Raw genomic sequence first — 57671 nt, 5'->3', positions numbered from 1 at the left:
TGCCGGTGGTGCAAGACTTCCCGCGAGACCAGCCCCCTGTCGAGGCGAGCGGTCACCGATGCCCGTGGTGGCGACGATCCCGCCTGCTGTCCCTCTGTCGTGCACGACGGATCCGTCCGTGATGCGAAGGCGTACGTATGTCTGCTGAACTCCCGGAATTCGATGTTCCTCCCCCCACCGGAGCCGACGAGTCCTCCCCGGCGCCCAGTCGGCGCACGTTCATCGCCACCGGCACCGCGGTCGGCGGTGCCGTGGTCGCGGGCGGTGTGATCGGCGGGACGATCTTCGCCGACGCGCAGGAGGTGAGCGCTGCCGAGGCGCCGCCCTCCAGTCGCGTCTCCCTGACGGTCAACGGCACCCGCCGGACCGTGACGGTCGACAACCGCACCTCTCTGCTGGACCTGCTCCGTGAGCACCTCGGCCTCACAGGCTCGAAGAAGGGCTGCAACGCCGGGGCCTGCGGGGCGTGCACCGTCCTGGTCGACGGGCAGCGGCACAACGCCTGCCTGACGCTCGCGGTGCGTCTGGAAGGCGCTGAGGTCACGACGATCGAGGGCCTGGCCGAGGGCGATCGACTGCACCCACTGCAGCAGGCGTTCATCGACCAGGACGCCTTCCAGTGCGGCTACTGCACCCCCGGACAGATCGTGTCCGGCGTCGGCTGCATCCAGGAAGGTCATACCGGTTCGCCGGAGGAGATCCGCGAGTGGATGAGCGGCAACATCTGCCGCTGCGGCTGCTACGTCAAAATCGTGCGCGCGGTCGGCCAGACCGCCGGCCGGAAGTGAGGGCGTGATGTATCCCTTTGCCTTCACCAAGGCGTCCGACACCCGTGAGGCGCTCAACGCCGGCCGACGCGGCGGCCGTTACATCGCCGGCGGCACCACGCTCGTCGACCTCATGCGTGAGACCGTCGAACGCCCCGAGACCCTGGTCGACATCACCGGCCTGCCGCTGCGTGAGGTCACCGTCACCGAGCGCGGGGGCCTGCGTATCGGCGCTCTGGTGACCATGTCCGAGGCCGCCGCCCACCCCAAGGTGCGCACCCTGTACCCCGTCGTCTCCGAGGCGCTGGAGCTGAGCGCGTCGGCCCAGCTGCGCAACATGGCGACCATCGGCGGCAACATCATGCAGCGCACCCGCTGCACGTACTTCCGGGACGTGACCGCCGCCTGCAACAAGCGTGAGCCCGGCTCGGGCTGCGCCGCACTGCACGGCTTCAACCGCACCCATGCGATCCTCGGGACCTCCGACGCCTGCGTGGCCACGCACCCGTCCGACGCGGCCGTGGCCTTCGCCGCCCTGGAGGCCCGAGTGCACCTGCTGGGCCCGGACGGAGCACGCCAAGTCCCCTTCGTCGACTTCCATCTGCGGCCCGGCAGCACACCACAGCGCGAACAAGCCCTGCGTAAAGGTGAGTTGATTACGGCGGTCGAGATCCCCGCACTTCCGCGCCCGCTCAGGTCCGGCTACCTCAAGGTGCGTGACCGGCAGTCCTACGAGTTCGCCCTGACGTCGGCGGCCGTCGCGCTGCACATACGCGGTGGGGTGATACGCGAGGCCAAGGTCGCCGCCGGGGGAGTGGGCACCGTGCCCTGGAAACTGCCCGCCGTCGAGCAGCACCTCCTCGGTGAACGCCCCTCGGGGGCCCTCTGGTCGGCCGCTGCCGCCAAGGCGGCGGACGGCGCCCGTCCCCTTCAGCACAACCGGTTCAAGGTCGAACTGCTCAAGCGCACCGTCGAACGCCAGCTGCGCGTCGTAGGAGGTACCAAGTGAGCCCCCAGCCGCAGGCAGCCGTGGGTGCGCCGCTGTCCCGGGTGGACGGTCGGCTCAAGGTCACCGGACAGGCGCTGTACGCCGCCGAGCACGATGTCGACGGGGCCGTTCACGCCGTCATCGTCGACGCGGCCATCGGCCTCGGCCGCATCATGTCGATCAACAGCGGCGCCGCCGAAGCCCTTCCGGGCGTACTGAAGGTGATTCATCACCACAACGCGCCGAAGCTGCCGTACCGCGACAACTCCGGCTCCAACAACCCGCCCGGGCGCAGGCTGCGGGTCTTCCAGGACGACCAGGTGCTCTTCCACGGCCAGCCGGTCGCCGTCGTGGTCGCCACCACGCTGGAGGCCGCCCAGCACGGCGCGAGCCTCGTCAAGGTCGGCTACGACGCCGAACAATCCTCGACCGACCTGACCGAGGCCGAACCGGACGAGCCGACCAACTACGCGCGAGGCGACGCCGAAGCGGCCCTGCGCTCGGCGGCCGTACGGCTGGACCTGACATACCGCACGGCCCGCAACCACCACAACCCGATGGAGCCGCACGCCACCATCGCCCGCTGGAACGGCGACAGGCTCACCGTGTGGGACAAGACCCAGTGGGTGGTGGGCACGCAGACCGAACTCGCCGCGGTGTTGGGCCTGGACATCGACGCGGTGCGCGTCATCTCGCCGTTCGTCGGCGGCGGTTTCGGCTCAGCGCTGCGCTGCTGGCCGCACGTGGTTGTCGCCGCGCTGGCCGCCCGCGAGACGAAGCGTCCGGTCAAGCTGGTCCTGAGCCGGAAGCAGATGTACCTCGGGACCGGGTTCCGGCCCTCGTACGAGTACCGCCTGCGCCTGGGCAGTGACCGGCGGGGCCGGCTGTCCGCCGCGGCGCACGAGCTGGACGCGGAGACGTCGTCGTACGAGACGTTCACCGAGTCCATCCTGGCGGCCGGGCAGATGCTCTACAGCATGCCCAACGTCAGCCAGGCGTACCGGACGGTGCCGCTGGATGTGCCCACGCCGCTGTACATGCGCGGCCCCGGTTTTCAGACGGCCTCCTTCGTCATCGAGTCGGCCATGGACGAGCTCGCCCACAAGGTCGGCGTCGATCCGATCGAGTTGCGTCGGCGCAACGAGCCGAACGAGGACGAGTCGAGTGGGTTGCCGTTCTCCACCCGCCGGCTGCGGGAGTGCTACACCGTCGGTGCCCGGGAGTTCGGCTGGCACCGCCGCAACCCCAGGCCACGCTCGACGCGTGAGGGGGACTGGCTGATCGGCAGGGGCATGGCCGCCGGCGTCTACGACACCGCGCGCATGCCCGCCCAGGCGCGAGCCCGCTTGGACGCCGACGGCACCGCCGTGGTGGATGCCGCCGCGACTGACATGGGACCGGGCACGTACACCTCCCAGACCCAGGTCGCCGCCGACGCCCTCGGGCTGACCGTGCGCACGGTCACCTTCCGGCTTGGGGACTCCCTCTACCCGCCGACCCCACCGCACGGCGGCTCGATGACCATGGCCAGCGTCGGCTCCGCCACCCTCGACGCCTGCAACAAGGTCCGCCGCCAGGCGATCCAACTGGCCGTCGAGGACCGCGAATCACCGCTGTACGGCGTACCGACCGCCGACATCGTCGTACGGGGCGGGCGGCTGCACGTGAAGAACAATCCAGCCCTCGGTGAGACGTACCAGCGGCTGTTGGCCCGGAACGACCGCACCCACCTGGAAGCGGACGGCTCCTTCGCGCCGCCCTCGGGCCCGGAGCGGCACTCCTTCTACGGCTACAACGCCACCTTCGCCGAGGTGGCCGTCGACGCGGCCCTGGGCCTGGTGCGGGTGCGGCGCGTGCTCGGCGTGTACGACGCGGGCCGCATCATCAGCCCCAAGCTCGCCGACAGCCAGGCGCTCGGCGGCATGGTGGGCGGTATCGGCACGGCCCTGCTGGAGCACACGGTCACCGACCACCGCGACGGACGCATCGTCAACGCCAACCTCGCCGACTACCTTGTGCCCGTCAACGCCGACATCCCCGACCTCAAGGCGATCTACCTGGACGGCGAGGACCGTGAGGCCGACCCGCTCGGCGTCAAGGGCCTCGGAGAGCTCGTGATGATCGGGGTGGCGCCCGCCATCGCCAACGCGGTCTTCAACGCCACCGGCCGCCGCATCCGTGAACTGCCCATCACCGCAGAGGCGTTGCTCTGATCCGCTGACCTCAGTCCGGCGGGGTGCACACCGCTCGTCCGGCAGACCGCCCCGTCCTGCCCGGAGGCTGCCGGACCTCCCAGGGCCGCCGCGTGACGTTTCCCCGCGTCGTGGCGGCGGCCCGCTGGCCTTCCCGTCCTTGCCCTGCCGTGGAGAACTGCCATGCTGAACATCGCGGACACACTGCACCGCTGGTGCCGCGAGGCACGCCCCTTCGCCCTGGCCACCGTCGTCGGCGTGCGCGGCAGCGCCCCTCTGCCGGTCGGCACGTCGGTCGCGGTAGACGAAGACGGCAACGCCGTCGGCAGCATCTCCGGCGGCTGCGTCGAGGGAGCGGTCTACGAACTGTGTCGGCAGATGCTCCGTGACCGGCGCACTCCGCAGCGGGCCAGGTTCGGCTACTCCGACGACGACGCCTTCGCCGTCGGTCTGACCTGCGGCGGCGAGCTCGACGTCTTCGTCCAGCGCATCGATCCCGCAGCCCAGCCGCACGTGTCCACGGCCCTCTCCGAGATCGCTCAAGGGCGACCGGTCGCCGTGGCACAGGTCGTGGACGGCCCGGAGCGCCTCCTCGGCTCCACGCTGAGCGTGCTCGGCGGCGGCCATGCCGCCTACGGGCGCGTCGACGGCGGTCCGGCGGACCGGGCTGTGGCCGACCGGGCCAGGGCCCTGCTGCGTGCGGGCCGCACCGTCCGCATCGACACCGGCGGGCAGGCAGACGAATGTCCCGAACGGCTGTCCGTCCTCGTCCACGTCCATGCGTCCCGGCCGCGCCTGCTGGTCTTCGGGGCCGTCGACTTCGCCGCGGCCCTCAGCCAGGCCGGCCGCTTCCTGGGCTACCACGTCACCGTCTGCGACGCCCGCCCCGTCTTCGCCACTCCCGCCCGCTTCCCGCACGCGGACGAAGTGGTGGTCGAATGGCCCCACCGCTACCTGGAACGCGCCGGCGTGGACGAGCGTACCGCCGTCTGTGTCCTCACCCACGACGCCAAGTTCGACATCCCGCTGCTTCGCCTGGCCCTCGACCTGCCCGTCGCCTACGTCGGGGCCATGGGCTCGCGGCGCACCCACGACGAGCGCATGCGCCGTCTGCGGGAGCAGGGCGTCACGGAGAACCAGTTGGCCCGGCTGCGTTCCCCCATCGGCCTCGATCTTGGAGCCTCCACACCCGAGGAGACGGCCGTCTCCATCACCGCGGAGATCATCGCCCAGGCCAACCACGGCACGGGCCGGCCACTGACCCAGAGCACCGGCCCGATCCACCGGCCGTCGGAGATGCCGAGTTACCGGTAGACCGGCCTCACGAACCGACAAGGGTTCATTGTCCCCATTGTCCCTCTGTGAGCAGCCGTCGGCCTGGAAGAAACGAGGCCCTGGCGTTCTCGATGGAGTGCAGAGGTACGGCCTCATCGGGTGCACCGGTCGGTCAGCCCGAAAGCCCACAGGTTGGCCTGCCGTGCCGACGGGCCGTGCCGGGGCAGCTGATCGTGGCCGCCCGTTCCGTCCCGGAGAGAAGGGACGTGCTGCACGCCGTGACGCTCGTTTGACGCTCTGGCCTCCCGCAGGCGGCACAGCGAGCCGAGAAATGGCCTCTGACCTGGCATTTTCCGAGACCCGTTCAAGCCGACGTCTTTCCGATGACCTCGCATGTGGAATGCGTGGCGATTTTGGAACCGGCTCGAAAGGCGCTCTGACGCGTAAATAGGTGCAGGTCAGGGTGGCGTTGGGCAGGTCTGGGTGCCCGGTGGCCATGGCGGTCGCCGGGTGTCCGAGGTGCAGGTGTCAGGCTGCGTCCTCGATCGGGTTCGCGCACCGAAGGTGCGCTGGGTCGCTGACCTGCGGTTTTCTTGGTTTCCTCAGGCGTGGACGGTGCTGCTCGACCTGTTTTCCGAAGTGCGGGAGGTGGAGCACGCCGCATTCGGCGAATGCCTCTGACCTGCGGTTCCGATCATCGGTGGTACAGGGGCGCCAGGTGGGCTTCGGCGGCCAGCTTCAGGCCGGGCAGTTTCGTGGCCAGGGTGGTAAGGGCAGTGACCATCTCCATGCGGGCCAGTTGGGCCCCGAGGCATGAGTGGATGCCTGCGCAAGGCGATGTGGTGTGCTGTGCCGCCGCGGTGGGGGTCGAAGGTGTCGGCCTGAAGGCGGCCTCGTCGCGGTTCATGGAAGCCAGCAGAAAACGGACGGGGGTGTTTGGAGGGCTGTCGCTGACAGGGGAGGGCACGACCGCGGACGTCCGTCGACAGCGGAGGGCCCCGGCCCGTGAACACGGCTGGGGCCCTCCGCTGAGCGAAGCCGCCGACGGTGGCGACGGCTCGGCTCAGTCGGCGGCGAGCAGGTGGGCGGGGGCGATCCGGGACAGCCCCCGGATCGGCACCGTCAGAGCCGCCACCACCAGGGCGGTCGCCGCGAGCGTGGCCAGCAGCGCGGCGCCGGCGACCGGGAACAGGTGACCGTGCAGCACGCCCCGGCCGAGGGTCAGCACCCCGGCCAGACCGGCCACCGCACCGGACAGGCCGCCCAGCAGAGCCAGTCCGATTCCCTCGTAGAGGGTCAGCTTCGCCAGCTCGCGGTTGGTCCAGCCGGTCGCCCGCAGCACCGCGAGATCGGCGGCGCGTTCGCGCTGCGAGATGACCAGGACGTCGATGGCGCCGGCGGCGCCCAGCAGCAGGGAGAGGGCGACGCTGAGGTAGTCGGCCTCGCGCGCCTGGGCCACCACGGCACTGCCGAGCAGCGACCCGGCCACCTCGCCCCGGAAGGCCAGCGTCAGGGCGAGCAGCACAGTGAAGGCGGCCACTCCCAGCGCCAGCCCTGCCGCACCCAGCAGGGTGCGGCCCCGCACCCGCAGCAGGTTGAGCATGGCCAGTCCGGCCACCGAACGCACCGGGTGCGCGCGGCGGGCCGCCGTCACCGGGGGCCGGACGGCCTCCATCGGTCCCAGCCGGGTGGCGAGCCAGGCGGGGATCAGGCCCGCCGCCGTGGCCAGGAGGAGCGCCACCGGAAGCACGAGGAGTGACTTGGCGCCGGCTTCGGGCTGGCCCAGCACCCGGCCCAGCACGTACGCGAGCACCGTGCCCACGGCTCCGGCGGCGAGGCCGATCAGCGCCAGTTCGGCGAGGACCAGGCGGAGCACTTCGCCACCGCTCCAGCCGAGGCAGCGCAGCGTGCCGATCTCGGTGCGACGTGAGCGCACCGAGGCCAGCGCCGCCTGGCCGAGGAAGAGCCCGCACACGACGAGGACCAGCACGAAGAGCACCGCGCTCTTGGTGTCCACCGCCCGGAGAATGCGCAGTGCCACGCCCTTGGCGACCCAGCGCTCCGTCACCTGCGCCGAGTCGCCCAGTGCCACCGTCTGCGGTGCGGGCGAGCTGCCGACGGTGACGTCGACCTGGAGCCGGGGGTAGGCGGCCCGGATCGCCCCGGCCACGGCGTTCACCCGCGCCCGGGAGGCGGTGTCGACGCCGGTCACTCCGGCCACCCGGATCCTGATCGCGCTGACCGGCGCCTTGTCCTGGAGACTCGGGACCCGACGGCTCTTGGTGAGCGCGGTGATGGAGTCCATCGTCGTCAGCATGGTGGGCGGCGGGCTGACGTAGCCGCCCAGGTTGCGGTCGGGCTGTAGTGGCTTGCCGTGGAGTTTCGCTCGGGTCGCGCTGTCCGCGCCGGTGACCTGTGGCGTCTGGTAGGTCTCCAACGGGGCGTCGGACAGGGGTGAGAAGCCGGGCAGTTTGCCGGTGTCGTAGCGGCCGACCAGGTGGATGAAGGGATTGGGCAGGCGTCCGGAGTCCACGCCGTCGCAAGTACCCAGTCCGATGCAGCTCGTGGCGGCGTGACTGGTCACCTTCCGGTACTGGGTGCCCCGGTGGTTCTCTTCGGGGACGTTGGGGAACGGCTGCTGGTTCGAGTTGGTGATCCACAGGCTGGGCTTCTGCGGCGGCTGCGGCTGCGCGGCGAGGTCGCCGTCGGAGGTCCGGCGGTAGGTGACCGGGCCGACCGTCCAGTAGCTGCCGGTGTCGAACGAGTTCTCGGTCAGCGCCTTCCGGTAGCCCTTGCTCAGGTCGACTCGGGTTCTACCCACCGTTGTGCCGTGCAGGTTTCGGACGAAGCCGGCGGCTGTCGGGTTGCCCAGTTTCGAGGGCAGCTCGGCCGGGTCGCCGACGTCGAGCCGCTCGACGGTGGCGTCGAGCGTGCCGGTGGTCAGCGGGTTGTCGCTGAGCAGCGCCGGGATGTAGGAGTCGTGCTGTCCGTGGACGCTCTTGGCGCCCGACACCCTCCACGGCTTGTCTTGCTCGGTGAGCATCCGACCCGAGGCGATGGTGTCGCCCAGGGCCACCAGCCGGTCCTCGGCCACCGGGTCGATGGCGGCCAGCAGCACGGGGTAACTGACCGGAACGTCGATCGTGGCCTTGTCCTGGCCGGACTGGCAGTTCATCCGCGAACTCAGCTCCGGGTCGAACGGCGACCTGTCCCTGAGGTCCTCGGCGATGATGTTCGGCTTCAACGGCAGATCCAGGTTGAACTCGGTCTGCTCGGTCTTGTCCCAGTTGAAGTAGAAGCAGACGTCGTACTTCCCCTTGATCCGGTACCGCTGGGTGCTCTTGTCGGCCGCACCCGTCTCCAGGGTGTCGGACTCGAAGAGGCCGTCCGACTCCGATGCCGACGTCAGGGGGGAGCGGGTGAGGTAGACGTACTCGTCCGAGGTGCGGTAGCTGCCCAGTCCGGAGGTGAGCGTAGGGCTGATGCGCAGGATCTGCCGGGAGGCCTTCCCGTCCAGGAAACGGGACACGTCCACCGTGACGGTGCTCGCCACCATGAGATGGCCGATGTTGGCGACCGGTGCGGCCACGTCGATCCCGGCCATGCCGCGGATGCGCCGGTACTGGTCGATGGTGATGCCGCCGAACGTGCCGGACAGGAAGTTCGGCGTGACCAGACCGCTCCGCCGCTCCACGTCCGTCTGCGAGTCGGGCGGGCGTACCAGGACGTCGTACGCGGAGCGCGCGTTCTTGCGTACCGTGCCCACGGTGGTCGCCTGGCTCGTACTCACCGTCGCGGTCAGCAGGGTGAAACTGGTCGCCGCCACCAGGATTCCGGCGGCCAGGGCCAGCGCGCGCCCGCGCCGCCGCCGTAGCTGGTCGAGAATCATCGCCATCACGGGCGCAGGCCCCCCAGCCGGTGCAGCACGTCGCCGGAAGGTGTGATCCGCTGGTCCGAGGTGATCCTGCCGTCCTGCAGCCGCACCACCCGGTCGCCGCCCGCGGCGACCTCAGCGTCGTGCGTGGCGATCAGCATCGTCATCCCGTAGCGCTCGCGCAGCGACATCAGCAGGTCGATGATCTCCCGCCCGATGACGCTGTCCAGGTTGCCCGTGGGCTCGTCGGCCAGTAACAGTCCCGGCCGGTTGACCAACGCCCGTGCGACGGCGACGCGTTGTTGCTGGCCGCCCGACAACTGCGAGGGCAGGGCGTCGGCCCGCTGGTCCAGGCCCACAGCTTCGAGCAGCTCCATGCCGCGCGCACGCCGGTCGAAGTCCACTCTGCGCGGCAGGACGGGGGCGAGCACATTGTCCAGCGCGGTCAGCGCGGGCAGCAGGTGGAAGCGCTGGAAGACGAAGCCGACACGCCGCCGGTGCCGGTCCAGGTCTCGGGGTATCAGTCGTGTGCCGTCGATCTCGACGTGCCCCTCGTCGGGCTGGTCCATGCCGCCCGTCACATGCAGGACGGTGGATTTGCCGGCGCCGGACGGCCCGGTCAGCATCACCACCTCGCCGGCCGCGACCTCCAGGTCGATCTCGTCCAGAGCGGTCAGGCCGGGATACCGGCGGCTCACGCCGCGCAACGTCACGCTCACAGCCATGTATACAGCCTCGCCCTCGTACATCTCGCACACATCGCCGCCCCTGCATTGCGACAATTCAGGGGTATGTTGTCACAATGTAGAAGGGACGTGTATGCCGCTCCACCACGCCGTGCTCGCGCTGCTGACCCGGCGACCGAATCACGGATACGAACTCAAGGCACGGTTCGAGGAGGCCGTCGGCCCGCAGTGGGGCGGCCTGAACATCGGTCACCTCTACCAGATCCTCGAACGGCTGGTCCGTGACGGCTATGTCTCGCGCTCGCAGGTCACGCAGACCGACCGGCCCGACAAGAACCTCTACACACTCACAGAAGCGGGCGAGGCCGAGCTGCGCTCGTGGGCGACCACCGCCTGGGTGCGCGTCGGCGGCTTCCGCGACGAGCTGTTCCTGAAGCTCCTCGGCGCTGTCGCGCTGGGTCCGCAGGCCCTGGCCACACTGATCGAGTCGCAGCGGCAGACGTACCTGTCCGAGCTCGCGGGCCTGGCGCAGCAGCGCCGCGCCCATGCCGACGAGCCGCTGGTCGCCGTCCTGATCGACGCCGCCATCGCGCACACCAAGGCCGACCTCGGGCTGCTGGACAGCGCCGCACAGCATCTGGGCCCGCTCGCCACGGCACAGAGCGCGCAGGCGCCGGAGCGCTCACCCTCACGGGTACGGGGCGACGCCGACGAGGCTCCGAGGGGCAGGGCGGGATGAGAGGGGGCCCTACGCGCGGGGATGGATTGTCGACCGTGACGCTCGTTTGACGCTCTGGTCTCCCGCAGGCGGGACAGCGAGCCGAGAAATGGCTATGACCTGGCCTTTTCCGAGATTCGCTGAAGCCGACATCTTTCCGATGACGCATCACGTGGAGTGCGTGGCGATTGTGGAGCCAACCCGATAGGGCTTCTGGCCTGGGGTTTCTGGGTCTGCTCCGTTCGTTCGACGTGTTTCCGCCTGCGCACGACGTGGAGCGAGTCGCTTTCTGAGCCTACGGTCCTGACCTGCGGCTTCACTCCGCGGTGAGGAGGGCCGCGCCCGTGTGCCAGGGTGCCTGAAGGGGCGGCGTGGAGCACTCTTGACGCTCCGGCGACGCGCGTCTTGTTGGAGTGTCAAGACGGGATTCGGTGACAAATCGCCCCGGTGCTCGGACTTGGTCAGTCGTCGTCCGGAGCACCGCCCTCTTCGAGGAGACGAGCAGCGAGGTCGTCGGCCCATGCCACAGCCCGTGCGCGGAGAGCGGTGATCGTGGCGTCATCGAGGCCATAGGCAGCGAAGGCTTCGTCGTCGGTCCACTCGGCGCCTGTGAGGTTCGCCTGTAGATCCTCGCGCTCGAAGCGGCCTCGCGCGTGACGGCGGCCGAACTCTTCGAGCTCGGCATTTGTCCATCGCCGGGAGGCCGCGAACACGTCGATCAGGTCGCGGGGCGCTCCGCGGTCGGCGAGGGCGCGGACCTTGGTCCCGATCACGTCCTCCTCCGCGAGGACGGGCCCGTACGGGCTCTGGGCGACCGGTCGCCAGAAGATCTCTTTGAGGATGTCGACTTCGCATTCCTGCCCGGTGGCCGGGTCGGACACCGTGAAGCGGGCGGACGGCGGGGCGGTCTCCAGCGCGTGCACCGTCCAACCGCGGGCTTCCAGGCCGGCGCGGAGCGTGGCGGCGATGTCGGCCATGGGCGCCGGGTTCTCGGCGGCGACGTCGAGGTCCTGGCCGGGGCGGTTCACAAGGCGGTGTGCCCCACGGCGTATCCACCGGTGAGAACCAGTGGATACGGGGAGCCCCGCGCCATCACATCCGCCAGGACCGCGTGTGCAGCTCCGGCATGTCCGTCACGCGGCTGCCCGGGTGCGGGAGGCTAGCTGGGGGAAGGCGTCCTCCCATACGGCGCGCACGGTACGGCCGACGAGGGTGCGCAGCACCGGCCACAGCTGGAGGGGCAGGTCCCGGTTGGGGTACCGGGGCAGGTCGTCACGCAGGCCCTCGTGCAGGACGGTGCGGTACAGGCCCATGCGCTGGCGAGGCCTGGTCAGGTCGTACGATGACTCCGGTGCGTCCGCCGTCGCCGCTCCGCGCACGACAGAAAGGAGGCAGGGCTTCCCGCTTCGCGTACGACCGTCAGGCCTCCCCGACGAACCCCGCCCACGCCTCACGTGACACACGGATGACGGGTCCGGCCACGGCCTTGGAGTCACGGATGTGTACAACTCCCGTGTCCGCAGCTATCTCGACACACTGACCGCCTTCGGTTCCGCTGTAGCTGCTCTTGAACCAAGCGAGGTCGGACGCGACGGTTGAGGACTCAGCGTTGCTCATAGCGATCCCAACAACCCTTCGATCAGCTTCAGCGACTCCCGCGGAGTGAGAGCCTGCGATCGGATGATCCCATAACGGGCGGCGGCGAGAACCGTCTGCTCCGAGTCGGTCTCGAGGGTGCTGGTCGCATGTGCCTCTGAGTACACGAACTTCTTGCTGTCCTTGTGCGTGAGGACCGTGAACGGTCCATTCACACCCGCGTTGTCCTCGCAATCGACCGGCATGACTTGAATCTCCACGTTCCGCTTGTCACCGATCAGCAGAAGGTGCTCCAACTGCCCCCGTAGTACGTTCCTGCCGCCGTAGCGGTGTCGCAACACCGCCTCGTCCATCACGAAGCTCAGCAAGGGTGCGGGCCGACGGCCGAAGATGTCCTGCCGCGCCAGTCGGGCGGTCACCCGCTGCTCGATCGTTTCCTGGTCAAGGGGAGGACACCGCATGGCCAGCAGGGCCCTCATGTACTCCTCCGTCTGCAGCAGGCCGTTGACGACATGGGTGTCGTACATGAGCAGCTCCAGAGCCCCCTTCTCCAGCGTCGCCATCCCCTGGAAGAACACCGGATACTGAGCCCGTTCCACCTGCTCCTTCCACACCGTCAGCAGCCCGCCCGCGTTCAGGACCTCGTCCGCCCGCTCGATGGTCCTGGGTGAGGGGATCCGCCGACCCTGCTCGTACGACGCGACCGTGGACGCCGAGTATCCGATACGCCGCCCGAACTCCTCTCGCTCCAGGCCCGCCCGCACCCGCAGCGTCTTCAGCGTCTGCCCGAACGCGATGACCACAGCCTGGCCGGACGTGTCCGCCGTCGCCTGTCCCGCGTCGTCCGCCACCGTGGTCTCCGCCCTCTCGTCCGCACCCTCGGTCATCGCTACCGCCTCCTCGGCTCAACGCCGTCCCGGCGGCCTTGTCACGCCGCGCACCTCGTACCCCTACCGCCACCACGCGTACAACGGCCCGCGTCGGTGCGTCACCACTGGTCACGCTACGCGACCGACGTCACCGTTGTCGGCATGACGAGCCAACCCCCCAGCCCCATCAGCGCCTCCCAACCCATGCGCCTCAGCGCTGACTTGGGCCGCACCTTCGAGATGCGTTTCACCTCTGCCCCACGGGGCGCCCGCCTCGCTCGCCGACTGGCCGCGCACCGGCTGGACACCTGGGGTATCCCGTACGGCGCCGGCCCGCACGAAGGGATCGTGCTGGTCCTCGGCGAGCTGACCGCCAACGCCGTACGGCACGGCCACGTCCCCAGCCGGGACTTCCATCTGCTTCTGCACGTGAGCGCATCCGCCCACACGGTCAGGATCGAGGTCACCGACGCCCGCACCGAACGCACGCCGCCCGACGCGGAATCGCTGGCCGCCCCCGGCGAAGAGGACACCGGCGGCCGAGGGCTGCTTCTCGTCGCGGCGCTCGCCACCCGCTGGGGCTGGCGCCTCCGGCCCGATGGCCCGGGCAAGACCGTCTGGGCGGAGTGCGTGGTGACACCTCAGTCGTGAGCCCGTGACCGCGCTGGAAGAACGTGGCGAGACGACCTCCGGCGACTGCACCCCGTTCCCGTCTCGCCGCCCCCGACGCCCCCGTCTGCCGCCAGGTCATGCGGGCGTTCCTCGCCTACAAGGACCGGCTGATCCAGTGCCTGGAGCGCTTCATCCAGGACCTCGTCACCCTCGGCGGGCGCATCGCCCTGCTGATCGGGGAGCTGGAGGAGCGGGGCTGGTGCCGTGCCTCTGCGGCTTGTCGGCTTCCGTTCCGGTGGCTACAGCCGGCGCAGGAGAGAACTCAGTGTGTCGATCTCCTGCGCGGAGAGCTTGTCGGTGAAGTGGCGGCGTACCGCGGCGTCCAGGCCGGGATGCACGGCGGTGATGGCCTGACGTCCGGTGCCGGTGAGGGTGACGGTGACACCGTCGGCGCGTTCGCGGGTGACGAGTTGGCGCTTGCTCATGCGGGTGAGCTGGTGGGAGATGCGGGTGCGGTCCCAGCCGAGCGACGCGGCGAGCTCGCTCTGGCGCAGGGAGCCTCCCGCCTTGTTCAGGGTGACGAGGATCGTCAGGTCCGGCTCGGACAGGCCCGCCGAGTCGGCGGCGTCCGCGATCACACGGGTTCGGACGATCTCGTGGGCGCGCTTGAAGGCGGACCAGAGGTCGACGGGATCCGGTGCGGCCCTGCTCGTGGCCTCGTCCGGCTCGGGAGTCCGGCCGTCCGATGTTGACATGTCAACGCACCCTTCGTAGTGTTGAAATGTCAACGCTAGCAGGTGGCTGCCGCTCCATCCCGTCCACGGCGTCACCCACTCACCCGGTACCCGCCGAGCGTGAATCTCCCGCGTCGGCACCCGCTCGACAAAGAACAGGTGACGCATCATGAATACATCTGAGTCGCTGCTCGCCGAGCTGGCCCGGTCCGAGAAGCCGATCGGAGTAGGGGTCATAGGACTTGGGGCGCACGGCAGTTGGGCCGAGCGCTCTCACCTGCCTGCCCTGCGCGCCGTCCCGGGTTATGAGCTGCGGGCCCTGAGCGCGAGTTCGAAACACTCGGCGGAGCGCTCCGGACAGAAGCATGGTGTGTCCAGTGCCTTCGGGACGGCTGCCGAACTCGTGGCCTGTGACGAGGTGGACCTGGTGGTCGTGGCGGTGAAAGTGCCGCACCACCGGGAACTGGTGCAGGCGGCGCTGAGCGCCGGCAAGAGCGTGCTGTGCGAGTGGCCGCTGGGCAACGGGCTCGCGGAGGCCGTGGACATGGCGCAGCAAGCACACAGCCACGCGGTGCCGACCGTCGTCGGACTCCAGGCGCGGTCGCACCCGGCCTTCGCCTACGCACGGCATCTCGTGGCCGACGGGTACGTGGGGGAGGTGCTCTCCACGACGGTCGTCGGCTCGGGCGGCGCCTGGGGCGCCACCGTCGGGCCCGGCGATCACCATGTGCTCGAGGCCGCGAACGGCGCGACACTGCTGACCGTTCCCTTCAGCCACGCTCTCGACGGACTCGCGTCGGTCCTGGGAGAGCCCGAGGAACTGCGGATCCACCTGGTGTCGCGGCGTACGTCGGCCGTGGACACCGAGAGCGGGCAACCCGTGCCGATGACCGCTGCGGACCAGGTGGTGGCCTCGGGACGGCTGCCGGGCGGAGCGGTGGCCACCTTCCACTACCGCGGAGGCAGGTCCCGGGGGACCAACTTCCGCTGGGAGATCAACGGCACCGAGGGCGACCTCGTCCTCACCGCCCCGATCGGCCACCCACAGCTCAGTCCGGTCACCCTCGAAGGCGGCCGCGGAACGTCCACCGAGCTCGCTCCCATGGCGGTGCCAGAAGCGTACGTCCGCGTCCCGCGACTGGACCCCCGGGCCGACGCGCCGGCTTACGCGGTTGCCCACGCCTACCGGCAGTTCCTGGACGACCTGCGTGACGGCACGTCACGCGCGCCCGATTTCGCGCACGGCGTCGCCCGGCACCGCAGCATCGCCTCCGTCATCGCGGCAGCGTGACCGGACCCGCCGGACGAGTTCTCCGGGCGGCGGGTCAACGGGCGTGTGCGGGCACACTGTCGTTCTCGTGCGGTCGTGAGTCGGCGGGGGTGGGCGGCGCGAAGCTGGTCCAGGCCGTGCGGGCGGGGAGCGGATGGACGGTGCGGCCCGCGACCGCGTTGAGGATCACGGCGGCCCGGTGGGCGCCGAGGCCTCAGGTCGGGTGCGCCGACGGAGGTCGAGGAAGATCTCGGCGCCGGACTGGCCGGAACCGAGGACGGTGATGTCATGGGCCGCTCGGCCAGGGAGACGAGGTCGGCCAGGAAGGGGACCTGCACCCTGGCCCCGTCGACCAGCAGGCCGTGGTGCCAGCGGAACTCCGTTCGTGCGTCGGTGTCCATGTCCGGCACCTGGTCGTACGGTGCGGTCGCCGGCTGGTTCATGCTGTCGTGGTCCTCCTGGCGGGCGGGGCCGGTCGACGGGCCATCAGGACGGCCCGCTTGTCGGGCAGGTCGAGTTCGGCCACGCGGTGGAAACCGGCGTTTCGGAACGCCCTGAGGGACGGGGCGTTGCGCAGGTCCGGCTCGCCGACCAGCCGGGGGGCGTACCGCAGCAGGTGATCGGCGACGGTGGTGAGCAGGATGCTGCCGAGCCCCCTGCCGCGTGCCTCGGGCGGCCCGAGCAGCAGATGGATGCCTGTGTCGTGGGGCTCGGACCGGTAATGGCGGGCGAGCGGGTCGAGGTCGGCGCGGTACACCTCCCAGTAGCTCATCGGCGTGCCGTCGAGCAGGCCCAGGCAAGGGGTGCTGCGGCCGTCGCCGGCCAGCTGGGCGGCGACGTGTCGCTCGGTGCGCTCGGCCGGCCCGTCGAGCGACCAGTACGCCGCGACCGCCGGGTCGTTCATCCACTCGGCGATCAGCGGCAGGTCGGCCGGCCGGACGGGGCGCAGCCGGAACGCGCCGGCGGCGCTGGTCAGCGCGCAGGGGAGGGCGGTGTGGGTCACGGGGCCGCGACCGGGTCGGGCAGGGTGACGTACACCGACCGGGTGGACACCGGGCCGACCGGCTCGTCGAGGCCCTCGAGGCGGGTGAGCAGGCTGGCCTTGCAGTGCAGGGTCGGCGCGTCGAGCAGCCGGGCGGTCAGGCCGGAGCCGGGCGCGGCGGCCGGGCCGGCGAGGAAGCGGCGCAGCAGGGTGAGCAACTGCCCCTCGGCCGCCAGACGCTGGGCGCCGAACGCGCCGAACGCGCCGAACGCGCCGAACGCGCCGAACACGCCGAACACGCCGAACGCGCCGAACGCGCCGATCAGGCCGAGCACGTGGTTGATGCCGAGGTAGTGGCAGAACCGCTCGTCGGCGACCTGGTCGGGGACGAACATGTCGCTGAGCGTACCGATACCGGGCAGGCGGGCGGACAGTTCGGCGGCCTTCGACCGGCAAAAGCAGTAGCCCTGGTTGTCGCGGTAGCGGCAGCCGACGGGCCGGCCGTCGGCGTCCAGCAGGACCAGAGTGTTCTGCTGGTGTGCTTCCAGGGCGATGCCGACTTGGCCGTCCAGCCGGAGGATGGGCAGCACCACCGCGTCCAGGTAGCGCCGGAGCCACTCGGCGGACACGGCGGACACGGCGGACACGGCGGACACGGCGGGCGACGGCTGGGCGGTGCGGGCGGCGAGGCCGCGCACCACCCCGGGCGGCGCGGAGTCGCGGGTGTCGCCGAGCGGCTGCTCGGCGACGAGTCCGGCGACGCAGTGCACCCGGGCGTCCGGGCCGACGGCCGGCGGCGCACCACCGTGTCCAGGCCGGTGGGATCGGGCAGCCCGGGGGCGTCCAGGCCGATCCACCCGGAGTCGCGGACGATGTCGGAGCCGGGGTGCGCGGCCCGCCACTCGGCGGCCAGGCCCGCCTCCAGCAGCCGGTGTACCTCCGGGCCGCGGTGCAGCTCCTTGCGGAGGTTCTCCCGGCGGGAGTTGGTGATCCGCCGGGCGAGCGAGAGCTTGAGCATCCAGGGGGTGCCGGGGCGGAGCACGGTGCGGACCGAGGAGGTCGGGTGCCACGGCTCACCGCGCAGGCCGAGGTCGTGCAGCGAGCAGGTCGTCCCGGAGCTGGAACGCCTCACCCAGCGGCAGCCCGTACGCGGAGTAGCCCTCGCGCAGCCACGCCCCCGCACCGGCCAGCGCACCACCGATCAGCAGGGGGTGTTCGACGGTGTACTTGGCGGTCTTGTACCGGATCACCTTCAGCGACGCCTCGGTGTCCGGGCCGATTCCGGTGCGCAGGATCTCCAGACACTCGCCCGCGATCAGCTCGCGGGCCGTCACCGCCCACAACGGGCGGGCCCGGACGAGATACGCGGCGGGCAGACCGCTGGTGGCGAACAACTGCCCGGCCAGCGCCATCAGCAGGTCACCCACCAGCATCGCCAACGACCGCGCGGCGCCGTCGGCGTCCGCACGAGTCCCCACGGCCCCGAGGAGCGCGACATGGGTCGTGGGGCGCCCGTGCCGCAGCGGACTGTCGTCGATGAGGTCGTCGTGCACGACCGCGGCGGCGTGCACCAGCTCCATCGAGGACGCCGCCCGGACCAGCGCTTCGCTGTCCGGCTGCCCCGCCGCCCGCCACCCCCAGTAGCAGAACGCCGCCCGCAGCCGCTTGCCGTCCGCGACCGCGGCCTCCAGCCTCTCGGCGACCGCGCCGAGCATCGGATCGACCGCCGCGAACTCGTCGGCCTCCCGGGCGACGAACTGCCGCAGCACCGCGTCCACGCGAGCCTTGAACGCCTGCGGCTCCCACCGGTCAGACGCCACCGGCGGCCTTCCGGGCGAGGGCGCGCCGGGCGAGGATCTCCAGGTGGGCCGGGGGCACGCCCGCGTACCTGTCCAGCACCAGACGGCCACGTGCCACGAGTTCGTGCTCGGCCTCCGCGGCGAGCTCTTCGGCGTCCGACCGGCGCAGCAGCCCCCGCACGGTTCCCAGGGCCGAACCCACCGTGCTCACCGCCAGATCAGCCAGCCCGGCGGCCAGCAACAGCGCCTGACCGTCCAAGCCCCCGCGTCGACCCGCTTCTCGTGTCACGCCGTCTCCCCTCACCCGTCGTACCTCCAGGCAGCCCTGGGCCCGCATCGTCCTTCCGAGCATCGCGTCCTGCCGGGTGCGACAGCGCAGGAACTCACGATCGAGTGATCCCACCGCTCGACCGTGCGGATCGCGTCGGGACGCCGCCCTTCCCGCCCGGGCGAGCGCACCTCGTCGCCGGGGGCGGGTGGGCGGTCAGGTGCGGTCGTGGAGCGTGACGTGGTAGCCGTCGGGGTCGGCGAAGGTGAAGGTCCGGCCGAAGGGGCCGTCGACCGGTGCGGAGACGATGGTGCGGCCGTCGGCGACGAGGGCGTCGTGGATGGCCTGGACGTCGGTGGCGTGGAGCCATATCGCGGCGCCGATGCCGGGCTGGGCGACGGAGGCGAGATCGGTGCCGGGAACGACCTCGCGGAGGGCGAACGCGATCGGCCGCGTCTCGAAGACGACGGCGTGCGGAGGTCCGGTCGGTGAGCGGACCAGGCCGAGGTACTGCTCGTAGAACGCCTGCGAAGCGCTGAGGTCGCGTGCCTGGAGCGAGATGAAGTCGGGGCCGGTGGCGGGCATGGTGATGCTCCTTCTCTCCGTGTCAGATTCCTGACACGGGTCAAGGTATGTCAGACTTCTGACATGAGTCAAAAGGGTGTCGGCGTCGACCTGGACACATCGCTGGGCTACCTGCTGAAGGAGGCCTCGAGCGCCCTGCGCGCGGCCATGGAGGAGGTGCTGCGGCCGCTCGGGATGAGCGTGACGCACTACTCCTGCCTGGAGCTGCTGGCCCAACGGCCGGGCTTGTCGAACTCCGAGCTCGCGCGCGGCGCGTTCGTGACGCGGCAGTCGATGAACGTGCTGCTCCAGAACCTGGAACGGGAGGGCTACGTGACCAGGCCCGCGGAGGCGCGCGTCGGCAAGGTCCTTCCCGCGCGGCTCACGCCTCGCGGTCGGCGGAGCCTGGAGAAGGCGTCCGCGGCCGTGCGGTCCGTCGAGGTCAGAATGCTGGCCGGCCTGACCGAGGCGGAGCGGTCGGGCGCGTTCCGGATCCTGCGGAGCATGACGCACTCCCTGCGCGACGACACGGACGGCGCCTAGCCCCGTTCCCTCGCCCCATGTCCCGCCGGGCCCGGACGGTTAGGGTGGCGGTGGCTCCCTGGTGAGCCGGTTCCGACATGTCGGGGGGTCGTTGGTGGGCAGTGGGCGACGGCAGGAGACGGTCCGTGACGGTGTGCGGGCCCGTCCGGCCGGCCGGACGGCGCATCCGGTGTTGCCCCCGGTGCTGCGCGGGTGGCTCGGGGCGGTCGTGGGCCTTGCCGCGCTGGTCGTCGTCGTGCTCGGGGGGCTGTACGCCGGTGACGGCGAGCCCAGTGGGGTGGACCGGTGGATCGTCCCGCCGACGGCGGACAGTGTGCGTCCGCCGTGGCGGGACGTCGCGCTGGCCCTGGACTTCCTGGGGGAGCCCCTGGGGTCGGTGATGCTGGTCCTGGTCGTCGTGACGGGCTGTCTGGCGCTGAAGCGTCCTCGTGCGGCGGTGCTCACCGTGGCGGGCGCCGGTGTGAGCGTCGGGGTGGCGACGCTGCTCAAGCACCTGGTGGGACGCACCATCCACGGCGACGCCAACCTGTCCTACCCGAGCGGGCACACCGCCTTCGCCACCGCGCTCGCCCTGGCGGTGGCGTTCCTCGCGACCGGCCGGCTCGGCCTCGGCAGGACGGCCGGCATGGCACTCGTGCTGGGCGCCGCGCTGGTCGCCGGCGCCGCCATGGGCTGGGCGCAGGTGGCCCTGGGCGCGCACTACCCGACCGACGTCCTCGGCGGCTGGTGCACCGCGCTGGCGGTGGTGCCGACGACCGGGTGGCTGCTCGACCGCACCGCGGACCGCGGACCGGGCGGCCGAGAGGAATCCCACCCCCGCGGCTGACCGGCTGACCGGCTGACCGGCCCGGCCTCCGGCGGGCGTGAGCGTCGCTGACGGCACGTCACGCCGTCCCGCGCCGCCTCACGCACGTCACGCGCGTCACGCCGAGCGGCGGAACACCGGCTTCACCGGGCGGCCGCCCAGCCAGGGGGTGGGGTCGGCGGCGTCGAGCGCCCTGCGGTACACCGCGCACGCCTGGGCCACCACGTCGACGGTGTGGTCGATGTCGGCTTCGTCGAGGGCGCTGCTCACCACGAACGACGGGGCCAGCACGCCGCCCGCGAGGAGACGGCGCAGGAACAGGGTGCGGTACTCCTGCGACGGCCGCAGGTTCTCGTCGAGGGTGGCGAAGACCAGGTTGCTGGCCCGGCCCCGCACGACGATGTGGTCGCCGACGCCGCCGGCGGCCGCGGCGTCGCGGACGCCGGCGGCCAGCCGCTCGCCGAGGGCGTGCAGACGTGCGGTGACGCCCTCTTCGACGTAGGTGTCGAGCACCGCCATCGCGGCTGCCAGGGAGTGCGTCTCCGCGCCGTGCGTGGTGGACAGCAGGAACACCCGCTCGCCGGTGTGACGCAGCCCGCCCCGCTCCATCAGATCGCGGCGTCCGGCCAGCGCGGAGACGGCGAATCCGTTGCCCAGCGCCTTGCCGAACGTGGAGAGGTCGGGGACGACGCCGTACAGGCCCTGGGCGCCCGCCTCGGACCAGCGCAGGCCGGTGATCATCTCGTCGAAGACCAGGACGCAGCCGTGCCGGTCGGCCAGGTCGCGCAGACCCGCGAGGTAACCCGGCGGCGGCTCGGTGTGGGTGGCGGGTTCGAGGATCAGACAGGCGACCTCGTCCCGGTACCGGGTGAGCAGTTCCTCCGTGGCGGCCAGGTCGCCGTAGGGGAACGCCACGGTGAGGTCGGTGGTGGCCGTCGGGATGCCGGCGGACATCGGTGTGGTGCCGATGAACCAGTCGTCGGTGGAGAAGAAGGGATGGTCGGCGCAGAGGGCCACCCGCGGGCGCCCGGTGGCGGCTCGGGCGAGGCGCACCGCGGCGGTGGTGGCGTCGGAGCCGTTCTTCGCGAACTTCACCATCTCGGCGGTCGGCACCGTGGCCAGGAAGCGCTCCGCGGCCTCGACCTCCACGATCGACGGCCGGACGAAGTTGCTGCCGCGGTCGAGTTCCCTTCGCACCGCTTCGATCACGCGCGGGTGGGCGTGGCCGAGGCTGACCGACCGCAGGCCCGAGCCGTACTCGACGTAGCGGTTTCCGTCGACGTCCCACACGTGGGCGCCGCGGCCGTGGCTGATGACGGGGGCCAGGTTCTCGGGGTACTGGTCGTCGCCCTTGGCGTAGGTGTGCGCGCCTCCGGGGATCATGGCGTGCAGCCGCTCGTTCGCCTGCCGGGACCGGGGCAGCAGGAGTCCTGCGGCGTCTGCGACGTCTGCGGTGTCTGTGGTGTCCACACCGACCTCAACTTTCTTCGTGTTACGGGTGCTTCAGGACCTCGGCGAGGCTCGGCGCCTCCCGGTCCCGCTGGGACATCGAGGTGACCGGCAGCGGCCAGGGGACGGCGAGCTCCGGGTCGTCGAAGGCGATCGTGACGTCCTCGGCCGGGTCGTGCCGGCGGTCGATCCGGTACGAGACGTCGGCGGTCTCGGTCAGCGTCTGGAAGCCGTGGGCGCAGCCCGCCGGGATGTAGAGGGTCAGCTGCGTCTCGTCGGACAGCTCGAAGGTGGCCAGGTTGCGGTAGGTCGGCGAGTCGGGGCGCAGGTCCACGACGACGTCGAAGATCCTCCCGTAGGAGCACCGCACCAGCTTGGCTTCGCCGGCGCCGGAGCGCAGGTGCAGGCCGCGCAGCACGCCCCCCACCGACCGGGACAGGCTGTCCTGGACGAAGGCGTCCGGATCGAGACCCACCGAGCGGACCACGTCGGCGTCGAAGGTGCGGCAGAAGAAGCCGCGTTCGTCGGCGTACGGCGTCGGCTCGAACAGGTACGCGCCGGCGATGGCCGGCACCTCGGTCGCTTTCATTCCGGGGGCGTTCACGGTGTCTCCCGCAGAGGGTGAGTGGGGGTCCGGGCGCGGTCGGTGGCCGGGAACAGGGCCGCCGTCAGGGCGGAGAACTGGTGCCGCAGGCGCCCGGCGGCGATCAGGTTCCGTTCGGCGAGGATCCGCCGCAGGTCCGCCGAACTCTTCTCCAGCGTCCGGAACTGCTCCAGCAGCCGGTCGGCGTCGACTTCGCGAGCCGGGTGGCAGAACGCGCCCAGTCCCATGTCGGCCATGAGCGCCTCGCTCTTCGCGGCGTAGCTGACCGCGAGGGTCGGCGTGCCGACCTTCAGCGCGCAGATCAGGTTGTGGTAGCGGGTGGCCACCACGGTGCCGGCAGCCGCCGTCTCCCGCATCAGGTCGGCCAGCGAGGCCGTCTCGGCGGCCGTGACCAGCGGCGAGTCCACCGCGTCGAGGATCGCGGCGACCACCGGCGCGTCGCATGTGTCGCCGGTGAGCAGCCGGACCGGTCTGCCCTCCCCGACGAGCGCGCGGACGAAGCGGACCATGCCGTCGAGGTAGCGCCGGTGGATCTCCTCGGCCCGGTCGCGGTCGTCGTCGCCGCCGTGGAAGGCCATGACGCCCACGCAGACGCGGCCCGGCGGACCCGGGGGCGCGCTCACCGGCGGCGTCGGCAGGGCGAACGCGAGGTCCGGGTGGACGTCGTCGTGCGCGGTGTCCACGCCCATCGCCCGCAGCGCGTCGCGGGACGGGGCGTCCCGGTAGGACCGGTGGGCGGCCAGCCGCGCCGACCAGCGCACCAGGGTGCGGGTCGCCCGGTTGCCGATCCCGGCGGCGCCGACGCCGACCAGCGCGACCCTGGCGCCGAACAGCCGGCCGGTCGCGCAGAGCAGGAACAGCGCGTACGGGAAGCCCCACGGCCGCAGCGGCAGCGTGGCCTCCAGGACGCCCATGCCCGGCACGATCACCACGTCGTGCCGGCGCACCCAGGCGGCGGTGCGGAAGACGTCGACCAGCTTGCCCAGTCCCTTCCCCGCGACCGCGCCGGCGCGCGACGCGGTCCGGTACTCCCCGCGGTACCAGTGCAGGCGCGTCGCGGGGATCCCGAAGCGGGCCGTGACGGCCTCGGGCCCGCCGCACAGCGCGTCCACGACCGCCTCCGGGTGCTCGGCGCGGAGATACCCGAGCACCGCCTCCAGCGACCCGTCGTTGCCGAGGTTGCCGGAGCCGAGCAGGCCGAACACCCCCACGCGCACCGCCGTCGCCCCGGTCGCGTCCGCGGCCGTCATGCCCGCCTCCCCTCCCGGCCGGCGACCAGGGCGTCGACGCTGACGTCGAGCCCGGCCGGGTCGACCGGGTCGCGGTCCTCGACCCGTTCGCCGGCGCCGGGCCGGGCCCGGCTGGTCATCCACGCGGCCAGGTGCCGGTAGCACGCGCGCCGGTCGGCCGGGGACAACGGCGCCCGCCGGATCGCCGAGACGAAGCCCCAGACGTACTCGGCGAGCAGCCGGGGCGTCGGGTGCAGCGGGCCCGCCCGGCGCGGGTCCAGGTTGACGCACCGCGAGCGTTTGCCCGGGTTCGCCCGCTCGGCGCGGTGGGGATGGTCGCGGCGGAAGTACAGCAGCTCCGGCACCTGGTGGAAGGGCCCGTGCAGGGTGATCTCGGCGACGTACGTGCGGTCCGCGTGGTGGTAGCTGTCCATCGGCTTCACCCGGCGCAGCACGTCGGTCCGCATCACCCCGTAGAAGTCGTCGCCGCCGGGCTCGAACAGCAGGCTGCGGAAGCGCTCGGGCGCGTGCGGCGAGTCGGTGGCGAGGGTGTACTCGTAGGGGACCTTCACCCGGCCGTCGCCGTCGATGACCGCCTGGCCGCTGTGCGCGAGGATGATGTCCGGCCGCTCGTCCAGCGCCTCGACGCAGCGCCGGAGCAGGTCCCGGCCGTACAGGTCGTCGTGCGAGGCCCACTTGAACAGTTCGCCGCGGGCCTCGGCGAGCACATGGTTGTGGTTCGGGGTGGCGCCGATGTTGCGGGGCAGCCGCAGGTAGCGGATGCGCGAGTCCTTCGCGGCGTACCGGCGGCAGACGTCCTCGGTCCCGTCGGTCGAGGCGTTGTCGGAGACGACCAGCTCGAAGTCCTCGTAGGTCTGGCCGAGCAGGGCGTCGAGCGACTCGGCCAGATACTCCTCGCCGTTGTACACGGGCAGGCCGATGCTCAGTCTGGGTCGGTCGGTCATGAGGTCCTCACTTCGGGAACGGAGTCGGGGCGCCGCTCGCGCAGGGCGGAGCGCAGCTGCAGCCACCACACGGCCGAGCCGCTGACGGTCGCGGCGGCGGCGCCCCAGGCCGAGCCGACCGTGCCCGCCAGGACCGCCCCGCCGAGTCCGCCGCCGACGTAGCAGACGGAGGCGAACAGCTGGGAGCGCAGGCTGCGCCGGGCCGCGCCGAGCGCGCGCAGCCCGGCCGCCGCGCCGGTGCCGAGGCCGGCGCCCGCCACGCCGAGGGTGATCGGCACGATGAGCTGCGCGGCGGAGTGCCAGACCGCGCCGAGCACGAGGTCGCCGAACCGGTCCGGCATCAGCAGCAGCGCTCCGCCCCAGCACAGCGCGCCGACGGCCTGTCCGCCGCCGAGCAGGAGGCAGAACGTGCCGAGGCGGTCCGGGGCCCGCCGCAGCACCCGTGCCGCCTCCGGGACGGTGACCAGGGACAGCCCCATCAGTACGGCGAGGAACGGGCCCATCAAAAGCTCGGCGCCCCGGACGGCGCCCACCGCGCCGACGCCGACGATCGCGCCGAGCCCGTACGCCCGCAGCTGGCTCGCGCCGCTGAGGCTGACGTTCTCGACCAGGTAGCGGTAGCCGAGGTCGCGCTGCTCGCTCAGCCAGCCGCGCGCCCCGGCCGGCCGGGGCCGGATGCCGGACTGGAGGCAGCCGTACGCGGCGGCGACCGCGGCGGACGCGCCCCAGGCGAGCACGAAGGCGGCCACGCTGCCCACCCGGGCCGCCACGACCATGGCCGGCACGAGCGCGACGCCCCACACGAGGTCGTTGACGAACGCCTTGCGCCCGGCGCCCGCGGCGAAGAACGAGAACCGCCAGGCGTCCTGCAGGAGCAGCCCCGGCAGCATGACGCCGAGGCAGGCGAACGCGGGCCCCACCCGGCCGCCGAGCGCGAGGCCGACGACGAGACACGCCGCGCCGAGGGCGGTGCCGACGCCGAGCGCGGTGCCCGACGACCGGGCCACCGCCCCGCGCCAGGACGCCTCCGGCGCGCCGCTGAAGCGCACCACGAGCGGGTCGGTGGCCAGCCCGCGGGAGACGTTGAGCACGACGCCGTAGGTGACCCACGCCAGGCTGAACACGCCGAACGCGGTCACCCCCAGCGAGCGGGCCACGTAGATGCCCACCGCGAAGTTGGACATGCTGGACGCCGCCTGGTCGGCCAGCCCCCAGGACAGCCGGCCGAGGAGGGCCCGCTTGGCGGATCCGGCCGGCGCCGCGGTCGTCCGCGGATGCTCCCCCTCGGCGGTCACCGGTTTCACGCCTTGATCAGCTCGGCGTCGTGCAGGGCGTCCGCCGCGGCGGCGACGGCGTCGAACGGCAGCCCGGACCGTTCGGCGACGTCCAGCACGGTGTGCTCGCCGTCGGAGAGGCTGAGCACCCAGAGCATGGCCATCTGGGCCTGTTGCGCGTCGCTGCGGCCGCCGAGCGAGTCGTACAGCCCGCGCCGGCCCAGCTGCGGTTCGCCGTACGGGCTGAGGTTGACGTACTTCCGGTTGCGGTCGAGGACGGCGAACGCCTCACGGCAGACCGCGAGGGTGTCCGCCATCGCCTCCGGCGAGACGAAGTCCGGGTTGTCGGCCGAGGTGTGATACTCGGGGTAACCGGCGTACGGGGTCCGGCTGAGCGAGCCCACGCCGAGGTCGAACCCGGGCGAGCAGTACTGCCGCTCGTCATAGCCGTACGGAGTGAACTCGGTGATGTGGTGCGGGCGTTCGGAGGCCGTCAGCACATGCCGCAGCACCCGGTCGATCTCCGCGTCGCCGCGCCTGCTCTGCTTGTACGTCAGCCGGCCCGGGTCGCCGGCGCAGGCCAGCACCAGGCCGTGCGCGACCCTGCGCACCCGTTCCGCGTTGCGGGCCAGCCAGGTGATCGCCCCGATGGTGCCGGGCGCGAAGATGAACCGGTAGGTGTAGTACGGCGTCTCCTGCGCCAGCGCCCGCGCCAGGAACGTCGCCACCGCGACGCCGGCCAGGTTGTCGTTGGCCAGCGACGGGTGGCAGACGTGGCAGGAGACGATGACCTCGTCGGCGACCTGCCCGGGGACCACGTGCTCGGCGTAGGTGAGGTGGCCGTCGGCGAGCGTGGAGTCGATGCGTACCTCGTACTCGCCGTCCGGCATCGCGTCCAGGGTCTCCTGGGACAGGCAGAACCCCCACTCCGGCCGGTAGTAGCTGGTGCGGTACGGCACCCAGGACGGGTGGTCCGGCAGGGTGTGCAGATGCGGCCGCAGCTCGGCGAGCGGCATCGTCGCCGACACCGGCACGCTGTAGCCGAGCACGTGCAGGCTGGACGCGGCGAAGTCGACGACCCGGCGTCCGGAGCCGTCGGCGATGTACGCGTCCCGGATGTTCCACTCCTGCGGCACCGTCCAGTCGAGCACCTGCGTCCCGGTCGGCACCTCGTGCACCTGCAGCGGGACGTACTCGCCGACGATGTCCAGGGTGGCGCGCACCCCGTCGCCGGTGATGCTCCGGCACAGCGGGTACATCCGCTCCACCAGTGCGTGCATCTCCTCGCCGGGCGTGGTCACGGGCGCCACCGAAGGGTGTCGTCGACCGTGCCGGCGTCGGACGCCGCGCGCAGCACGGCCAGCCGGGTGAAGCGCTGCTCGAAGGCCTCGCGGGTCAGCCCGTGGGTGCGGTAGGCGTCGGCGAGTTCGAGCGCGCCCCGCTTCACCGTCCACTCGCAGTCGAAGCCGGGCACGGCGGCGCGGAACCGGGAGAAGTCCACCCGGTACGACCGCGGGTCGGCCCCGTTCTCCCCGGTGATCACCACCTCGGAGCCGGGCACCGCCTCGGCGACCTGCCCGGCGATCTCGGCGACCGTGACGTTGTTGACCTCGCTGCCGATGTTGAACGCCCGGTCGTGCACCGCCTCGCGCGGCGCGGCCAGCGCGGCCGCGAAGGCCCGGGCGATGTCGGCGGCGTGCACCAGCGGGCGCCAGGGCGTGCCGTCGGAGAGCACCAGGACCTCGCCGGACAGCAGGGCGTGCCCCACCAGGTTGTTGAGCACGATGTCGGCGCGCAGCCGGGGCGAGTAGCCGAAGGCGGTGGCGTTGCGCATGTACACCGGGCTGAAGTCGCCGTCGGCGAGCGCGTGCAGGTCGTCCTCCACCCGCACCTTGGACTCCGCGTACGGCGTCACCGGGCGCAACGGAGCGTCCTCGGCGACGAGTTCGTCGCCGCCGGCGGCGCCGTAGACCGAGCAGGTCGACGCGTACAGGAAGCGCCGCACTCCGGCGTCGCGGGCCAGCCGGGCCAGCCGCACGGACGCGTGGTGGTTGATGTCGTAGGTGAGTTCCGGCGCCAGCGATCCCAGCGGGTCGTTGGACAGCGCGGCCAGGTGGATCACGGCGTCCACCCCGGCCACCTGTTCGGCCGTGACGTCGCGCAGGTCCACCCGGTGCCCCTGCGGGTCCGCGGGCGGCGGGCCCAGGACGCAGTCGGCGAACAGGCCGGCGTCGAGACCGACGACCTCGTGGCCCGCGGCCGCGAGCACGGGGGCCATCACGGTGCCCAGGTAGCCCTGGTGTCCGGTCAGCAGTACGCGCACAGTTCATTCCCCCAGGTCGAGAGTGAGTTTGGTGACGGCGAACGCCTCGGCGTAGCGCGCGTGGCATTCGATTCCGCGGATCCGGGCAAGACCGAGGAAGGCCTCCCGGTCGTACCAGGGCCGGTTCCGCTGCGAGGGGTAGTGCTCCTGCAGCAGCCGCACCTTCCGCTCGGCGACCTCGTCCGACAGCGGCTGGTACGCCGTCGGGCGGCCGAGGTCGCCGTCCCACTTGACGATCTCGTAGCCGAGCACCAGATGGTCGCGGAACGCGGTGGGCATCAGCTTCGCCAGGCCGCGGTGGTCCTGGTGCGCGTCGTCGGTGCGCGGGGCGAGGACGAGATCCGGGTCGGTCCGCTCGCGCAGCTCCTCGACCGCGGCCTTGGCCTCCTCCCAGTACGCGGGCAGCCGGCCGTCCGGCAGCTTGTGCACGGTCAGCCGCAGGTCGGCGCCCGGGCAGAACGCGGCGAGCGCGGCCTGCTCCTCCTGCTCGCGCTCGCTGCCGCCGCCGGACAGGACCAGCGCGTCGACGCGGACGCCCGGCCGCGCCTGGCACAGCGTCAGCAGCGTGCCGCCCGCGCCGATGGCGATGTCGTCGCAGTGCGCGCCCACCGCGACGACCCGGTCCGGGCGCCCGGCCCCGAGCCGGATCACGCCGTCGCTCCCGAGCCGCTCAGGCCGCCGGTCGCGCCCGCCCGCGCGCCGTCGCGTTCCCACACGGCCCACGGCCGGTCGCCCCGCGCGTAGGCCTCGTCCAGCGCCGCCCGCTCCTTCACGGTGTCGGTCGGCTTCCAGAAGCCGCGGTGCCGGTGCGCCACCAGCCGCCCCTGCTTGGCCAGTCGGGCGCATCCGTCGGCGACCAGGTCCCCGTTCTCCGGGATGTGGTCGAAGATCTCCTGGCGGAGCACGAAGTAGCCGCCGTTCTCCCACAGCGGCAGTTCGCTCACCGCGGTGATGCCCCCCACCAGGCCGTCCTCGCCCAACTCCACGCAGTGGAACGACGACTGCGGCGGCACCACCATCATCGACGCCCCCGCGTCGCGCCGGGCGAACCGGTCGATCATCTCGGGCAGCGGGGCGTCGGTGAGGACGTCGGCGTAGTTGGCGAGGAACATCTCGTCGCCGTCCAGGTGGTGCCGCACCCGGCGCAGCCGCTCCCCGATCGGCGACTCGACGCCGGTCTGCACGAACGTGACGGTCCAGTCCGAGATGTCGGTGGACAGCAGCTCGGTCCGTCCGCCGCGCAGCACGAAGTCGTTGGACGTCGTCTCCTCGTAGTTGAGGAAGAAGTCCTTGATGTGGTGGGCCCCGTAGCCGAGGCACAGGATGAACTCCGTGTGCCCGAAGTGCGCGTAGTAGCGCATGACGTGCCAGATCAGCGGTCGCGGGCCGACCATCGCCATCGGCTTGGGAACGTCGTCGGCGGCGCCGTTGCGCATCCGCATCCCGTATCCGCCGCAGAACAGTACGACCTTCATGAGGCGACCTCGACGATGCTCAGTTCCGGTATGGGGAAGACCAGCCGGCCGCCCCATTCGTGCACGAAGGACAGCTGCTCGACCAGCTCCGCCCGCAGGTTCCACGGGAGGACGAGGACGTAGTCCGGCTTGTCGGCGGCGATCTGCTCGGGCGGCAGGATCGGGATGCGGGTGCCCGGGGTGAACCTGCCGTGCTTGTAGGGGTTGCGGTCGACCGTGTACGGGAGCAGGTCGGGCCGGATGCCGCAGTGGTTGAGCAGGGTGTTGCCCTTGCCCGGGGCGCCGTAGCCGACGACCGTCTCACCGCGCTCGGCCGCCTCGACGAGGAACCGCAGCAGGTCCCGGCGCACCTTGGCCACCCGCGCGGAGAACTCGGTGTACCCGGACAGCTCCTGCAGCCCGGCGGCCTTCTCCCGGGCCAGCACGTCGGTCACCCGCGCGGTGGGCTCGCCCGCCGCCTCGGCCGGCCTGGCCCACAGCCGGATGGAGCCGCCGTGCGTGGGCAGCAGCTCGACGTCCACCAGCGCGAGCCCGCCGCTCTCCAGCGCCCGGATCGCGGAGGCGACCGTGTAGTACTGGAAGTGCTCGTGGTAGATCGTGTCGTACTGGTTCTCCTCGATCAGGGTCAGCAGGTGCTGCACCTCGACGGAGACCCAGCCGTCGTCGGCGACCAGGGCGCGCAGCCCCCGGGTGAACCCGACCACGTCGGGGATGTGCGCGTACACGTTGTTGGCCACGACCAGGTCCGCCGGGCCGTGCTCGGCGCGGACGCCGGCGCCGGTGGCCGGGTCCAGGAACGCCGTGAGCGTGGGCACGCCCGCTTCCCGCGCCGCCGCGCCGACGTTCACCGAGGGTTCGACGCCGAGGCAGCGGATACCGCGGTCCCTCACGTGCTTCAGCAGGTACCCGTCGTTGCTCGCGACCTCGACCACGAAGGCGTCGGCGCCCAGGCCCAGCCGTTGCACGGAGTCGGCGACGAAGGTGCGCGCGTGCTCCACCCAGGAGGTCGAGTAGGAGGAGAAGTACGCGTACTGAGTGAACGTCTCCTCCGGCGTGATCAACGGGGGGATCTGCGCGAGCCAGCAGTCGGTGCAGACCCGCAGATGCAGCGGGTACGCCGGCTCGGGCAGGTCCAGTTGGTCCGCGGCGAGAAAGCTCTCGCATGGTGGCGTCGCCCCGAGATCGACGACGCTCGCCATCGCTTCCGAGCCGCAGAGTCGGCATCGTGTCATGTGCTGTCCCCATCCCCCCTGCCCGCGCGGGTGTCCCCGCCGCGAGCCAGTGCTGACCGACCCGCGATCGCGGTGCGGTACCCCTCCACCAGGCGCTCCAGCCCGACAGCCGGGCTGAAGTCCTGCTCATAGCGGCGCCGGGCCGCCTGTCCCATCTCCCGGTTGCGCGCCGGATCGGCGGTGATCCGGCGCAGGCACGACGCGAGGGAGGCGGCCTCGCCCGGCCGGTGCAGCAGCCCGGTCACCCCGTCCTCGACGAGTTCGACGAAGGCGCCGTGACCGGCGGCGACGGTCGGGACCCCCGCCGCCATCGCCTCCACGACCACCAGGCCGAACGCCTCCAGCCACGTCGAGGGCGCCACCACGGCGACCGACCGCTCGACGGCCTGCCGGCACTGCGCCGGGTCGTACAGGCCGACGTAGCGCACGTCGTCCCGGCCCGCCGCCCAGGCGGTCACCTCCCGCTCCAGCGGCCCCGTGCCGGCGATGACGAGCGGTACGCCGACACCGCCCCCGGCGGCGATCTCGTCCCACGCGGCCATGAGCAGCCGCACGCCCTTGGCCTCCGCGAGCCGGCCCAGATAGAGCAGATGCTCGCCCGCGCCCGTCCGGCAGCCGCCCGGGTCGGGCACGAAGTTGTGCTTCACCGCCAGCCGTTGCGACGGCATGCCGGACCGCACCAGGACGTCGCGCTGCGCCGCGGAGATGCAGAAGAACCGCTCCACACCGGACCACCACCGCCGCCGGTTGACCGCCAGGCCGACCGCGAGCGGCACCGTCGCCAGCCGGGAGTTCCGGTAGCAGCCGTGCCGCACGGCGGGCAGCGGCGTGGACCCGACGCACTCGGTGCACGGCCGGCCGTCGCGCTGCAGCGTGCCCGGCGGGCAGACCTGGGTGTAGTTGTGCAGCGTGGCGACGGCGGGCACGCCGGCGTCGGAGCACGCGGCCAGCACCGCCGGCGACAGCAGCGGGAAGACGTTGTGGACGTGCACCACGTCGGGCCGCTCGGCGCGCAGCCGGGCGGCGAGCTCCTTACGGACCGCCGGGTTCCACGGCACCAGCAGCGGCACGGCGACCTTGCCCGGCAGGGACCGGGCGGCGATGTCGTCGCTGCGCCGCTCGAACAGCTCGACCCGGTGGCCGGCCTCGCGCAGCAGCGCCGTCTCCTGGTCGACGACCTTGTTCTCCCCGCTCGGCTGGGCCGAGGCGTAGCGGTTGTGCACCACGAGGACGTGCATGCTCAGGTCACCTCCGATGTGCGGGCCCAGCGAGGGGCGGGTCGTCGACGGGTCTCGGGCGTCGACGGGGGAGCGGTCTCGGCGGGCGCGGCCAGCAGCGAGGCGGCCACGGCCAGATGCAGCAGATACGGCGAGGCGTCGCCCAGCCCGGCCTCGGTGTACGACGCGATCGCGCAGTAGCTGATCAGGAAGATCGCGCAGGCCCTCGACAGCGACGGCGGCCGCAGCAACGCGACGCCGCCCAGCACGATGATGATCGCCGCGACCAGGGCGATGCCGGTCACGCCCTGTTCGTTGTAGACGGCCAGCCAGCTGTTGTCGATCGGCAGCCCGCCGTACGACTTGTCGCCCAGGCCCGTGCCGAACAGGTGCTCCGAGGTCGTCCGGGGCGCCGCCAGCAGGGCGTTCCAGACCTTGGCCCGGCCGGTGAGGCTGGAGAAGTTCTCCTGGCTCTGCCCGCGCAGGAACCACGCCTGGAGCGCGGAGCTGAACCCCACCGCGGCCACCGCGGCGCACAGCACCGCCCAGGAGAAGACCCGGCGGGCGGCGGCGCTGGTCAGGACCAGGGAGGTGATCGCCAGCACCAGCGCGATGACCAGGCCGAGCGTGGCCGTGCGGGTATGGGTCAGCGCGAGCAGGACGAGGGAGGGCACGATGACCACCGCCGCGCTGGTCCGGTCGGTCCGGCGGCCCAGGAGAAGCAGCACGGTGAGCCCGATGATCACCGCGGCGTACTGTCCGATCTGTGGCGGGGTGAGCGGCCACAACGCGCCCACCAGCCGCCCGCCGTAGAGGTCGGGCAGGGCGGCGCCCGGTGAGGCGGCCAGACCGGCGGCCACCGAGGCGAGCACCGCGAAGTACATCCGGATGTGGTGCCGGACGAACGTCGTGCCGCCGTCCCACCAGCGGCTGAGCAGCCACAGCGTGCCGACGAAGAGAGCCAGCCGGCCGCAGCGGAACAGCGCGCCGAACCCGGCCCCCTGGTCCACGCTGGAGATCAGGCTCGGCACCAGCAGGAGGGTGAGCAGGAACACGTAGGCGCTGGCCCGCACGCGTACCCGGGGGTTGACCAGGAGCGCCAGCGCGAACGCGGCGGCCAGCGAGCCCATGGTGACCATCTGGATGAGCGAGCGGGGCAGCGGGACGATGGTCACCGCCCCGGCGGAGCCGAGGGTGTTGAGGACGAGCAGCCCCCAGACCGCCCCGACGATCTTCGACCTGTGGTTCGTGTGGTTCGTGCGGGTGTCCGCGGACCTCATCTCAACCACCGTCCCCGGCGCGCAGGGTGCTGCCCGTGTCCTGCCGGTACGGCGAGCCCCGCCACTGCTTGAAGCCGAGGGTCCGGCTCGCGTCGTGGACGACGAAGGTCCATGGTCCGACGTAGACGTTGTCGTGCCAGCGGTTGTGCTGCCGGCCGGTGATGGCCTCGGCCACCCGCTCGCCCTGGTAGGGCGACCAGTCCGGATAGGTGCCGTAGTTGGACAGCACCGCCATCCGGTCGCACATCACCGTGCAGCGCATGACGGACTTGTCCAGCACGAAGCGGTTGTCGTGGACGTCCACCCGCTGGGTCTTCCACCGGCAGTCGGAGTACAGCGGGGGCCCGGTGATCGCGGGCTGCACGCAGCGGCCGGTGTTCTTCACCAGCAACGTGCAGTCACCGGAGGAGGTGTTGGCCGGGCTGTTGCAGAACCGGTCGGCGTTCTCCCACAGGGTGATCCCGGACCAGTTGTCCTCCAGCACGTTCCGGTAGACGTCGATCTTGTCCGTGCGGGCCCGGATCCGCGGTTCGCCGCCGGACTCGGAGAGGTAGACGGTCGCGAACGGGAAGGTGTCGCCGGCGGCCGCGCGAGCGCGGCCCTCGACCCAGTTGTTGCGCCGGATCGTGTTGTCGCGGACGACCGCGTTGTAGCTGATCTCGTAGATCAGCGCGGCGCCGTCGTTGTCCTCGATCAGGTTGTCCTCGATGAGGAAGTCGTTGTTGTCGGTGTCCGCCCACAGCCCGGTGCCACGGTTGTCGTGCACCCAGTTGCCGCGTACGTCCGCGCCGTCGACGGCCCAGAACTTGACGCCCCCGCTGCAGCCGCAGTCCGGCCGCCGGCGCTCCCAGTCGTCCGTGTTGTTGCCGGCGATCTCGTTGCCCTCGACCACCAGGCCCTTCAGCCGGCCGCCCTCCTTGTAGGCGTTCATGCCGTACTGGCCGTTGTCGCGCAGGCAGCTGGAGCGGACCTGCTGCCGGGCGCCGGCCATCAGTCCGGCCCCCGAGTTGTCCCGGATCGTCGCGTGCTCGATCACCCAGCCGTCGGCCGAGTCGTGGTTGACCACGCCCTCGTCGCGGGGCGCGACGAACTTCTGCACGGTCAGATAGCGGATGACGACGTCGCGGGCGTCACCGCCGAACGCGTAGTGGTTGCTCTTGCGGCCGTCGAGCACCGCGCCGGGCGCGCCGACGTAGACGTCGCCCTCCTTGGGGATCACCTGGTCGTAGCGGTCCGACATGAGGGTGTGCGTGCCCGGCCGCAGCCAGAAGGTGGTGTGCGCGGGACTGCTCTCGGTCTTCGCGGCCAGGTCGCCGGGCACCGCGGGGTCGACCGTCACCGCGCCCGAGGGCGCCGCGGCCGGCCCGGCGGCGGGCTTGGCGCACACTCTGGCCGCGGACGGGGAGGGCGCGGCCGTCGGCTTCGGCGTCGCGTCCGTCGTGCCGCCGTCACAGCCGGTCGCCGCCAGCAGAGCCAGCGCCGGCACTGCCGCCGACAGCGCCCGGCGCCGCCACGTGATCCCCACGCGTCCTCCCCTCCCTAACCGTGGAATGCGAGCACGGTGGTGAAGTCCTCCGTGCCGTCGGTGAAGCCGGTGCCGACCAGGGTGGTGGCCGGTTCCTTGCGTCCGAAGCCGGCGGAGTACCAGCCCAGCGGCGGGTCGCTCTCCCCGCGGTGCGCCCCCCAGGACAGCTGTCCGGGCAGGTCGAGCACCGCGGAGCGGTCCTCGCCGTCCCGGGTCCAGGTGAGCGCCGCCCGGTCGTCCGCCAGGTCCGCGGTGATCGACGGCCCCAGGTGGAACGCCAGACGTACGGCCCGGCGGGGGCCGCGCACCTCGTCGACCACCCGCAGCTCGCTCGCGGACGTCAGCTCCACCCGGCGTCGGTGCACGGAGGGCCGGTAGCCGTCGTGCTCGGCGCACCAGCGGACCGTCCCCCCGTCCCCGTCCCCGGAGGGGTCCGCGACCAGGACCCGGCTGCGTGCGTGCCGGGTCCACAGGAACGGGCCGCCGGAGACGGACTGGTCCTCGCCGTCCAGCTCCAGGGTGTTGTGGCCGAGGGTCGAGCGGAAGTACCGCCGCCACTCGGGCTGCCCGTGGTAGCAGAACGTCCCGGGGTCGGCCAGCACGTCGATCCCGTCGTGCCGGACCTCCACGGACAGCGCGTCCGCGTGGGCGTGCGCGGCGATGGACAGGAATCCGTGCGGGCCGCCGTCGCAGCGGCACCAGATCTTGTCCGGCCCCCGCAGGACGGTCATGCCGGCGTCGGCGAAATGAGCCGGCCGGTTCGCCGGGCGGGACACCGCCGGCGTGGCGCCCTCCTTCGCGTACGGCCGGACGAGCGCGGCCAGCAGCGGGGTGCGCACATCGGTGCCGGTCACCGTCGGCCACCAGGCGAGCCGGCCGAACACGGCCTCCCCGGTCGCCAGCAGCGAGCCCCAGCGATCGGTGCCCGCGCCGTCCACGACCAGACCGTGCCCGTCGTCCGCGTCCCCCTGGCGCGGCGGCCGCAGCCGGTCGTCCACGACGGCCGCGAGCGCGTCGGTCATCCGCAGCAGCACCAGCCGCAGCGTCGCGGGGACCGGCACGTTCGCGGCGTCCGCCTCGGCCACCGCCGCCAGACCGAGCTCCAGCACCAGCCCGTGGTACTCGCTCGCCAGCTCGCGGTTGAGGCCGGAGGGGAAGGTGTTGGCGCGCAACTGCCGCTCCAGCGACCGCAGTGCGTCGGCCCGCCAGCGCGCCGAGGCGGGGAACCAGTCGAACGCGCAGGCCGCGGCGGACTGCCCGGCGGTCTCGGCGATGACGTGGTTGTTCGCCGAGGACCCCCGGCTCGGGAAGGCCGCAAGCCAGCGCTGGTGGTGCCAGATCTGCCGGTGCGCCACCGGGTTGCCCTCGAACAGCTCGGCCGCGCCCGGCCAGCCGTCGAGCAGCCGGCGGATCCACACCCAGGACAGCAGCCGGATCCCCAGCTCGATGCCGCTGGTCCAGTGCACGCCGCGCAGCGGCGCGTTGGCCGCCCACCACGACCGCAGGTGTCCGGCCACGCGCTCGGCGTAGCGCTCGTCGCCGGTGACCGCGTAGGCGGCGGCGAGCACGGTGAGGTACTGATGCCGGGACAGTTCCCAGATCTGCTTGATGTCGCCGACCGCTTCCTCGTCGCGGTACGGCACGTCGAAGGCGTAGACCTGCGGGGCCCGGCGCCCGGTCTTCGGGTCGTGACACCAGTCCGGGTCGGCCAGGTCGTCGCGGGGCACCCCGAAGTACTCGGCGTGCCCGGCCATCAGCCGGTCCGCCTCGGCGACGAGGCGTTTCGCGGCGTCCGGCGGCACCGCGGCGATCGCCCCGGCGGGCAGCACCGCGGTGAACCGGGCGCCGCTCACGCTCGGGCCGTCCGGCGCCGCCGAGCGCCACCGCCGCCTGCGCACCGCGTCGACCGCCCGGCCGCCGACCTCCCGCGGCCCCATCCGGGACAGCCGCCGCAGGTACCACAGCGGACTCCCCGAGCTCGCGGTCATCGCGTCCTCGCCAACGTCACCGGCGCGCCGCTGCTCAGGCCGGTCCGCACGGCGAGGGTGGCCGCCGTGGTGGCGACCAGCGACTCCAGCGGCACCGGCATCGGGCCGCCGGTCCGCACGGCCTTGACGAACGCGGCCAGTTCGGCGGACTGACCCTTGTCCCGGGCCTTGGGCAGCCGCGAACTGACCCACCGCTTGCGGCCGTGGACCGAGGCGCGGACGAAGTCGTCCAGCCGCAGCACCCTGCCGTCCGCGATCAGGTCCAGCGTCTCCTTGGGAAAGCCGGACGAGCCGGTGGTGACATAGCTGACGGTGGCGGTGGAGCCGTCCGGGTAGCGCAGCACCACCTGCAGGTCCTCGTTGCCGGGCGTCGGGACGGTGTACACCGAGACCGGGTCGGCGTCGAGCAGCCAGCTGGCCGTGTCGATGAAGTGCCCGCCCTCGCCGACGAACCGCGAGCCCTCGGCGCCCTGCTGGAGGTACCAGCTGCCGCGCTCCAGACGGCCCGCGTTGACGAGGTAACGCAGACTCGCCGGCCCGCTCCGCGCCCCGAACCGCTTCTTCGCCTCCTGCAGCAGTGGCGCGAACCGGCGGTTGAAGCCCACCTGCAGCCGGTCGTTGCCGGACTCCTCCACCGCCGCGAGCACACCGGACAGTTCGTCCTCGGTGAGCGCCAGCGGCTTCTCCACGAACACCGCCTTGCCGGCCAGCAGCGCTTTCCGGGTCAGCTCGGCGTGCGAGCTGTGGCGGGTGACCACGAACACCGCGTCGACGGACTCGTCGCCGAGCACGGCGTCGAGATCGGTGGTCGCCCCGGCGAAGCCGAACTTGCGCTGCGCGTTGGCCGCGGACAGCGCCGTCGTGGTGACCACCGTGGACAACTCGACGCCCGCACGCTTCGCCAGGTGCGGCAGCAGCATCGACGTCGCGTAGTTTCCCGCGCCGACGAACGCCAGCCGCACCGGCGTCCCGGCGGCCCGGGCCGGGGCGGGCGCCGCGCCACCGCGCCGCACCGCGGGCACGGCCACCTCCGGCGTCTCCGCCTGCCGCGCTTCCCCTGTCCGTCCCGCTCCCTCCGCTCCCTCCGCTTCCCCCGCTCCCTCCGCTTGCCCCGCTTCCCCCGTGGAGCCGGGGTACCGGAACAGCACGGCGACGGCCTTCAGCCCGCCGTCCTTCAGGCTCTGATACGTCTCGACGGCGTCGTCGAAGTCGGCGACGTGGGAGACCAGGGGTTCCACGTCGACGCGGCCGCGGGCCAGGAGATCGAGGAAGCACGCCAGGTTGCGGCGCTCGGTCCAGCGCACATAGCCGATCGGGTAGTCCCGCCCCTCCAGCTCGTACTCCGGGTCGTAGCGCCCGGGGCCGTAACTGCGGGAGAACCGGACGTCGAGCTCCTTCTCGTAGTACGCGTTCCACGGCAGGTCCAGACGGCACTTGCCGATGTCGATCACCCGGCCGCGGTCGCGGCTCATCCGGGCGGCCAGCTCCACGGGCTGGTTGCTGCCGCCGCCGGCGGCCAGGTACACCTGGTCCACGCCGTGACCGCCGGTGAGTTCGGCGACGGCGCTCTCCACCACCGAGGAGTCGGGATCGCCGCAGGCCGCCGCGCCCAGCCGCTCGGCGAGCTCGCAGCGCGCCGGGTCGGGGTCGACCCCGACGACGCGGACTCCCGAGGCGGCCAGCAGCTGCACCACCAGCTGCCCGATCAGTCCGAGGCCGATGACGAGCGCCACTTCGCCGAGCTGCGACTCGCCCTGGCGCACGCCCTGCAACGCGATCGACCCGACGGTGCCGAAGGCCGCGTGCCGCGGCGCGAGGCCGTCCGGCACCCGGGCGTAGAGGTTCTTCGGTACCCAGTTCAGCTCGGCGTGCAGCGCGTGCTCGTTGCCGGCGCAGGCCACGAGGTCGCCGACCTTCACCTCGTCGATCCCCGCGCCGACCTGCTCGACCACCCCGCACAGCGAGTAGCCCAGCGGCGTGTAGGAGTCCAGCTTGCCCATCACCTTGCGGTAGGTGGCGGGCACCCCGTTGGTGGCCACGCTCTGCACGACCTTGGCCACCTGGTCCGGCCGGGAGCGGGCCTTGCCCAGCATCGACATGCCGGCCTCGGACACCTTCATGAGCTCGGTCCCGGTGGAGATCAGCGAGTAGGCGCTGCGGACCAGCACACCGTGCGGCCTGCACCCCGGCGCCGGCACCTCGAGCAGCGCCAGCTCGCCGCTCTTGTAGTTCTGCACAACCTGTTTCACCCGAAGTCCTCTTGTCTCTACGCAGTCGGGGGAGAGTTCTGGCCGGAACCGGAGGTCGCGCCGCGGTACCAGTACTCGAGGGTCAGCACATGCCACAGATGCTTGGAGAAGTCCTGCTGTCCGGCGGCGTCCTCGGCGACCATGCGCGCCAGGGCGTCGCGGCGCAGGAGACCCGAGCGGACGAGCTCGCCGTCGTTGACCACCTCGCGCACCAGCGGCGCCAGATCGCGGCTCATCCAGGCCCGCAGGGGGGCGCTGAACAGGCCCTTGGGCCGGTACACGATCTCCCGGGGCAGGACCGAGGCGGCCGCCTCCTTGAGGACGGCCTTGCCCTGCCGTCCGACGATCTTGCGGTCGCCGGGCACGCTGAACGCCGCCCTGACCACCTCGACGTCCACGTACGGCACCCGGACCTCGGTCGACGCGGCCATGCTCGACCGGTCCGTGTAGGCGAGGTTCAGACCCGGCAGGAACATCCGGGCGTCGCCCAGGCACATGCGGTTGACGAAGTCGTCGAGGTCGTTGTCGCGGTAGACGTCCGCGTGCTCGGTCAGCACGTCGTCGACCGTCCCCGCCAGGTCCGGATCGATCAGGGCGAGCAGCTCGCCGCGGTCGTACATGGTGTAGCTGCGCCGGAACGCGGTCTCCTCCGGCAGGTCGGCGAAGGAGAGGAACCGCTTCGCGAAGCGCACCGACCGGTAGCCCCGGCGGGCCGAGGCGACGGGCAGCCGGTCCACGGCCGCGGACAGGCCGCGCCGCAGGGGCCGCGGGACACGCTGGTAGCGCAGCGCGAGCAGGTTGGCCAGGTGCTTGCGGTATCCGGCGAACAGCTCGTCGGCGCCCATCCCCGAGAGCATCACCTTGACCCCGGCCTCCCGGGCGGCCTGGCAGATCAGGAACGTGTTGATCGCGGCGGGGTCGCCGATCGGCTCGTCCAGGTGGTAGGTCATCCGCGGCAGCAGGTCGAGCACGTTCGGTGCGATCTCGATCTCCCGCAGGTCGACGCCGAACCGCTCGGCCACCTGCCGGGCGTAGCGCAGGTCGTCCGGCATCGCCTCGAACCTGGCGTCCTCGGCGCGGAACCCGATCGTGTAGGCGGAGATCCCGGGGCGGTCGCGGGCCGCCAGCGCGGTCAGGTAGCTGGAGTCGAGACCGCCCGACAGGAAGGTCGCCACCGGCACGTCGGAGAGCAGGTGACGCCGGGTCGACTCCTCGACGACGGCCGCCAGATCCGGCAGCTCGCCGCTGCGGGCGCGCTCCCTGCCCTCGGCGGCGACGTCCCGCAGGTTCCAGTAACTGCCGCGCTCCACCCGGCCGTCGGCCCGGCAGCGCAGCCAGGTCCCCGGCGGCAGCTTCTCCGCCTCACGGAACGCGCACCGCGAGTCCGGCACCCAGTAGTACAGCAGCGAGGCCACCAGCGCCGCGTGGTCCACCTCCAGCGACCCGCCGGTCACGGCGGCCAGCGCCTTCAGCTCGGAGGCGAATACCAGGCCCTCGCCGCGCCGGATCAGGAACAGCGGCTTGATGCCGAGCTGGTCGCGGGCGAGCACCAGGTCACCGGTGCGCTCGTCGAAGACGCCGAACGCGAACATGCCGCGCAGCCGGGGCAGACAGTCCGTGCCCCAGCGCCGCCAGGCCTCCAGCAGCACCTCGGTGTCGGAGGTGCCGCGGAAGCGCACCCCGGCGGCCGCCAGTTCGGCACGCAGTTCGGGCGCGTTGTACAGCTCCCCGTTGTACGTCAGGACGAGGCCGTCCGAGACCATCGGCTGGGCGCCCGTCTCGGACAGGTCGACGATGGCCAGCCGGCGGTGCCCGAGCTGCACCTCGCCGTCACCGAGGGGGTGGCCGTACCGGCCCGCCCCGTCCGGACCGCGGTGGGCGAGGGTCTCGGTGAGCCGGTCGGTCACGGCCTTCCCGTCCGGCCACCGGTATGTGCCTGCGATGCCACACATGTGCTACCGCGCCTCCTGGTCGCTGTCCGGGACCCGTGCCGCCCACATGGGCGGCCGCTCCGTCCCCCGCCGTCCTTCGCCCACTGCCTGAACGGCGTGGGAGGCACCCCCGCCGTTCTGCCGGGCCGGCCGCTCGCCATGGCCGCGCAGCGCGGTGTGCAGCCCGTTCCACAGCGTGCCGTCCGTCCGGTCCCGCGGGTCGGGGTCGATCAGCACCACGCCGATCACCTCGATGCGCTGGTCCGCGAGCTGCCGTGCCACGGTGTGCAGCCACGCTGCGCTGCCGTGCCCGGCCCGCACGACGAGCACGGTCCGTGTGCCGAGGTACTGCAGGTCGGTCCACGCCGCGCCGGGCGCCACCGAGCCGACGCCCAGCCGGCGCTCCTCCGGCGGCATGGCCGCGGCCCGCTCGCCGGTGACCACGGCCGGGTCTCCCGGCTTCGGTCCGCGGCCGGAGAGCTGCCGGCCGGGCAGGGCGTCGACCACGGCGACCGGCCCGTCCTCGGCCAGCGCCCTGGCGAGGTCCATGGCGATCACGCTCGTGTTGCGCGCGCAGCCCAGTTCCAGCAGCGACACCGGTCCCACGGAGCCCCGCACGGTGCGGGCCAGGGACGTGGTGAGCCGTTCGCGCGCCGCCCGGACCCGGCGCCGCTGCCATCGCCCGGCCGGCCGGTGGGGCAGCTCGGCGATGACCGAGGCGCCGAGGTTCGCGGCGATCTCCCGGCGCAGCACCGGACGGTCCGCCACCACCGCGCCGACCGCGGCCGCCGCGAGCCCCAGGAAGAGCCCCAGGAAGAGCCCGATCGCCGCGTCGGTGGCAGCGGCCTTCGGCAGGGAACCGCGCACCGCGTACGGGGCGTCCACGATCTGCGTGCCGGCCACGAGCCGGGGCGTGCCGATGCTCGCCTCCGCGGCGCGCTGGCTGAAGTCGGTGATCTGCGAGGTGAGTTCGGCCCGGCGGGCGTAGAGGGACTCCAGATCCGCCGACGAGTCCGGCCCGCTCGCCGCGCTGCCGTCCCCGATCGCCTTGTTGACCTGGGCCAGTTGGCCCTTCAGCTGGTCACGCTGGTCGAGCAGGGCCTTGGCCTCGGCCTTCGAGGACTCCTGTATCCGCTTCACATGGTCGGCGACGAACGCGTCGGCCAACGCCCTGGCCCGGCTCACCGCTTCCGCGTCGCTGTCCCCGGTCACGGTGATCTGCAGCATGTTGTTGGTCAGACCGCTGCCGCTGTAGTGCCGCATGAAGTCCTCGGCCTTTTCCCGGGACCCGAGGGACGTCAGGGCCTTCTCGGCGATCCGTGTCGTCTGCAGCAGTGCGACGTCGGTGCGGATCAGCGTGCCGGGGTCGTTCGGCTGGTCCTCCTCGTGCGCGACGAGAATCTTGGTCACCGCGGTCGGCGGCTGCGGCAGCAGGAACGCCACCGCCGCGCCGGCGAGCAGCCCCAGCAGCGCGAGGGACGACCAGAGGCGGCGCCGTCTGCGCACCGCCGCCACCAGAGCCTGGAGATCCAGCAGCGGAGCGGCGGCCGATGGCTCCGCGGTCGTACTCGTCGTCACCCTGTGACCCCCGTCGCGTCGTCCCGTTCGCCGTCGAAGCCCACGAGCGCCGGCACGGCGGCCCGCGGCGGGTCGTCGGCCGACCGCGTCGCACGGACCGGACCGGCGAGGACGACGCCGACGACCGCGTGCTTGGCGTCCGCACACGCCTCGGCGATGCCCGCGAGCTCCGCCGCCGTCCAGGCGCCGGCGCTGACCACGACCAGCGCGCCGGACTCGTGGTGGTCGCGGTCCGGCACCATCGGCCGGGACACCGCCACCGCGACCGCGCGCAGCGCCGGATCGCTCCCGGCCTCGACGACGAGGTGCCCGGCGGCCCGGCGGGCGGTCTCGTCCCCCTCGGGGAAGACGACCAGCAGCCGCTGCGGGCCCGGCCGCCGGTCCCGGAGACGGGCGCACACCCGCCGGTAACGGATCCGCCTGCTGGCCTCGTCGCCGGAGGACTGCGGGGCCGGGATGTCCCATCGCACGTCGAGGCCCAGCAGCCGGCGGACCCAAGCCCTCGGGCCACGGCCCTCCGACCGGTGCGTGGGCCGCCGAACGGGTACGTCGACGGTCCCCAGCAGGGCCGAGCCGAGCGCCGCGGTGATCTCGGATTCGCCGCGCAGCCGCCGGCTCATCCGCGCGGCGGTGAGATGTCCGATGACCGCGCACAGGAGGAACAGCAGCGCTCCGCCGGCGATGAGCTGCGTCCTCGTCGGCGGCGCCTCGCCGGTCGGCCGGGCCGCCGACCCCATGACGACCATGTTCTTCGCCTCGTCGCCCGTCGGATCGGCCTGCTTGATGGTGCTGATGGCCTCCCGCAGCGCGGTGCGCAGCTTCTCCAGCTCGGTGCGGGTCTGCACGCTCTCGACGGTGTTTCCCGGATCGGTCGCGGCGGACAGCTTGCTGATGCGGCGGCTGGTGTCCTCCACCGACTGCTGCAGCGCGGCGAGCTCCTGCGCCGCCTCCGGGCTGGCGCTCTCGCTCGCGATCCGCGTGGCGTAGGAGACGAAGTCCTTGGCCACCTGGTCGGAGAGCCGCTGCGCACGCTCCGGCGTCTCCGCCGTGCCGGAGATCTTGATGATGTTCCCGTCGGTGGCCTTGGCGCTGACGCGATCGCGCAGGTCGCTGCCGCTCACCCCGGGCCAGCCGAGCGTGGCGGCCGCGCGGTCGACCACCACCGAACTGGTCGCCACCTCCGTCTGGGTCAGCAGCTCGCGCTCCTCCCACGTCCCCGGCAGCAGCACCGACGACGAGGTCGTGTAGCGCGGGGGGAACAGCACGGAAGCGCCGTACCCGACGAGCGCGCCCACCAGGGCGTACAGGGCGAGCACCCGCCAACGCCGACGGATGATCCGCCCGATGGTGACCAGGCGTATCGTGTCATCGCTCAACGGTGCGGCCTTCCCCTGCCCGGTCCGGGTCGCGCGCGGTCACCGCGGACCGGTCACGGCCGGCAGCGGCGTACGCGGCGAGCAGCGCCCGCTGGGAGTTCCGCCAGGAGAGCGGCCCGCTGATCCGCTCCTGGCCGATCCTGCCCATCCGGTCCCGCTCCTGCGGATCGTCCATCAGCGCGGCGACGAGCCCGGCGAACGCGCTCTCGTCGTTGGCGGGCGCGTAGACGGCGGCGTCGCCCGCGGAGACCCGCGCCTCCCGCAGGTCGAACGAGACGATGGGCCGGCCCATCACCATGTACTCCAGGACCTTGTTCATGGTCGACACGTCGTTGAGCGGGTTGTGCGGGTCGGGGGAGAGGCACACGTCCGCGGTGGACAGGTAGCGCACCAGGTCGGCGTCCGGAATGCGCCCCGTGAACTCCACCTGCTCCGTGAGCCCGAGCCGCCGCGAGAGCTCCACCATCGCTTCGAAGGTGTCGCCGGCGCCGACGAACACCGCGTGCCAGTCGGTCCGCCCGAGCTCGTCGCGCAGCTTCGCGAGGGACCGCAGGGCGTAGTCGACCCCGTCCTGCGGACCCATGACGCCGAGATAGCACAGCAGATAGGGCTTGCCGCGCTTCAACTCCGGCTCGGGCGGCACGGGGTGGAACCGGTCGACGTCGGGCGCGCTGCGCACCACGAACACGTCCGCCGGCCGCCGGCCGCCACGGCGCACCGCGACGTCCCGGTAGCTCTCGTTGGTGGCGAGCACGATGTCCGCGGCCCGGTAGGTCCGCCGCTCCAGCGCGCACACCGCGCGGTAGAGCAGGTCCTCGCCGCGGCCGAACCGGGACAGATACAGCTCGGGAACCAGGTCGTGCTGGTCGAAGACGAACCGCGCGCCGCGCCGCTTCAGCCACAGCGCCGGCAGGAACAGCAGGTCGGGCGGGTTGCAGGCGTGGACCACGTCGACCGGGCCGACCTTGCGGGCCAGCCGGAGCGTGTGCCACAACGCCGTTCCGTACTCCCGCAGATAGCCGGCCGGCCCTCCGGTGGCCGCGCGCAACGGGTAACGGTGGATCCGCACCCCGTCGACCTCCGCCTCCGGCTCCGTGTCCCGCTTGCTCCCCTGCGGACAGATGACGTGCACCGTCCAGCCCGCGTCGCGCAGCGTCGTGCACTCCTGCCACACGCGCCGGTCGAACGGCACCGACAGGTTCTCCACCAGGATCAGGGCGCGCCGGTCCGGCCGGCCGCCGCTTCCCGCGTCACCAGGCAAGGCCCACATACCCCGGTTCGGCCCGGCGCGCGTCGGCGTCGGGAAGGTGGACGAGGTCGATGATCACCGGGGCTTCGCCATGGGGCAGCGCCGCCAGCACGGCCGGATCCCTGGTCCCCACCAGGCACACCTCGGCGTGGTCGAGGACCTCCTCGACGGAGTCCGCGAGCAGCTGCGCGAGGTGCGGCAGCCGGTTCTCGATGTACTCCCGGTTCGCCCCGAGCAGCCGGGACAGGCTCACGTTCGCGTCGTAGATCTTCAGGTCGTACCCCTTGCCGAAGAGCCGCTCCGCCAGCTCGACGAGCGGGCTCTCGCGCAGGTCGTCGGTGCCGGGCTTGAAGGACAGCCCGAACAGGCCCGCCCGGCGCTTCCCGGTGCGCTCGACCAGCTCCACCGCGCGCTGCAGATGGTCGGAGTTGGAGGGCAGCACATGGGACAGGATCGGCACCGAGACGTCGGCCCGCTGCGCCGCGTGGACCAGGCTGCGCAGGTCCTTGGGCAGGCAGGAGCCGCCGAAGGCGAAGCCGGGCCGCAGATAGGCGGGGCTGATGTTCAGCTTGCGGTCGGCCAGGAACACGTCCATCACCTGGTGCGAGTCCACCCCGAGCGCCTGGCACACCGCGCCCAGCTCGTTGGCGAAACCGATCTTGAGGCCGTGGAACGCGTTGTCCGCGTACTTGATCGCCTCTGCCGTCGGGACCGGCACCCGGAACACCTCGCCGGGCACGCCCTCGTACAGCGCCAGCACCGCGTCGCCGCTCGCCGGGTCGAGCTCGCCGACGACGGTCTTGGGCGGGTCGAAGAAGTCCCGCACGCTCGTGCCCTCGCGCAGGAACTCCGGGTTGACCGCGACCCCGACGTCCACCCCGGCCGTGCCGCCGACGAACTTCTCCAGGATCGGCACCAGCAGGTTCAGACACGTGCCGGGGAGCATGGTGCTGCGGAACACGACGGTGTGCCGGCCCCGTTGCCGGGCCCCCTCGGCGAGCGCGGCCTCCTCGGCGAGCGCGGCCCGTTCGGCCAGCGCGGCCCCGATCTGCTCGGTGACCCGCTCCAAGTACGTCGTGCACAGACTGCCGTTGGGCTCCGACGGCGTGCCCACACAGACCAGCGAGATGTCACTGTCCATGACCGCCTCGCGGACGTCGGCGGTGGCGCGCAGCGCTCCCGTCCGCACGACCTCGGCGATGAGCTCGCCGATCCGCTCCTCGACGACCGGCGCCTTGCCGTCGTTGACCAGGTCGACCTTCACCTGGTTCACGTCGACGCCGACGACCTCGTGCCCCATGCCGGCCAGGCACGCGGCCGACACGCAGCCCACGTAGCCGAGCCCGAAAACGCTGACTCTCATGACCCGTTCCTCCCCCAGGCAGACCCGCTCGGGTCTGCGGTCCGCGCACCGGCGAAACCGTTGAGTTGCGGCACCCCGCCCATCAGTAGGCCCCCTGCCCGTAGAGCACCGCACGCAGCGTCTTCCACAAGATCACCGTGTCCAGGGCGAGCGACCAGTCCTCCACGTACCGCAGGTCCAGCCGGACCGCCTCCTCCCACGACAGGTCGCTGCGTCCGCTGATCTGCCACAGACCGGTGAGTCCGGGCTTGACCAGCAACCGCCGCCGGATGTCCGGGCCGTAGGCGGCGGACTCCTCCGGCAGCGGGGGCCGCGGACCGACGAGCGACATCGATCCGCTGAGCACGTTGAACAGCTGTGGCAGCTCGTCGATCGAGTACCGGCGCAGCACCGCGCCCACCCGGGTCACCCGTGGATCCCGGCGCAGCTTGAACAGAGGGCCGGCGCCCTCGTTGAGGCCGGCCAGCTGGGCACGCGCCCGGTCGGCGTCGGCGACCATGGTGCGGAACTTGAGAATGGTGAACTCGCCGCCGTCCTTGCCGACTCTTCGCTGGCGGTAGAACACCCCGCCCCGGCTGTCCATCAGCACGAGCAGGCCGACGCACACCATCAGCGGCGCGAACAGCACCAGCAGGATCGCCGCGCCCATCCGGTCGACGACCCCTTTGACCGCCCGGCGGCCCCCGGTGAAGGTCGGCATGCTGACCCGCAGCAGCGGGATCCCCAGCACCGCGTCGATGTGCAGCCGCGGGCCGGCCACCTCCATCAGCACCGGAGCCACGACCATCTCGGCGTCGCTGCCCTCGAGGTTCCAGGCCAGCCGCTGCAGCCGGCCCGGCGACCAGTGCGGGTCCGGCGTGACCGCGACGACGCGGTAGCCGTCGGCGTGGACGTGCTTGGCGACGTCCGCCAGCCGGCCGACGACCGGCACTCCGTCCAGCAGGTCACCGTCGAGCACGGTGCCGTCCGTCGTGCACACCGCGTCCACCCGCCAGCCGAGATGCGGGAACTTGCGGGTCCGCGCGATCAGATCGCGGACGGTGTCCGGGCTCCCGGCGGCGAGCACCGGTCGCAGACACCGTCCGTCCTTGCGCTGTTTGTGCAGCCCCAGCCGCAGCACGTATCGCGCGGTCATGGTGACCAGCGCGATCGCCGGGATCGCGACGAAGATCCAGAGCTTGATGTTGCGCGAGGTGAGGGCGATCCCGCCGAGCGCCAGGGCGACGGTCGCCGCGAACAGCGAGCGTCCGAGCCGGCGGAACTCCTCGGCGCCCTGGCCGAGCACGGCCGGAACCCAGGCCCGGCTCACCGCGAGCGCCCCCAGCACCAGCAGCTCGGTGCCGAACGCGAGAATGCCCCACTTCTCGTGCCAGTTGGCCGCGTCCCGGGCCCCGAAGAAGTTGCCGATCCCCGCCACCACGAAGGCGGTGGCCACGGTGTCGCTGGTGATCACGGTACGGCGGTACCGCTGCTCCCAGTCGCTCGCGGGCCGGCTGACCGCTCCGTTCGCCAGACGCCCGCGCGCCGGCGGAGACGGAAACGGGCTGACCAATTCCCCTTGCCGCACAGAAACCCCCCAGGTTCCCAGTGATTCGACGTGCTCGCCGCCCGGGAGGCCCCCGCCTCCCGCACTGTGCCTCCCCTCGGGAGGTCCCCGCCTCCCGCACTGTCGCTCCCCCCGGGAGGCCCCCGCCTCCCGCGCCGCGCTGCTCCTCCTCTCGGGAGGCCCCCGCCTCCCGCGCACGACATGCCGGCTACCGGCTATTGCAGAGCCACTCGAGCAACCCGCTCCGACGGCAGCGCACACGCCTGTTCCGCCGGAGTCTCGAGGTGCGCGGAAACCCTTCGGGACCTCGGGTGCTCCCCGCACTCAAGGCCCTCTCGGGTTCCGTGAATTGATTCCCCCTACGTCTGGCGCCGGGAACGCGACTACAGGCTTTCTCCGGTGCCGGACCTATTGATCATTACGGGTTGCCTCATGTCCGAACGGCTGAAGCAAGGTCAATCTAGACCATCGAAGCCGGTATGAAGAGAGGATGTGTGTAATTTGTGCTTAAGCTTTGATTCTTGATCAATCGGCCGGTGACCAGCCGCGGACGCCCCGCTGCCACCACCCGCTCCACCAGCCCGTCCGGCCCCTGGGCGCCGCCTCCGTGCCGCAGTGATCACCGCTCTGCACAGGGCCTCTCAAGTCGCCTTCTATGGGCCTCAGTTCGAGGATAATCACCCGCCGCACGCCCATCGGGACGCACTCCCGGGGGCGCCGGGCGGGGTGGCCGACCGACCCGTGCGGCCGGGGGTGCGAGCTGACTTGGCGATGTCGTGCGGCCTGGCCGAAAGTCCTGAAAACGTGGCCCGCCTCAGGGCTTTACCCCGCGGGATCAACGGCTATTTCCTTGCCGGGTGCTGCCCGGATATGTATGCGTCATATTCCATGACCCTGCGCGCGTCGCCCCGCCGCACGCGAATTCCAAGATCGTCTTCATCGGTCGTCCCGGCCGGTGAACGGTGGCAACGAACGCGGTGACACTCGCGCACCGTTCTGCTCGGTCGGAGGGGTCCGGGAGCGGCGCGCCCCGTCCTGGCGTACACCGACCCGGCCCTCGGCCTCCCCGACTCCGGTGCGGGTCCGACCTGCGCCCCCGTCGGACCCGCACCGCGTCGAACGGCGCCCCCGTCCCGGCCGGCACCGCCCGGCGGCCGGGACGGGGGCGCAGGGGCGGTGCCGGGCGGGCGTCGGCTCAGCGGCCGACGTCGGCTCGGCGGTCGCGTCGGCTCAGCGGCCGGCGTCGGCTCAGCGGTCGGAGTAGCTGAAGTCGCCGACGGTCCAGGCGCTGACGTCCTCGATGGCGACGCGGTACATGCCCCCCGTCTCAGGGATCCCCACCGTGCCCTGGAGGATCCGGGCGACGTGGAAGTGCAGATGCGTAGGCGGCCCCTCCGGCCCGGGTGGGGCGAAGACGGCGGAGAACTCGCCCAGGCGGTCCGAATCCGTCAGCACCTCCGACACCCGCTGTCTCCACACCGCCTCGGGGGCCAAGCGACCGGTGATGACAGCGCCACCGGTGACCACGGTCAGGGACATCTGGTTGCTCTGCTCGGACTCCACCAGGGCGGCGACGGCGACCAGCAGTTCGTCAGGCTTCGACACGAGACAGATTGTATTCACCGGCCGTCCGGCTGGTTGGGCAGTAGGGCGTTGCCGGGCCGGACGGCCCCTCGCCGTGCCGCCGGGCCGGGCCCGGACGCCGTGAGCAGTGCGATCACCCGTGAGCTGATCGCGATGGGTTACCTCATGTTCCAGCGCGCAGAAATCTGTACCCGTCGGAGTAGACATTGTGCAGGCGGGTGGTTATGGTTTCACTCGTAGCCGAGATCGACGAGATCGAGCAGGGCCCGGCAGAAACGAACTGCCGGGAGCAGTACGTGCAGTACAAAGCAGTACGCGTAGTAGGCAGTTCGCAGGACGGTGCGGTGGTGGAGTGTCGAAGCCAGGGTTCTCGCAGGACGGCGACGGGACTGACGACCGCACCGGGTGGCCCGCAGTGATCAGGGGCCGCCGGGAGCAGTACCGCAAGGGCAGTACCCAGCAGCAACGCAAGTGAGCAGCACCTCGGTGAAGGCGTCGGCTGCGGACGCGCGCACCGGGAGGTTCGGCAGTGGGGTTCCAAGCCAGAGCAGACGCAGGACGGGCGACGGGGCTGGCTGCCGAAGGTGGCGCTCGGTGAGGCCACCGGTCGTCGGAAGTACCGGCAGTGCGGCAGGACGCAGCAGCACGCACCGCCCGCTTGGTAAGTGATCGGTTCAGAGGGAAGAGCGGAGGACGTCAGCGCCATCAGGATCGCCCGGGCGGAAGCCTTGAACCCGGGTACCGCAGGACATCGACAGTGAGGTGGTCTCCGGTCAAGCAACCGCGATCCCCGCGCCCCCGACAGCGTCTCGGTCGGGTCAGCGGACAGAGAAGGCCGGCGCAGCAGTAGGGCCGGCAGATGGTGTAGCAGCTCCTTCGGGGCCCTGGTGTCAGCACGACACCGGGGCCCCTCGACCGTGCGGGGCGCCTGACAGGCCCCTCGAGGCCGGTCTGCCCGACAGGCCCCCTCCACCCCTGCACCCCTCCCCCCTTCATTGCGTACCGGACATCGAGGGTGAGGCGAGCCTCGGGTGTCGGCGCACCCGGAGACTCCGGTCAGCGGCCCTTCCCGTCCCCGGCTCGCTGTCGGGGCGGCCTTCCGCCAGAATGGCCCCCCGTTCGTCCGTACCGAACCACCGAGGTTTCCCGTGTCCCACTCCGTGGCCCGCGAGCCGCAGCGGCGCAATTCGCGGTCCAACCGGGCTCGCATCCTGGCCACGGCCCGACAGGAGCTCGGCCGGAATCCGGACGTCACGCTGGAGGAGATCGCCCGGGCCTCCGGTGTCGTACGGCGCACGCTCTTCGGCCACTTCCCGGGCCGCGCCGCACTGCTGGAAGCGCTCGCCGAGGAGGCGTCCGAGGCGCTGCGAGGGGTGCTGGAGGTCGCGGTACGGCCCGACGAGCCGGCCGAGCGGGCGCTCGCGCACTTCGTGTGCGCGATCTGGCCGGTCGGCGACCGCTACCGGCTGCTCCTCTCACTGGCCCAGCGCGACCTCGGCGTCGAGCGGGTGGCGGGGGTCCTCGCCCCGGCCCGCGACGAGGTCACGGCGATCCTGGCGCGCGGGCAGCGGGACGGCGTCTTCCCCACGCATCTGCCGGCCGCCGTGCTGAGCGCCGCTCTTGAGGGGTTGCACATCGCGCTCCTGGAAGAGGTCAACAGAGGCGCGCTGGAGGACGACGGGACGCGTACCGCCGTCGCCACGCTCGTCGCGGCCGGTGTGCCGGAGGGGAGCGCCCGGGCCGTCGTGGACGACGTCGTACGGACGGCGACCGCGACCGCCGAGACCCCGACCGAGGCGGGCACGGACCGTCCCGGCGGCTGAGCCGGCCGGAGGGGCGCTCGCGTCCTGCCGCTCTACGCGACGACCGAGGGTTCCGCCCCAGGCGTCAACTCCGACTCCGACTCCGACTCCGACATCGCCCCCGTCCCGGCCTCGTGCTCCTGCCCTGGCGCCCGCCCGGTACACGGCTCCGGCTCCGGCTCCGGCTCCGGCTCCGGCTCCGGCTCCGGATCCGAATCCGGATCCGAATCCACCGGCTCCGAATCCGGCTCCGGCTGTCCCTGTGGCTCCATCGGTGGCTTCGCCGACGTTTCCGGCAGCAGTCCGATCAGGGCGGCGCACTGCTCGGGTCCCATGACGTGGGCCAGCGCCTCGGTGACCGTCTCGGAGAGCGCGGCGGAGGCCTCCCGCAGCAGTTGGCGCGCCTTGTCGGTGAGGGCGATCTCGACGCCGCGCTTGTCGCCGCAGACGGTCTTACGGGTGACGAGCCCGGCGTGCTGGAGGCAGGCGACCTGATAGGTCAGACGGGTCTTGGGGCGGCCCAGGAGTTCCGCGACGCGTGTCATGCGCAGACCCTCGCGGGGGAGTTCGGCGAGCAGGCACAGCACCAGGAACTCGTCGTGCGAGACGTCCAGACGCTCCTTGACCACGGAGCGCAGCCGCTGTTCCACCGCCCCCGTCGCGGCGAGCAGCAGCATCCAGCCACGCAGCTCGGGGGGCAGCAGGCCGGTGCCGGCGCCCTGTTCGGAAGGACAGGACGGCAGGTCGGCGGGGGTGTCAGCGGGGTCTGCCATAGCTTCGAGTGTATCCGCTGTCCAAATTTGCATGACCTGGTTGTTCAGAATTGGATAACCCGATAGCGTGGTCGTGACAGCATCATCCAAATTTGGACCACCAAGGAGGACGGTCATGACCGTCGCCGTGCAGACCGGACTGTGGAAACTCGACGCGGGTGCGTCCACCGTCGCCCTGAAGCAGAAGACGATGTGGAACCTCGTCACCGTCAAGGGCGTTTTCACCGCCGTCACCGGCGGCGGCGAGGTCGGTCCGGACGGATCCGCCACCGGCGCCCTGACCATCGACGTGGCCTCCCTCGACACGAAGAACCCCAAGCGCGACGCGCACCTGCGCGGCGCCGACTTCTTCGACGTCGACAACCACCCCGAGATCACCTTCGTGGTGCGCACCGCCGAACTCGGCGCCGACGCGACGGTGCAGGTCTCCGGCCAGCTGACCGTGCGCGGCATCAGCCGGCCCGAGTCCTTCATCGCGCGGCTGACCCAGGCGGACGCCGACGCGGTCACCTTGGACGCCGAATTCAGCGTCGACCGCGCCGAGTTCGGCATCGGCTGGAATCAGCTGGGCATGATGCGCGGCCTGACCGTCGTCACCGCCACGCTCCGCTTCACCCGCACGGCGGCCTGACGCTCCATCAACGCGCCTTTCCTCGCAGAGCTGTTCCCACATCCGTGCTCGACAACGTCCGGGGCGTCGCGGTGAAGGCTCGCAGCCGGATCCGCACGTTGGGGCGCGGGAGGCGGAACTCCCCCTCGGACGGCCGGAGTTCGTAGGCTGCCGTGGCGTGGGCGGGCAGGGAACGGGGCCCCTTCGTGATCGTCCAGTAGAGGCCCGTGCCCTGGCCCGTGGTGAGCATGAAATGGGGTGCGAGCGCGCTGTCGCCGGTGTTCTCCACCCGAAGGGCCAATGACGTCAAGGCAGTCGGCGAGGACCGTCCGACCGAAGTGACTCGCATGTCCAGCGGGGGCGCCCCCGTCGCCGCCGTCACGGCACACGCCAGGGGCGGGACCAGCACGAGCACCACCGCGGCGATCCGGGCCGGGCGCCCGCGCCCTCCGGCCGACCGGTGCGGACGAGGCTGCCAGGCGCCGGCGAACTCCGACAGCGGAGCGGTGACCGCGGCCGCCGCCCACAGCGGCGTCATCATCAGGTAGTAGCCGTCCTGGGAACGGGTCGCCACGAAGAAGGCGCACCAGGGCAGCACCGTCGCCGCCGGACCGAGCCGCCGCACGAACAGCACGAACAGGGTCAGCAGCGCCGCCGCGAGCAGCATGCTCGCACGGCTGTACCAGTCGAGCCGGTCGCTGCCGTCCGTGAGATACAGCGAGACGTCCACCAGGCCCTGGCCGTGGATCACCGCGCCCTGCGTGAACGGCAGCACGATCCCGCCGAGCCAGGTCCGGGGCTCGTGCACGACGAAGTACACGTCGATCAGCAGCCATACGGCGACGGCGGCCCCTGCGAACCGCAGCAGCACGCCCGCCGCGGCTCGCCCGCCGAGTTCGCCGCGGCGCACCGCGTAGAGACCGGCCAGCAGGAACGGTGTGACGAACCACGGCAGTTGCTGCGCCGCGCACGCCGCGCCGAGACAGGCGGCCCGCGCGAGCCCGGCCCCGCCGAGCCGTCCGCCCCGCCCGATCCGCGGCCAGCGCACCGCCACCGGCATCAGCAGCGCCAGCGCCAGGATCGCCGGGTAGCCCTGCCGTCCGTACATCGGCAGGAACGAGAAGCCGAGGCACACCATGGTCGCCGCCGGCCGCCACGGCGTCGGCAGCATGCGCCACAGCACTGCCGCGCCGACGATCAGCGCACCCGTCGCCATCGCGGTCGCCGGGGCCCCGCCGTGCCCGATCCACAGCAGCGGCGCGGTCAGCAGCGGACCCAGCGGGGGGTAGCCGTACGTGTAGTCGTAGCCGCCGTCCGCGGTGGGGGTGAGCGTGATGCCGTGGCCGAAGAGCCAGGGCCAGGGCCGGCCGTAGATCTGGTCGCCGTCGACCAGCGCCCGGGCGGCCTGGGTGGTGAGGACCGCCTCGTCGCCGCCCCCGTGGTTCATCGCCCACGCGCAGAGCACCAGCGTCACGCCGGTGAGCAGCACGCACAGGTCGACCCGGGCGAGCGAGCGGCCGCGCCGGACCACCAGGGCGAGCACCGCGCAGACCAGGATCGAGACGTAGCAGAGCGAAATGGCCACGGCCACCGGCAGCCGGTGGCCGGCCGCCTGCGACCAGATCGTGCGGGTGCCGATGAAGAGGCTGACGGCGGCCAGCAGCGTCAGGACGCGGTGCCACTGTTCGGGCGGCCCCTCGCCGTCGGCGGCCGTCGACGCCATCGGCTTCCGGTCCGTTGTCACGGGCGCTGTCTCTGCCGCATACACGGTTCCGTACCGTAATAAGGGCTGGTGAACGCGGTGCGCTCGGAGGAGGAAGTTCCGGTGTGCCCAGGGTGAGCAGCGGCCGCTCTGCACCCAGGCCGGTGGCGGATCGTGTCGCTGTTGGGCCGAACGGGTTACTTGGCGTAAGAATTGACTGGTGCATGCATTGAAGGCGAGTCAGTTCGGGGGGTACCGGTGAACCGTTACGACGTCACCGATGAACAGTGGGAAGGGCTCGCTCAAGTCGTTCCGTTGCGCGGCCGGGACGCATGGCCGTCGGCGGTGGACCATCGCTCGCTCCCGGACGCCGAGACGGAGACCAGGCGCCGCTTCGTCGTGTTGCGCGTCAACGTCTTCGCGGACGCCCGCGAGGTCGCCGAGACGCTCATGGCGGGCATACCGGTGCTGCTCGACCTGACGGGCGCGGAGACGGACACCGCCAAGCGGGTCCTGGACTTCTCCACCGGGGTCGTCTTCGGACTGGCCAGCGGAATGCATCGGGTCGACCGCAACGTCTTCCTCCTCACCCCGCCGGGCACCGAGGTGAGCGGCCTCATGGAGGGGGCGGGGGCGCCCGGCATCTGAGACGCGGACGGGCGACCGCGCGAGCAGCCGTCCGCCGGTGCGCGATGTTCCGCACCGGCGGGCGGCTGCGCGGCCGCGCAGCCGCGCGAACAGGGCGCGGAGACCCGGCGCGGCCCTCACGGTCGCCCGATCGTAGGAAGCTTGCCCGGGCGGAACGGTTCGCCCGGCAGCGGAGACCTACCGTCCGCATATGCCCTCCCCGCAGTCCACTTCCCCGCCGTCCCCGCCGTCCCCGCCGACCTCCTCCGCACCCTCGCCCCAGTCCTCCTCGTCGCCCTCACCACGGTTCTCTGCCAAGCCGCCCCCGCAGACCTCTGCCGCACCCTCGTCCTCGCCACCGTCTTCCGCTGCGCAGGCGCCATGCGCCTCGTGCGGAGCCGACCCGCGGGTGACGTCCGGCTCCGCACCGCACCCGGAGGCCGCGCCCGCCGCGCCGACGGACCCCCCTGACCCGACGACCGCCCAGGCGTCGCCACCTGACGCCCTCCCTTCGGCAACCCCGTCGGCCGACTGTGTCCCGTCGGCCGACTGTGTCCCGTCGGCCGACACCGTCCCGCCGGCCGACACCGTCACGTCGGTCCACTGCGTTCCTCCGATCCGCCCCCTTCCGTCCTCGGCGTCCGGGGGAGGCCCGCCGACGGTGCCCGCGCAGACGCCGGCCACGGCACAGGAGCGGTCCTCCGCCCGCGAGAGCCCTCGCGCGACCCCTGCCCCCGTGCGGTATGTGCGGCCGTGCGTCACCGAGTTGCGGCTGTCGGCGTTCGCGGGGCACCGCCGGGCCCGCTTCTCCCTGGGCCCCGTCACGCTGTTCGCCGGGGCCAGCGGCAGCGGCAAGAGCAGTGCGCTGCGGGCCTACGAGGCGCTGGCGCGGCTGGGCGGCGGAGCCCTGCTGGGCGAGGTGTTCCCCGATCCGGTCGCGTGCGTGCCGCAGGGCGCGCGGCCCGACGCCCAGCACCGCCGGGGATTTCGCATCGGATGCACGGCCGACGGACCCGGCGGCCCGGTCCGGCTGGACGTCGCCGTGCAGGCCGAACCCGAACTGCGCATCGTGGGGGAGCGGTTGAGCGCGGGAGGCGTCGTCCTGCTGGAGACAGCCCTGCGCGACCCCGGGCGCCGCACGGTGCAGGCCGCCTGGCACACCGGCGGCGCCGCACCGGTGACGCGCGCCCCGCTGCCCGACGACCGGCTCGGCACCGCGTTGCTGCCGCTGCGCGTGGCCGGCAAGACCGACGGGCAGCGACAGGTGCTGGCGGCCGCCGAGCAGATGGTGGTCGCGCTGCGGTCGGTGTTCGCCTGCGACCCCCAGCCCGACTGGATGGGCGCCCCCGTGCCCACCGGCACCGGTCGGCTGCTCACCGGATGCGACAACCTCGCCGACGTCCTGTGGCGTACCCGTCAGGAGTGCGGCCGGCGCCATGCGCAACTGGTCGCCGCGCTGTCCGCCGGGTCCACCGCACCGGTCGTGGACCTGCGCGCCGAACCGCTCGACGACGGCACGGTCCGGGCGGTGCTCGACCGCGCCGACGGCGCCCGGACGGAGCTCGCCCGGCTGGGCTACGGCGAACTGCGCTATGTCGCCCTCGCGCTGGTGCTGCTCACCGGGCCGGGCGTCCTCGACGTGGACCCGGCCGGCGAGGTGCCGGCCGCGATGCAGACCCTCACCCTGCTCGCCGACGGCCTCGACCGCGGCCTCGACGCACGGCAGGGCGCCGAACTGCTGCGGCTGGCCGTGCGGATGGCCGAGCGCGGACACATCCGCTGCGTCGGCGCGGTCAGCGACGCGACCCGGGCCGCCCGGACCGACGGGGTGACGGTGGTACACCTGGGGCCGTGACAGAACAACACCTCGATGTGGCGAAGCTGCAGCGCAGACTGGCCGAGTTCGCGGCGGCGCGGAACTGGCAGCCCTTCCACACCCCCAAGAACCTCGTCTCGGCGCTCAGCGTGGAGGCGTCCGAACTGGTCGAGATCTTCCAGTGGTTGACGCCGGAGGAGTCCGCGCGCGTGATGGACGACCCGGACACCGCGCACCGGGTGACGGACGAGGTCGCCGACGTCCTCGCCTATCTGCTGCAACTGTGCGAGGTGCTCGGCGTCGATCCGCTGACGGCGCTGGCCGCGAAGATCGACCGCAACGAACTCAGGTTCCCGGCTCCC

48 protein-coding genes and 6 pseudogenes are annotated in these 57671 nt (G+C 72.2%); 15 read left to right on the top strand and 39 right to left on the bottom strand.

Going from position 1 to position 57671, the window contains the following annotated elements; all coding sequences use genetic code 11:
• The first annotated feature begins 137 nt into the window (after window positions 1-137).
• From Sri02f_RS37575 to Sri02f_RS41510, 5 genes are all read left to right on the top strand, one after another.
• Complete coding sequence (locus Sri02f_RS37575; protein WP_109005792.1) at window positions 138-788, top strand: (2Fe-2S)-binding protein; 651 nt, start codon at window positions 138-140, stop codon at window positions 786-788.
• A 7-nt stretch (window positions 789-795) separates the two neighbouring features.
• Window positions 796-1776: an FAD binding domain-containing protein gene (locus tag Sri02f_RS37570; protein ID WP_109005791.1), complete on the top strand. Its 981-nt coding sequence runs from the start codon at window positions 796-798 to the stop codon at window positions 1774-1776.
• The gene (locus Sri02f_RS37565) at window positions 1773-3968 is read left to right on the top strand and encodes a xanthine dehydrogenase family protein molybdopterin-binding subunit (RefSeq protein WP_109005790.1); all 2196 of its coding nucleotides are present in this window, start codon (window positions 1773-1775) and stop codon (window positions 3966-3968) included. The genes Sri02f_RS37570 and Sri02f_RS37565 overlap by 4 nt, the downstream gene beginning before the upstream one ends.
• Window positions 3969-4130: 162 nt before the next feature.
• Complete coding sequence (locus Sri02f_RS37560; protein ID WP_109005789.1) at window positions 4131-5261, top strand: XdhC family protein; 1131 nt, start codon at window positions 4131-4133, stop codon at window positions 5259-5261.
• Between the two features lie 471 nt (window positions 5262-5732).
• Complete coding sequence (locus Sri02f_RS41510; RefSeq protein ID WP_159106851.1) at window positions 5733-5903, top strand: hypothetical protein; 171 nt, start codon at window positions 5733-5735, stop codon at window positions 5901-5903.
• 382 nt (window positions 5904-6285) lie between these two features.
• Here Sri02f_RS41510 and Sri02f_RS37555 read toward each other — a convergent pair whose 3' ends face one another.
• Both Sri02f_RS37555 and Sri02f_RS37550 read right to left on the bottom strand, forming a co-directional pair.
• Entirely contained in the window at window positions 6286-9117 is a 2832-nt protein-coding gene (locus tag Sri02f_RS37555) for an FtsX-like permease family protein (RefSeq protein WP_245970964.1), read from the bottom strand.
• Entirely contained in the window at window positions 9117-9821 is a 705-nt protein-coding gene (locus Sri02f_RS37550; protein ID WP_245970963.1) for an ABC transporter ATP-binding protein, read from the bottom strand. Before Sri02f_RS37550 ends, Sri02f_RS37555 begins: the two co-directional genes overlap by 1 nt.
• 94 nt (window positions 9822-9915) lie before the next feature.
• Between Sri02f_RS37550 and Sri02f_RS37545 the strand changes: the two genes are divergently transcribed.
• Window positions 9916-10521, top strand: coding sequence for a helix-turn-helix transcriptional regulator (locus Sri02f_RS37545; protein WP_109005788.1), 606 nt, complete (start codon window positions 9916-9918; stop codon window positions 10519-10521).
• Between the two features lie 440 nt (window positions 10522-10961).
• Here Sri02f_RS37545 and Sri02f_RS37540 read toward each other — a convergent pair.
• The 4 genes and pseudogenes from Sri02f_RS37540 to Sri02f_RS37525 form a co-directional block, all read right to left on the bottom strand.
• A pseudogene (locus Sri02f_RS37540) lies at window positions 10962-11593 on the bottom strand (nucleotidyl transferase AbiEii/AbiGii toxin family protein).
• A 40-nt stretch (window positions 11594-11633) separates the two neighbouring features.
• Window positions 11634-11843: pseudogene (locus Sri02f_RS37535) on the bottom strand (hypothetical protein); the annotation flags it as partial.
• 76 nt (window positions 11844-11919) lie between these two features.
• Window positions 11920-12117, bottom strand: a complete 198-nt coding sequence (locus Sri02f_RS37530; protein WP_109005787.1) for a DUF397 domain-containing protein — start codon at window positions 12115-12117, stop codon at window positions 11920-11922.
• Window positions 12114-12983, bottom strand: coding sequence for a helix-turn-helix domain-containing protein (locus Sri02f_RS37525; protein ID WP_109005786.1), 870 nt, complete (start codon window positions 12981-12983; stop codon window positions 12114-12116). The genes Sri02f_RS37530 and Sri02f_RS37525 overlap by 4 nt, the downstream gene beginning before the upstream one ends.
• A gap of 144 nt (window positions 12984-13127) precedes the next feature.
• Between Sri02f_RS37525 and Sri02f_RS37520 the strand changes: the two genes are divergently transcribed.
• Complete coding sequence (locus tag Sri02f_RS37520) at window positions 13128-13616, top strand: ATP-binding protein (protein ID WP_109005785.1); 489 nt, start codon at window positions 13128-13130, stop codon at window positions 13614-13616.
• Window positions 13617-13876: 260 nt separating this feature from the next.
• Here Sri02f_RS37520 and Sri02f_RS37510 read toward each other — a convergent pair whose 3' ends face one another.
• Window positions 13877-14332: a MarR family winged helix-turn-helix transcriptional regulator gene (locus tag Sri02f_RS37510; protein WP_109005784.1), complete on the bottom strand. Its 456-nt coding sequence runs from the start codon at window positions 14330-14332 to the stop codon at window positions 13877-13879.
• 148 nt (window positions 14333-14480) lie between these two features.
• Here Sri02f_RS37510 and Sri02f_RS37505 point away from each other — a divergent pair, with 148 nt between their 5' ends.
• Window positions 14481-15602, top strand: coding sequence for a Gfo/Idh/MocA family protein (locus Sri02f_RS37505; protein ID WP_109005783.1), 1122 nt, complete (start codon window positions 14481-14483; stop codon window positions 15600-15602).
• A gap of 34 nt (window positions 15603-15636) precedes the next feature.
• Here the strand turns inward: Sri02f_RS37505 and Sri02f_RS43350 are convergent, their stop codons facing one another.
• The 8 genes and pseudogenes from Sri02f_RS43350 to Sri02f_RS37475 all read right to left on the bottom strand — a co-directional run bounded on the left by Sri02f_RS43350 (window position 15637) and on the right by Sri02f_RS37475 (window position 19215).
• The gene (locus Sri02f_RS43350; protein ID WP_307721072.1) at window positions 15637-15771 is read right to left on the bottom strand and encodes a hypothetical protein; all 135 of its coding nucleotides are present in this window, start codon (window positions 15769-15771) and stop codon (window positions 15637-15639) included.
• A complete protein-coding gene (locus tag Sri02f_RS44280) occupies window positions 15768-15866 on the bottom strand; it encodes a SidA/IucD/PvdA family monooxygenase (protein ID WP_373865168.1) in 99 nt (32 codons plus the stop codon). Before Sri02f_RS44280 ends, Sri02f_RS43350 begins: the two co-directional genes overlap by 4 nt.
• Window positions 15839-15973, bottom strand: a pseudogene (locus Sri02f_RS44380) (SidA/IucD/PvdA family monooxygenase); the annotation flags it as partial. The pseudogene Sri02f_RS44380 and the gene Sri02f_RS44280, both read right to left, overlap by 28 nt.
• A gap of 47 nt (window positions 15974-16020) precedes the next feature.
• The gene (locus tag Sri02f_RS37495; protein WP_109005886.1) at window positions 16021-16689 is read right to left on the bottom strand and encodes a GNAT family N-acetyltransferase; all 669 of its coding nucleotides are present in this window, start codon (window positions 16687-16689) and stop codon (window positions 16021-16023) included.
• Window positions 16581-17662: pseudogene (locus tag Sri02f_RS43940) on the bottom strand (IucA/IucC family C-terminal-domain containing protein); the annotation flags it as partial. The gene Sri02f_RS37495 and the pseudogene Sri02f_RS43940, both read right to left, overlap by 109 nt.
• Window positions 17640-18383 (bottom strand): annotated as a pseudogene (locus Sri02f_RS43935) (polyprenyl synthetase family protein); the annotation flags it as partial. The pseudogenes Sri02f_RS43940 and Sri02f_RS43935, both read right to left, overlap by 23 nt.
• The gene (locus Sri02f_RS37480) at window positions 18373-18651 is read right to left on the bottom strand and encodes a polyprenyl synthetase (protein WP_109005781.1); all 279 of its coding nucleotides are present in this window, start codon (window positions 18649-18651) and stop codon (window positions 18373-18375) included. The gene Sri02f_RS37480 and the pseudogene Sri02f_RS43935, both read right to left, overlap by 11 nt.
• A 195-nt stretch (window positions 18652-18846) precedes the next feature.
• Entirely contained in the window at window positions 18847-19215 is a 369-nt protein-coding gene (locus Sri02f_RS37475; RefSeq protein ID WP_109005780.1) for a VOC family protein, read from the bottom strand.
• 63 nt (window positions 19216-19278) lie between these two features.
• On the opposite strand from Sri02f_RS37475, the gene Sri02f_RS37470 reads away from it, so the two are divergent.
• Entirely contained in the window at window positions 19279-19737 is a 459-nt protein-coding gene (locus tag Sri02f_RS37470; RefSeq protein ID WP_109005779.1) for a MarR family winged helix-turn-helix transcriptional regulator, read from the top strand.
• Between the two features lie 133 nt (window positions 19738-19870).
• Window positions 19871-20563: a phosphatase PAP2 family protein gene (locus tag Sri02f_RS37465; protein ID WP_109005778.1), complete on the top strand. Its 693-nt coding sequence runs from the start codon at window positions 19871-19873 to the stop codon at window positions 20561-20563.
• Between the two features lie 96 nt (window positions 20564-20659).
• Here Sri02f_RS37465 and Sri02f_RS37460 read toward each other — a convergent pair whose 3' ends face one another.
• The 22 genes from Sri02f_RS37460 to Sri02f_RS37355 form a co-directional block, all read right to left on the bottom strand.
• Entirely contained in the window at window positions 20660-22012 is a 1353-nt protein-coding gene (locus Sri02f_RS37460) for a glutamate-1-semialdehyde 2,1-aminomutase (RefSeq protein WP_109005777.1), read from the bottom strand.
• Window positions 22013-22034: 22 nt separating this feature from the next.
• On the bottom strand, window positions 22035-22580 hold the full coding sequence (rfbC, locus tag Sri02f_RS37455; protein ID WP_109005776.1) for a dTDP-4-dehydrorhamnose 3,5-epimerase: 546 nt from the start codon (window positions 22578-22580) through the stop codon (window positions 22035-22037).
• A gap of 11 nt (window positions 22581-22591) precedes the next feature.
• Entirely contained in the window at window positions 22592-23845 is a 1254-nt protein-coding gene (locus Sri02f_RS37450) for a polysaccharide pyruvyl transferase family protein (RefSeq protein ID WP_174855786.1), read from the bottom strand.
• Window positions 23842-24789, bottom strand: a complete 948-nt coding sequence (locus tag Sri02f_RS37445) for a glycosyltransferase family 2 protein (protein WP_109005775.1) — start codon at window positions 24787-24789, stop codon at window positions 23842-23844. The genes Sri02f_RS37450 and Sri02f_RS37445 overlap by 4 nt, the downstream gene beginning before the upstream one ends.
• Window positions 24786-26084, bottom strand: a complete 1299-nt coding sequence (locus Sri02f_RS37440; RefSeq protein ID WP_109005884.1) for an MATE family efflux transporter — start codon at window positions 26082-26084, stop codon at window positions 24786-24788. Before Sri02f_RS37440 ends, Sri02f_RS37445 begins: the two co-directional genes overlap by 4 nt.
• Window positions 26085-26089: 5 nt before the next feature.
• The gene (locus Sri02f_RS37435; RefSeq protein ID WP_109005774.1) at window positions 26090-27373 is read right to left on the bottom strand and encodes a DUF4910 domain-containing protein; all 1284 of its coding nucleotides are present in this window, start codon (window positions 27371-27373) and stop codon (window positions 26090-26092) included.
• Window positions 27361-28386, bottom strand: a complete 1026-nt coding sequence (locus Sri02f_RS37430) for an NAD-dependent epimerase/dehydratase family protein (RefSeq protein ID WP_109005773.1) — start codon at window positions 28384-28386, stop codon at window positions 27361-27363. Before Sri02f_RS37430 ends, Sri02f_RS37435 begins: the two co-directional genes overlap by 13 nt.
• Window positions 28387-28389: 3 nt before the next feature.
• Window positions 28390-29037: a PIG-L deacetylase family protein gene (locus tag Sri02f_RS37425; RefSeq protein WP_109005883.1), complete on the bottom strand. Its 648-nt coding sequence runs from the start codon at window positions 29035-29037 to the stop codon at window positions 28390-28392.
• Entirely contained in the window at window positions 29034-29861 is an 828-nt protein-coding gene (locus Sri02f_RS37420) for a glycosyltransferase family protein (protein WP_109005772.1), read from the bottom strand. The genes Sri02f_RS37425 and Sri02f_RS37420 overlap by 4 nt, the downstream gene beginning before the upstream one ends.
• Window positions 29858-31093: a class I SAM-dependent methyltransferase gene (locus Sri02f_RS37415; protein ID WP_109005771.1), complete on the bottom strand. Its 1236-nt coding sequence runs from the start codon at window positions 31091-31093 to the stop codon at window positions 29858-29860. The genes Sri02f_RS37420 and Sri02f_RS37415 overlap by 4 nt, the downstream gene beginning before the upstream one ends.
• The gene (locus Sri02f_RS37410) at window positions 31090-32331 is read right to left on the bottom strand and encodes a glycosyltransferase (RefSeq protein ID WP_109005770.1); all 1242 of its coding nucleotides are present in this window, start codon (window positions 32329-32331) and stop codon (window positions 31090-31092) included. The genes Sri02f_RS37415 and Sri02f_RS37410 overlap by 4 nt, the downstream gene beginning before the upstream one ends.
• 2 nt (window positions 32332-32333) lie before the next feature.
• The gene (locus tag Sri02f_RS37405) at window positions 32334-33590 is read right to left on the bottom strand and encodes an O-antigen ligase family protein (protein ID WP_109005769.1); all 1257 of its coding nucleotides are present in this window, start codon (window positions 33588-33590) and stop codon (window positions 32334-32336) included.
• Between the two features lies 1 nt (window position 33591).
• On the bottom strand, window positions 33592-35115 hold the full coding sequence (locus Sri02f_RS37400; RefSeq protein ID WP_109005768.1) for a right-handed parallel beta-helix repeat-containing protein: 1524 nt from the start codon (window positions 35113-35115) through the stop codon (window positions 33592-33594).
• Window positions 35116-35129: 14 nt separating this feature from the next.
• Window positions 35130-37103 (bottom strand): heparinase II/III family protein, encoded by a 1974-nt coding sequence (locus Sri02f_RS37395; RefSeq protein ID WP_109005767.1) that lies wholly within the window; start codon window positions 37101-37103, stop codon window positions 35130-35132.
• Entirely contained in the window at window positions 37100-39352 is a 2253-nt protein-coding gene (locus Sri02f_RS37390) for a bi-domain-containing oxidoreductase (RefSeq protein ID WP_109005766.1), read from the bottom strand. Before Sri02f_RS37390 ends, Sri02f_RS37395 begins: the two co-directional genes overlap by 4 nt.
• Before the next feature lie 17 nt (window positions 39353-39369).
• Complete coding sequence (gene asnB / locus Sri02f_RS37385; RefSeq protein ID WP_109005765.1) at window positions 39370-41304, bottom strand: asparagine synthase (glutamine-hydrolyzing); 1935 nt, start codon at window positions 41302-41304, stop codon at window positions 39370-39372.
• A 3-nt stretch (window positions 41305-41307) separates the two neighbouring features.
• On the bottom strand, window positions 41308-42861 hold the full coding sequence (locus Sri02f_RS37380) for a Wzz/FepE/Etk N-terminal domain-containing protein (RefSeq protein WP_109005764.1): 1554 nt from the start codon (window positions 42859-42861) through the stop codon (window positions 41308-41310).
• Complete coding sequence (locus tag Sri02f_RS37375) at window positions 42858-44237, bottom strand: acyltransferase (RefSeq protein WP_109005763.1); 1380 nt, start codon at window positions 44235-44237, stop codon at window positions 42858-42860. Before Sri02f_RS37375 ends, Sri02f_RS37380 begins: the two co-directional genes overlap by 4 nt.
• Window positions 44227-45507 (bottom strand): glycosyltransferase family 4 protein, encoded by a 1281-nt coding sequence (locus Sri02f_RS37370; RefSeq protein WP_109005762.1) that lies wholly within the window; start codon window positions 45505-45507, stop codon window positions 44227-44229. The genes Sri02f_RS37375 and Sri02f_RS37370 overlap by 11 nt, the downstream gene beginning before the upstream one ends.
• Window positions 45488-46849 (bottom strand): nucleotide sugar dehydrogenase, encoded by a 1362-nt coding sequence (locus Sri02f_RS37365; protein ID WP_109005761.1) that lies wholly within the window; start codon window positions 46847-46849, stop codon window positions 45488-45490. The genes Sri02f_RS37370 and Sri02f_RS37365 overlap by 20 nt, the downstream gene beginning before the upstream one ends.
• Before the next feature lie 82 nt (window positions 46850-46931).
• Entirely contained in the window at window positions 46932-48416 is a 1485-nt protein-coding gene (locus Sri02f_RS37360; protein WP_109005760.1) for a sugar transferase, read from the bottom strand.
• A gap of 1227 nt (window positions 48417-49643) precedes the next feature.
• Window positions 49644-50000 (bottom strand): hypothetical protein, encoded by a 357-nt coding sequence (locus tag Sri02f_RS37355; RefSeq protein ID WP_109005759.1) that lies wholly within the window; start codon window positions 49998-50000, stop codon window positions 49644-49646.
• 1127 nt (window positions 50001-51127) lie between these two features.
• Here Sri02f_RS37355 and Sri02f_RS37350 point away from each other — a divergent pair.
• Window positions 51128-51802 (top strand): TetR/AcrR family transcriptional regulator, encoded by a 675-nt coding sequence (locus Sri02f_RS37350; RefSeq protein ID WP_167467694.1) that lies wholly within the window; start codon window positions 51128-51130, stop codon window positions 51800-51802.
• A gap of 269 nt (window positions 51803-52071) precedes the next feature.
• Here the strand turns inward: Sri02f_RS37350 and Sri02f_RS37340 are convergent.
• Window positions 52072-52554, bottom strand: a pseudogene (locus Sri02f_RS37340) (MarR family winged helix-turn-helix transcriptional regulator); the annotation flags it as partial.
• A gap of 115 nt (window positions 52555-52669) precedes the next feature.
• Here Sri02f_RS37340 and Sri02f_RS37335 point away from each other — a divergent pair.
• Entirely contained in the window at window positions 52670-53185 is a 516-nt protein-coding gene (locus Sri02f_RS37335) for a YceI family protein (protein ID WP_109005757.1), read from the top strand.
• A 7-nt stretch (window positions 53186-53192) separates the two neighbouring features.
• On the opposite strand, the gene Sri02f_RS37330 is transcribed toward Sri02f_RS37335, so the two are convergent.
• Entirely contained in the window at window positions 53193-54887 is a 1695-nt protein-coding gene (locus Sri02f_RS37330) for a hypothetical protein (protein ID WP_109005756.1), read from the bottom strand.
• 237 nt (window positions 54888-55124) lie between these two features.
• Between Sri02f_RS37330 and Sri02f_RS37325 the strand changes: the two genes are divergently transcribed.
• From Sri02f_RS37325 to Sri02f_RS37310, 3 genes are all read left to right on the top strand, one after another.
• Window positions 55125-55514: a cell division protein SepF gene (locus Sri02f_RS37325; protein WP_109005755.1), complete on the top strand. Its 390-nt coding sequence runs from the start codon at window positions 55125-55127 to the stop codon at window positions 55512-55514.
• Window positions 55515-56229: 715 nt separating this feature from the next.
• Window positions 56230-57348: an AAA family ATPase gene (locus Sri02f_RS37315; RefSeq protein WP_174855789.1), complete on the top strand. Its 1119-nt coding sequence runs from the start codon at window positions 56230-56232 to the stop codon at window positions 57346-57348.
• The coding region (locus Sri02f_RS37310; protein ID WP_109005882.1) for a nucleotide pyrophosphohydrolase at window positions 57345-57671 on the top strand (327 nt) is incomplete at its 3' end. The genes Sri02f_RS37315 and Sri02f_RS37310, both read left to right, overlap by 4 nt.

Origin of the sequence: Streptomyces rishiriensis, from assembly GCF_003112535.1 — a bacterium.
GTDB classification, from domain to species: Bacteria; Actinomycetota; Actinomycetes; order Streptomycetales; family Streptomycetaceae; genus Streptomyces; species Streptomyces rishiriensis.
The sequence above is the reverse complement of the archived record's forward strand: the minus strand, read 5'-3'. Positions and strand labels throughout refer to the sequence as shown.

Bases quoted from the DNA above. Each gene is read 5' to 3' on its own strand.
- Sri02f_RS37405 (WP_109005769.1), bottom strand. From the start codon at position 33,590: ATGAGGTCCGCGGACACCCGCACGAACCACACGAACCACAGGTCGAAG.
- rfbC (WP_109005776.1), bottom strand. From the start codon at position 22,580: ATGAAAGCGACCGAGGTGCCGGCCATCGCCGGCGCGTACCTGTTCGAG.
- Sri02f_RS37335 (WP_109005757.1), top strand. From the start codon at position 52,670: ATGACCGTCGCCGTGCAGACCGGACTGTGGAAACTCGACGCGGGTGCG.
- Sri02f_RS37575 (WP_109005792.1), top strand. From the start codon at position 138: ATGTCTGCTGAACTCCCGGAATTCGATGTTCCTCCCCCCACCGGAGCC.
- Sri02f_RS37530 (WP_109005787.1), bottom strand. From the start codon at position 12,117: ATGAGCAACGCTGAGTCCTCAACCGTCGCGTCCGACCTCGCTTGGTTC.
- Sri02f_RS37475 (WP_109005780.1), bottom strand. From the start codon at position 19,215: ATGCCCGCCACCGGCCCCGACTTCATCTCGCTCCAGGCACGCGACCTC.
- Sri02f_RS37555 (WP_245970964.1), bottom strand. From the start codon at position 9,117: ATGGCGATGATTCTCGACCAGCTACGGCGGCGGCGCGGGCGCGCGCTG.
- Sri02f_RS37520 (WP_109005785.1), top strand. From the start codon at position 13,128: ATGACGAGCCAACCCCCCAGCCCCATCAGCGCCTCCCAACCCATGCGC.
- Sri02f_RS37505 (WP_109005783.1), top strand. From the start codon at position 14,481: ATGAATACATCTGAGTCGCTGCTCGCCGAGCTGGCCCGGTCCGAGAAG.
- Sri02f_RS37570 (WP_109005791.1), top strand. From the start codon at position 796: ATGTATCCCTTTGCCTTCACCAAGGCGTCCGACACCCGTGAGGCGCTC.
- Sri02f_RS37410 (WP_109005770.1), bottom strand. From the start codon at position 32,331: ATGCACGTCCTCGTGGTGCACAACCGCTACGCCTCGGCCCAGCCGAGC.
- Sri02f_RS37370 (WP_109005762.1), bottom strand. From the start codon at position 45,507: ATGTGGGCCTTGCCTGGTGACGCGGGAAGCGGCGGCCGGCCGGACCGG.
- Sri02f_RS37415 (WP_109005771.1), bottom strand. From the start codon at position 31,093: ATGACACGATGCCGACTCTGCGGCTCGGAAGCGATGGCGAGCGTCGTC.
- Sri02f_RS37560 (WP_109005789.1), top strand. From the start codon at position 4,131: ATGCTGAACATCGCGGACACACTGCACCGCTGGTGCCGCGAGGCACGC.
- asnB (WP_109005765.1), bottom strand. From the start codon at position 41,304: ATGTGTGGCATCGCAGGCACATACCGGTGGCCGGACGGGAAGGCCGTG.
- Sri02f_RS37545 (WP_109005788.1), top strand. From the start codon at position 9,916: ATGCCGCTCCACCACGCCGTGCTCGCGCTGCTGACCCGGCGACCGAAT.
- Sri02f_RS37550 (WP_245970963.1), bottom strand. From the start codon at position 9,821: ATGGCTGTGAGCGTGACGTTGCGCGGCGTGAGCCGCCGGTATCCCGGC.
- Sri02f_RS37365 (WP_109005761.1), bottom strand. From the start codon at position 46,849: ATGAGAGTCAGCGTTTTCGGGCTCGGCTACGTGGGCTGCGTGTCGGCC.
- Sri02f_RS37420 (WP_109005772.1), bottom strand. From the start codon at position 29,861: ATGAAGGTCGTACTGTTCTGCGGCGGATACGGGATGCGGATGCGCAAC.
- Sri02f_RS37510 (WP_109005784.1), bottom strand. From the start codon at position 14,332: ATGTCAACATCGGACGGCCGGACTCCCGAGCCGGACGAGGCCACGAGC.
- Sri02f_RS37445 (WP_109005775.1), bottom strand. From the start codon at position 24,789: ATGACCGACCGACCCAGACTGAGCATCGGCCTGCCCGTGTACAACGGC.
- Sri02f_RS37395 (WP_109005767.1), bottom strand. From the start codon at position 37,103: ATGACCGCGAGCTCGGGGAGTCCGCTGTGGTACCTGCGGCGGCTGTCC.
- Sri02f_RS37330 (WP_109005756.1), bottom strand. From the start codon at position 54,887: ATGGCGTCGACGGCCGCCGACGGCGAGGGGCCGCCCGAACAGTGGCAC.
- Sri02f_RS37470 (WP_109005779.1), top strand. From the start codon at position 19,279: ATGAGTCAAAAGGGTGTCGGCGTCGACCTGGACACATCGCTGGGCTAC.
- Sri02f_RS37525 (WP_109005786.1), bottom strand. From the start codon at position 12,983: ATGACCGAGGGTGCGGACGAGAGGGCGGAGACCACGGTGGCGGACGAC.
- Sri02f_RS37450 (WP_174855786.1), bottom strand. From the start codon at position 23,845: ATGACGGCCGCGGACGCGACCGGGGCGACGGCGGTGCGCGTGGGGGTG.